Source organism: Pseudomonas sp. NPDC098747, assembly GCF_044760045.1.
Lineage (GTDB): Bacteria > Pseudomonadota > Gammaproteobacteria > Pseudomonadales > Pseudomonadaceae > Aquipseudomonas.
Genome location: NZ_JBIWAL010000011.1, coordinates 1 through 48,546, shown reverse-complemented (window position 1 = coordinate 48,546; position 48,546 = coordinate 1). Strand labels below are relative to the sequence as shown.

The window sequence follows — 48,546 nt, the reverse complement described above, 5'->3', positions numbered from 1 at the left end:
AAACATAATTCTACAACAGACATCAACACGCTGAATAAAAATCTATCACAAAACACATCAATTACGTCAAGCATGGCCAAGTGGTCGAACAGGGAGACGCGCAAGCAATCTTTGCCGCTCCCAAACATCCGTATACACAGCAGTTGCTGGAAGCCGCTTTTTTGGCACCAGCCACTGCGCAATAACCTGAAAAGAGGAGCAACACATGGGTTTTCTCGCCGGTAAGCGCGTACTGATCGTCGGTGTCGCCAGCAAGCTGTCCATCGCATCCGGCATCGCTGCCGCCATGCATCGCGAGGGCGCTGAGCTTGCCTTCACTTATCAGAACGACAAACTGAAAGGTCGTGTTGAAGAATTCGCCCAGGGCTGGGGTTCGAGCCCTGAGCTGTGCTTCCCGTGCGACGTGGCCAGCGATGAAGAAATCGCCAAGGTCTTCGAAGCCCTGAGCAAGAAGTGGGACGGCCTGGACTGCATCGTCCACTCCGTTGGCTTCGCCCCGGGCGACCAACTGGACGGCGACTTCACCGAAGCCACCACCCGTGAAGGCTTCCGCATCGCTCACGACATCAGCGCCTACAGCTTCGTGGCCCTGGCCAAAGCTGGCCGCGAAATGATGAAAGGCCGCAACGGCAGCTTGCTGACCCTGTCGTACCTGGGCGCCGAGCGCACCATGCCTAACTACAACGTAATGGGCATGGCCAAGGCTTCGCTGGAAGCTGGCGTACGTTACCTGGCCGGCTCCCTGGGCCCGGACGGCACCCGCGTCAACTGCGTATCGGCTGGCCCGATCCGCACCCTGGCAGCTTCCGGCATCAAGAACTTCCGCAAGATGCTGGCCGCCAACGAAGCGCAAACCCCACTGCGCCGTAACGTCACCATCGACGAAGTCGGCAACGCGGGCGCCTTCCTGTGCTCCGACCTGGCGTCGGGCATCAGCGGTGAAATCATGTACGTGGACGGCGGCTTCAACACCACCGCCATGGGCAACATCGAAGAGTGATTTCGATGTAAAAAAACCGCCTTTCGAGGCGGTTTTTTTTCGTCTGCGCAAAAGTCGCAGGCAGGCAATACATATGTACCACCCGTGCTTCTCCCCGCCGCTCGACAATCGGCGCTCAGCGGCTTTCAACCGCCTATGAGAGAACACAGATGAATGACACCGAATCAGTTTCAGCCACCGGCTTGCGCGAACCTGCGTTGATCCAATGCCTCATTGATGAATTGACAGCGATGCCCGTCGCCAGCGCCGCAGCACCCTTGCGCAGCCTTGAGATTCCACGAGATTGCCTGCTGCGTGAGTGGACAGAACTTTACTGGGCCGCTCTGGAGCGCCCGGACTTTCTCCATTGGGCCAGCCAGTTCGATGTCAATTTCGATACCTTCAGCCCCAAAGGCGAGACATTGCAGGCCCTGACCGCGTCGCACGCAACGCCTACCCTCAGAACATTCACCCTGGAAGACGATTCCGGTTGGTGGCGAATGGCGCCCACCCTGCTGTCGATCTCGCAGCGAATCGATCCGCAGGGGTTTGGTCTGCCCTGTATCGGCGGCAAATCCGCCAATCCGCAGTACCTGTTTCAGCGCCGGTGGGTGCTGGCGTTCTACGGCTATCCAGAACCGCAAAACACCCAGCAGGCGCAGGTGATTGTCAATGAGCTGAAAACCAGCGGTATTGCCGCGATCAACGCCGACGGCTACACAACGTCTGCGGTGATCAAGGAGCGCGCCGAGCAGCTTGAAGATTATCGGGCCATCGCGGCAGAACTGGAGCAGGCCCTGCTGACCAACGAGCAACGGAAACGGCCCTTCGTCCAGTCTCGCATTGCCGAACAGTCGGTATCGCTGACCTCCTGCTCCTTAATGGCCAGGTCAGAGGTTGCGCACAATCTCGGTCACGCCATCACGCGTTACGGCTTCGAACTGCCGACCCATTCCAATGACACCCACGAGCTGATCCTGCGTTTGCGACAGGCTGACTGGCCGCTGCCACCCTATGTCAGTGAATACGTGCAGACCAATCTGCTCACCCGCCGCTACCGCGAAGCGTTTGGTGACATCGAAGACTGTCGGCACATCATCGGGCGACTGGAAGCGCTGAGCTGGAACAAGGAAAGTACGCAGGCGATCAGTCTGGAGGAGTTCAGCCAACCGGAACGTGACTCGAGTTTGGGGCGAATGGTGGCGAGGCACACAAAAGCACTGCTGGAGTTCAGGTCTCATAAAGCCTTTCAAGCGATTCTCAAGAGCAAAAACCTCCCGGCGGACAGTCGGTTGCTTCTGACTGAATCTGGTCATGTAGGCACGGTAGGCACCATCAACAACTGGATCACCCTGACGCAGGACGTCGAGCAAAACCAGGGTCTGAAAGTGCTGCTTCAGCGCCTTAAACGTCTGGCGGGCGATGCTGGCGGAGCCATGCGTACCAACGGTGAAGTCAGCCTGTTACAGATGATCCGCTACTACGAAATGGACGTACCTGAAAACGTCGCCTCCGCCCGCCTCACCGCGCAGTGGGAAAAGGCCCTTCTGATACTGCATCCCGTACACATGGACCACTGGTATCTGTTGGGCCCTCCCGGCAATGGAGATGAACAATTTACCTTGCTGGAACGCCAACTCATCATCGACACCACTGCAGCGTTTCTTCCTTCTGACTCAGCCCCGCTGATCGACTATTTGAGCGAAGGCATCGAAACCTACCTGGCCCGATCCGCTTCCCACGTGAAAGCCGATTACCTGTTCAACCAGATCCTGAGCGCGCCTCGGGCTCACGCACTGGGCAATCAGTTGTTGAGCGCATTCAGATTGACTGGCATGGCAAAGGCACTGAATGCCACAAACCGGGACCGCCTGGTCCTCGCTGCCCTGATATTGAGTCTTGACCCAAGCATGGGAAAGCACACCCAAAAGATCATTTCCCACCCCTTGAACGACCGCTTCTTCTGGGGCGAAAGTCTCAGCGAAGTACGCCGCTTTATCGACGCTCAGTCAGGTTTGGCGCAAGTCAAAAACAAAGGACTGGCCACACACCTGATGCTGTCGGGCATAGCGCCAGAGTTTCTAATTCGTGATATTCCGGATTCGGTCAGTTACATGAGTTCGTGCCGCTGGGTCATGCTCAAACAGATGACGTTGTACATCGAGCAGTTGAAAGTTGGCCTGGCGCGCATGCTGATGTTCGAACAACTGATGACGCTGGCCAAACGCCCGACTCCCGAATTCCAGGCCTTTCGGACCGGGCTCGCGTGCACCTCGCTGCATGTCGACTGGGCCGTCGCCAGAGGCGTGATCCAGCTCGATCCCGACCTCGTCACCAGCACCTACGACTCGTCCACGCTGGAAAAGGCCGACACGTCCTTCCGCACGCACACCCAACAGCTGGATCAACTGCGCCGTGACGGATTTACCTCAGCTTTTCCCACCCCCTACACGGTGGCATTGGCTGACCTGCGCGACATTTTCACCAACCACCCGCACCTCGAGGACAAGGTTCTGGTCTCGACCGACGCAATACCTGCCGCAGGAGTTCTTGAGCCGCAATTCTCTCTGGTTGATCTGCACATGGCCGACCGACTGAAGTCCGACATGACGGGCTGGCGCTCGACGCTTGCCGAATTGAATCTGGAAACCATGGCGCCGCAGTTTTCCAGATTAAAGAAGGTTTGCGGGCAATTTTCTTTCGCCCTCACTAGCCGTTTGGCTCAGATGAGAAAAGCCTGTCTTGCCTTGATCAAGGAGGCATTCTGCGAGTTACCTTTGCAACAACGCGTCGATATCGAAGACACCACACTGGAACTGCTTGCGCTGCACCCGGTGCCTACGCCCGGGAAAGCTCCCGTTACCGATACAGGACCATTCGCCATCATCGCAGTGGCAAGCGGTTACACCTTGCGGGTTTTCGAAGTCTTTGCCCGCCACTCGCTCGTGCAATTACGCCGGGACATCAATCCCTCGCTGCTGGAGCCATCAGCCGACAACGCGACGACGCGGTCATTGCCCATCGACGGTGAAGCCTACCTGCGAGGAACGCGCCCTACGCATCCGGCAAATTGCCACGCGCGCATTGAACGTCTCGACGTTTTGGGAGCGCCGTTCCCGTCGCAACCCGTTACGACGCCCGACACGTTCCTGTCGGCCAAGGTCAACGCCATCGCCCAAGCAGCGGTCGACCAGTTGTTCAAGGGGCGTGAAGCATCAGCTCACCAACGCGCGATGGCCACCATCCACCTGAGAGATACCGACACTTGCCATGCAATCTGGCTGGCGTTTTATCAATCCTTGAGCCCAGACGAGCAATGAAACCTTAGACTTGGCTGAATAAAAACCGCCAGGTTGGCCGCCTTTCGAGGCGGTTTTTTTGTCTGCGCAAAGTTGCTGGCAGGCAATACATATGTACCACCCGCCCTTCACCTCATCGCTCGACAATCGGCACTCAGCGGCTTTCAACCGCCTATTGGAGAACCCAGATGAATGACAACGAATCAGTTTCAGCCACCGGCCTGCGCGAACCCGCATTGATCAAATGCATCATTGATGAATTGACAGCGGTGCCCGTCGTCAGCGCCACAGCGCCTTTGCGCAGCCTTGAGATCGCGCGAGATTGCCTGCTGCGTGAGTGGACAGAACTTTACTGGTCCGCTCTGGAGCGCCCGGATTTCCTCGACTGGGCCAGCACGTTCAACATCGATTTCGATACTTTCAGCATCAAGGGCGACAGGTTAGAGGTGCTGGTCGCGTCCGGCGCCACGCAGACCGTCAAGACATTCAGACTGGAAGACAATTCCGGGTGGTGGCGAATGGCGCCGATCCTGCTGGCGATCTCGCAGCGAATCGACCCGGCGGGGTTCGGTCTGCCCTATATCGGCGGCAAATCTGCCAACCCGATGTATCGTTTTCCGCGCCGGGTGGTGCTTGCATTTTATGGTTATCCCGAGCCGCAAAACACGCAGCAGGCGCAGGTGATTATCGATGAGCTGAAAACTTCCGGTATCGCAGCCATCAATGCCGACGGCAATACAACGTCTGCTGTGGTCAAAGAGCGCACCGCGCAACTGGAAGATTTCCGGGCCATCGCGCTAGTACTCGAGCAAGTCCTTCAGAACAACGAGCAAAGCAGCCTGCCCTTCTTCCGGTGGAGCATTGCCGGGCCGCCGGTATCGCTCACCTCTGGTTCTTTACTGGCCAGCACCGAGGCGGTGCTCAATCTTGGCGAAGCGATTACCCGCTACGGCCTCGAGTTGCCGGCAAACGCCAGCGAGACCCGCAAGTTGATCCTGCGCTTGCGTGAACCGGCCTGGCCGCCTCTGCCCTATGTGAGTGAATACATACAGACCGACCAGCCCATCCAGCATTTTCAGCTGGCGTTTGGTGAAATCGTGGACTGTCAATACATCGTCGGGCGACTGGAGGAGTTGAGCCTTAACAAGGAGCCAACGGCAATGGTCGATCTGAGCGAGCTCATCAAACCGGATCCAGCTTCGACATTGGGGCAACTGATCGCGGTGTATACAAAAACCCTGCTGGCGTTCAGGTCCAACCCCGCCTTTCAAGCCATTCTCGAACGCGAGAATCTTGCGGCGCGCAGCCGGTTGCTGGTGACCGAGTCAGGTCACATTGGCACCGCCGGTGGCAACTCCGACTGGATCACCCTGACGTCACAGGTCGCTCAGCACAAGGCGCTGAAAGTCTTGTTCGAAAGGCTCCTACCGCTGGCCGCCGAGGTCGGTGGAGCCTTGCGTAGCAACGGAGAAGTCAGCCTGTCGCAGATGATGCGTTACTACGAAATGAGCGTACCTGAAAATGTCGATTCCGCCCGCGTCATCGCGCAGTGGGAAAAGTCCCTTCTTATCCTCCACCCCGCCCACATGGATCACTGGTCTTTGTTGGGTCCTCCCGGCACTGAAGCTCAACGATTCACCACACAGGAACGCCAACTCATCATCGATACCACCGAAGCGTTTCTTCCTCCAGATTCAGCTCCGCTGATCGACTATTTGAGCGAAAGCGTCGACACCGACCTGCCCCGGGCTGCCCTGCAAGCCAAAGCGGATTACCTGATCAATCAAATCCTGATCACGCCCCGCGCGCACACACTGGGCAACCAACTGTTGAGCAAATTCAAGGGGCCCTACAGCGAAAAGGCACTGATTGCGATCAACCGCGAACGCCTGGTACTCATTGCCCTGATACTCAGCCTCGACCCGAACGCTGGCAAGCAGACCACACGGCTCATTGGCCACGCCTTGAACGACAGTTTTTTGTGGGGTGAAAGTAGCACCGAGGTGCGCCGCTTCATCGACTATCAACCTGACCTGGCGCGAGTCAAAAACAAAACACTGGCCACTCACCTGCTGCTATCGAGCATAGCGCCCGAGTTTCTGATTCGCGATATCCCGGAGTCCGCACGCTATATAACGTCGTGTAACTGGGTCAGACTCAAACAGGTGGTGTTGTACATCGAACATCTAAAAATGGGTCTGTCGCGCATGATCCCGTTCGAACAACTGATGAATCTGGTCAAAAGTCCACTCCCCCCTTTCGAGACGTTTCGGGCCCAGCACGCGAGCGCCTTGCTGCTCGTCGACTGGGCAATCGCCAGGGGCCTGATCCAAAGTGATAGCGACATTGACCTCAGCGCCTATGATGCGCGCACGCTGGTAAAGGCTGACATCGCCTTCCACGCGCACACCCAACGACTGGACCGGCTGAGCCGTGACGCTTTTCACTCACCCTTCCCCACCCCCTACACGGTGGCACTGGCAGAACTGCGCAACGTCTTTACCAATCACGCGCACCTGGAGGACAAGGTTCTGGTCTGGTCCGATGGGAGCCCTTTCGCGGCAAGCCATCCGCCGCAATACTCCCTCGTGGAACTGCACATGGCCGACAAACTGAAGCCCGACATGACGGGTTGGACCTCGAAGCTGGTGCAACTGAATCTGCAAACAATGGCTGCACAGTTTTCCGCGCTGGGGAAGGTCTCGGAGCAGTTTCAATCCGCCCTCGCTGACCGTTTGACTCACTTGAAAGATGCCCACGCGGCCTTGATCAAAGAAGCGTTTTGCGAGTTGCCGTTGCAACAAAGGGTCGATATCGAAGATTCCACACTGGAACTGTTTGCATTGAGCCCTGTACCAGAGACACCTGCGGCGGCTGAATCGCAGAACAACGCTAATCCCGATACGGGGCCGTTCGCCATAATCGCGCTGCTACGCGACTACATACCCCGGGTTTTCGAAATCTTCGTCCGGCACTCGCAGGTGCAGTTGCGCAGGGACATGGACTGGACACTGTTGAAGCCAACAGCCGACAACGCGGCACCGCCTTCATTGCCAATCGACGGTGAGGCATACCTGCGAGGCACGCGCCCCGAGAGCCCGGCAAGCTGCCACGCCAGGATTGAACGTCTGGACGTTGCGGGGGCACCGTTCGCGCAGCGGACCGTAGCGACGCCCGACACCTTTTCATCCGCCAAGGTCAATGCCATCGCCCAGGCAGCGGTCAATCAGTTGTTCAAAGGGCGAGAAGCGGCAGCGCTGGAGCGTGCAATGGCCACCGTCGACCTGAGAGACGCCGAAGCCTGCCACTCGGTATGGATGGCGTTCTATAAACCCTTGAGTCTGTCCGAGTAACGGAACCTCACTCCTGCAGGTTTCTCTGGAGTCCTGGAAATCCGAGTCCACCACAGCCGCCTGAGGGAGTGAGCCTGCTTGGGATAGCGTCCGGATTAACTACGCTTCAACGCCTGCTTATGCGCATACATTGCCCCATCCGCATCGGCCAGCAACCGATCCACGGTTTCATGGCGCTGCGGGTCGTATTCGATCTGGCCGACGCTGAAGCGGATGGCGTAGCCGCGATGCAGGGTGGCGTTGCGTTCTTCGAGAATCTCTTTGAGGCGTGTCATGACCGCGGCGGTTTCGATGTGGCTGGAACCGGTCAGCAACGCGACAAATTCATCGCCGCCCAGGCGCCCGACCACGTCGCTCTCGCGAAAGGCGATACGTAGCACATCGGCGAAGATCTTGAGCGCGCTGTCGCCCTCGGCATGCCCGTAAAGATCGTTGATCTGTTTGAAGTCATTGAGGTCAAAAAACAGCAACGTCGCCGGACGTTTCAACCGTGCGCAGGCGTCTAGAGCATGTTGGGCCAATTGCTTGAAGCCGCGACGGTTGGACAGCAGCGTCAGCTCGTCCATGCTCGCCATTTGAACTGCCGTCAGCTCTTGCTCGGCCATTTCAGCCAGATCACGCAGCAGCGCACGCTCTTCTTCGTCGAGATCACGGGGTTTGGTGTCGATCAGGCACAACGTGCCCAACTTGTTGCCAGTGGGCACGGTCAGCGGATAGCCAGCGTAGAAACGAATCTTAGGCTCGCCGGTCACCAACGGATTGTCATGGAAGCGTTCATCCTCGCGGGCGTCGCGCACCAGCAGGAGGTCATCCTTGAGAATCGCATGGCCGCAGAAGGAAACATCCCTCGAAGTCTCCGTAGCATCGAGCCCGACGCAGGACTTGAACCACTGACGGTCCTTGTCCACCAGCGTCACCAGGGCGATCGGCACATTGAACAAACGCTTGGCCAAGCGCGTGAGTCGGTCGAAACGCTCTTCGGGAGCCGAATCGAGAAGTTTGAGGCCATGCAGCGCTTGGATGCGCGCCTCTTCGTTGGCAGGTTTTCCGGGAACCAGCATCACATACTCCATTGGCATCAATGCTCCTTAGAGTAGCGCTAATTCCACCCGGACTCACCTCATCAACCATCCACCACTGGACATGGCCCGCCAGCACCGGCCCAGAGCTTGAATTGGTTCACGAATATGTCGTGGGGCACCGGCACTGGCGCGCGACCTGTTCCGGGGTTCCAGCCCCAAAGCACCAGTTTGTCCTCGCTGACGTGTTTGATCAGCGCGGCGAAGTCGCGGTCGCCGTTGCTCGAACGGTCCTTGATCATCGCGCACAGTTTGTCCGGCGGCAGGCCGATCCAGGCCATTTTGTGCGCCGCTGGCGGCAGACTCCAGTGCGGCGCGCCCGGAGGTGCATGGGGGCCGTAGCTGGCGGGCGGATTGTTTTCGGCATGACAGGTGGCACAAGGCAAACCGGCGGCGCCCTTGCCGTCCATGCCGCGCACCACGCTCATCGCATGAGGAACGCCGGCGTCGAATTGCAGCGGTGCATCACCGGGAATGTGGCAGTTCTGGCAGCGCGGGCTCTGGAAGACTTTCTGTACCGTGCCGAAGGCTTTCAAGGCCTCCTGATCATCGGCGAACAAATCCGAGGCATAACCGCCCAGACCGACCAACACCACCGTTCCCAAGACTAGATGTCGTTTCATTTCACACCCCCGCCAGTTGCAGCGGCAGTTCGCGCAGACGTTGCCCGGTCAGAGCGTACACCGCGTTGGCCACCGCCGGCGCGGTCGGCGGCACACCGGCCTCGCCGATGCCGCCGGGTTTGTCGCTGCTGGGCACGATGTGCACCTCGACCACCGGCATTTCGTTGAGCCGCAGCACCTGATAATCGTGATAGTTGGACTGCACGACCGCACCGTCCTTGAGCGTGAGCTTGCTGTGCAGCGCCATGCCCAGGCCGAAGGTGATGCACGATTCCATCTGCGCCGCGATGCTCTGCGGGTTGACTGCAATCCCACAGTCCACCGCACACACCACCCGATGCACGCGAATCGTCAGATTGTCTTGCGACACCTCAGCAACCTGCGCCACATAACTGCCAAACGATTCGTGCACCGCCACCCCTAGGGCATGGCCGTCCGGCAGCGGCGCTGTCCAGTTGGCCTTTTCCACCGCCAGATTGAGCACCCCGAGATGACGCGGATGCTCCTTGAGCAATATTCGCCGATATTCAACCGGGTCCTTGCCCGCCGCCGTGGCCATTTCGTCGATCAGCGATTCCATGACAAACGCCGTGTGGCTATGCCCCACCGAACGCAGCCAGAGCACGTTGATCCCGGTTTGCGGCGAATGCAAATCGACCTGATGATGGGCCAGCCCTTTGACATACGGACTGTCGCTGACACCTTCGACGGACGTCGGATCGATGCCGTTCTTGACCATGGTCGCTTCCATCAACGTACCAGTCATGATCGATTGCCCGACCAACACATGCTGCCAGCTCAGCGGCATTCCATCGGTGCCAAGGCCGATCCGCGCCTGGTGCAGGAACATCGAGCGGTAGTAACCGCCGCGGATATCGTCCTCCCGCGACCACACGGTTTTCACCGGCAGGCCCGCCGCTTTCGCCACATGCACGGCTTCAGCGACAAAGTCCGAAGTCGGATTGGCCCGGCGACCAAATCCGCCGCCGAGGAATTCGGTGTGGATTTCCACCTGCTCGGGTTTCAATCCGGTGATTTTGCCGGCGACCATTTGGTCGAGCGTCTGAAACTGCGTGCCCGTCCAGATTTCACATTTCTGCGCGCTGATTTTCACCGTGCAGTTCAACGGCTCCATCGGCGCATGCGCCAGATACGGCACGCTGTACTCGACGTCGATCTTCTTCGCTGCTTTGCTGAAGTTGCCCTTGGCATCCCCCGCCTGACTGGCTGACGTACCCGGCGTTGCGGCCAGTTTGCGAAAGCTCTCCAGCAGTTTTTCACTGCTCAGATCGGCGTGAGGCCCCAGGTCCCAATCGACTTTCAGCGCATCGCGGCCCAGTTTCGCCGCCCAGTAATGCTCGGCGATCACCGCCACACCACTCGGCACCTGCAGCACTTTATGTACGCCCGGGATCGCCAGTGCTTGAGCGCCTTCGAAGGATTTGACCGTCGCCCCAAACACCGGCGCGCGCGCGACCATGGAGGTCATCAAACCCTCGAACTGCACGTCCATGCCGAACTTGGCGCGGCCGGTGATTTTCTCGGGGGTGTCGAGGCGTTTGGTCGGTTTGCCGATGACTTTCCAGTCCTTGGCCTCCTTGAAGGTGATGGATTTCGGATCCGGTACCGGCAGTTGCCCGGCGGCGTCCGCCAGTTCGCCGTAGGTTGCGCGTTTATCGCCGGCAATCACCACACCCGATTCGGTGCGAATCGTCGAAGGCGCGACGCCAAAGCGCTTGGCCGCCGCTTCGACCAGCATCTGCCGGGCCGTTGCTCCGGCCAGTCGATAACGGTCGAACTCCATCCAGGTCGACGTCGAGCCCCCAGTAATCTGCATGCCGCCAAAACCGGGCATGCCGTAATCCGCCGCCGACGCGGGCGAATGCTCGACGCGAATGGTCGACCAGTCAGCGTCCAGTTCTTCGGCGATCAGCATGGTCAGGCCGGTCCAGATACCCTGCCCCATTTCCGAATGGCCAAGCAGCACGGTGACGCTGTTGTCGGCGCCGATCCGCAGAAACGCATTCGGCGCAAAGACCTTGCCTTCATTCTCTGCCGCCATGGCAAACCGATGGCCGCCGGGCACGGTAAACGCCACCACCAGACCACCGCCCAACACGGCGCTGCCTTTGAGAAACCCCCGACGCGATACGGGACTGTTCATCGTTTATCTCCCCGTCGGATTCACCCGATCTCGGCCGCACGTTTGACCGCTGCGCGAATTCTTGGGTAAGTGCCGCAGCGGCAGATGTTGCCGGAGAGCGCTTGATCGATATCGCTGTCGGTAGGTTTGGGGATTTTCGCCAGCAAGGCAGCGGCCGACATGATCTGCCCGGACTGACAGTAACCGCACTGCACCACATCGAGTTCGGCCCAGGCCTGCTGCACCGGGTGCGAGCCATCCGTGGACAAACCTTCGATGGTGAGGATTTTCTGCCCGTGGGCGACGGCCGTGGCCGGGGTGATACAGGCACGCAACGGCGCGCCATCGACATGCACGGTGCACGCGCCGCACTGCGCCATACCACAACCGAATTTGGTGCCAGTCAGGTGCGCGACATCGCGCAGGACCCAGAGCAATGGCATGTCCGCAGGGACATCAAGCTCTTGATCCTTGCCATTGATATTCAAAGTCAGCATCGGGGTTTTCCTCAGACTCACGGTGTTCTGAAGGGGCGTCACTGCGGCCGCAAAAGCCTGCGCGCGCCTCGGCTTATCCCTTTCAGCAAAGCCTAAATTGCGCCTCAAGCCAGACGTTGCGACCACCGGTCATGCACATGTCGGCTTTAATCCTACAGTTGATAACGGCTCGCACTGGGCCGCCACAGCAACACTCGTACCAGCGAACCGATTCGCGAACACCTCGCGGGTTGCCCTCCATATTGGTCAGGAGTAGCGAACATGGGATTTGTCACCACCAACTACGGCGTCGAAATTTTCTACAAGGACTGGGGACCGAAGAACGCTCCGGTGATCCACTTCCACCATGGCTGGCCGCTCAGCTCCGACGACTGGGATGCGCAGATGCTGTTCTTCCTCGCGCAAGGCTTTCGGGTGATTGCCCATGATCGCCGTGGCCACGGGCGTTCGAGCCAGGTCTGGGACGGTCACGACATGGATCACTACGCCGATGATGTGCTGGCGGTGGTCAACCATCTGGGCGTGAAAAAAGCCGTGCACGTCGGCCACTCCACCGGCGGCGGCGAGGTCATCCATTACATCGCCCGCCATGGCCAGGACAAAGTCCTCAAAGCCGCGATCATCAGCGCCGTGCCGCCACTGATGGTCAAGACCGAAAGCAATCCCGGTGGCCTGCCCAAATCGGTGTTCGATGACTTGCAGGCGCAACTCGCCGCCAGTCGCGCGCAGTTTTACCGCGACGTGCCGAGCGGGCCGTTCTACGGCTACAACCGCCCCGGCGCCAAGGCGCAGGAAGGTGTTATCGCCAACTGGTGGCGTCAGGGCATGATCGGCGGTGCCAAGGCACATTACGACGGCATCGTGGCGTTCTCGCAGACCGATTTCACTGAAGATCTGAAACGCGTGACGGTGCCGGTGCTGGTGATGCATGGCGAAGATGACCAGATTGTCCCCTACGAGAACTCGGCGCCTTTGTCGGCGAAACTGCTGCCAAATGGCACGCTGAAATCGTATCCAGGATTTCCGCACGGCATGCCGACGACCGAGGCGGCGACGATTAATGCTGATTTGCTGGCGTTTATTCGAGGGTGAGCATTGCTGGAGCCAGCCACCTGACCCTGTGGGGGTTGGCTTGCCAGCGATGGCGTCGGGTCAGGCTCGGTTGCAGCTTATGATCTTGATCCACAGGCTCCATCGACACATCTTTAAACAGTCAAAAGCAAACCCTCACCCTAGCCCTCTCCCAAAGGGAGAGGGAACTGATCGAGGTGTTTGGGAGAGGTACGCCGACGTGAAATACCGAGTCGAACGCAAGTTTTGAAAAGCCCAAAAATCGGCCCCCTCTCCCTCGGGAGAGGGCTGGGGTGAGGGGCAAACTCAACACAAGACCAAAAGCCGATTGCATACCACCTTGAGCGTTAGCTCGGCTGCAACTCTTGAACTCTAATCCTCAGAACGCCCACGACTCTCGCGGTCACGCAGGTAATGGTGAGCAACGGGCAGCGCCGGCAGCCAAGACTCACGCCGAATCGTCCAGAGCTCATAAGTGGGTTTGAATTGATCAGGCTGATCAAGCGACCCCACGTTCACCTCAACTTCATCAGCCGACCGCGTAAACACAGGAGAACCACAGCGTGGGCAAAAAAACCGCCCGTTGTAGTCACGCGTTTCGCCGGTAACCGTCACCGCGCTTTCAGGAAAAATCGCCGACGCGTGAAACAACGCACCATGGCGTTTCCGACAGTCGAGACAATGACAAAGCCCCACACGGTAAGGTTGCCCTGAGGCTTCGAAACGGATGTCGCCGCAAAGGCAGCCGCCGGTGAATCGTTCCATTGTGGGTCTCCTCGCACCGTACACACGGTTTGTGTTGATCACAGGCTATAGAAACCCGCCAGCTCTCACAGGTTCCTGGGAAGGGCGCGCTGAATCCAACTTGTCGATCTACGGCAACGCTAATCGACCCGAGACTGACTACGCTGTTAATCCAGCATGTCTTACCTGCCGAGGACGACTGCCATGCAACGCTTTCAAAAACTCACCCCGTGCCTGTGGTTCGACGATCAGGCTGAAGCCGCCGCGAAGTTCTACTGCTCGATCTTCGATCATTCGAAAGTCACCGGTCTGACCCACTACAGCAAGGTCGGCCAGGAATTTCACGGGCAGCCGGAAGGCGCCGTGATGACCGTCAGTTTTGAACTCGACGGCCATACCTTCACCGGGCTCAATGGCGGGCCGCTGTTCAAGTTCAGCGAGGCCATATCGTTCCAGGTCAACTGCCAGAATCAGGAAGAAATCGACCATTTCTGGGGCAACCTTTCTGCGGGCGGGCCGGCGCAAGCGCAGCAATGCGGGTGGCTCAAGGACAAGTTCGGTGTGTCGTGGCAGATCGTGCCGGTGGCATTCATGCACATGATGCTGGATGCGGACACCAGTAAGTCGCAGCGGGCAATGCAGGCGATGTTCGCGATGAAAAAACTCGACATCGCCGAACTGGAACGAGCCTTTGCCGGCCGCAGCTAATACACTCGAGCGCTGGCCTGCCGGGAATGACTTCGATGAAACACGCTGCCACTAAAAACCCTGAAAAAGCCCCGCGTTTCTGGCGTGATGAGGCCCTGCCGTTCATTGAGGCACGGGCCATCGCCGATGGTCGCGAGGTTTGCTACGCGCGGCATTCCCACGCGCATTTCTCCATTGGTGCGATCACTGCCGGGCGCAGCACTTATGTGCATGAACAAGCACAGTTCGAGGTCGCCGCCGGCACCGTGGTGCTGATGAATCCTGGCGATGTGCATGCATGCAATCCGATTGATGATCAGCCGTGGTCGTACCTGATGCTGTACGTGGAAACGCCCTGGCTGACCGATCTCCAGCATCAGTTGGGCTTCAGTTCGCAGCTTGAGTTTCGCCGCTTTGCGACCACTCATGTCAACGATACCAATCTGTTCTGCAACCTCAACGAGTTGTACGAAATACTGGTCGACGACCAGCAGGATGTCCTGCGCAAGCAGAGCGCAGCGGTGGAGTTTTTCACCGATCTGCAATTGCGTCTGAACCCGGCGCAACCGCCGTTGCGCGAACCGAATTTCAAGCTGGAACGCGCCGCCGACTTTATCCGCGAGCACTGTACTGATCTGCTCAGCCTTGATGACATCTGCGCAGCGGCACAGCTGTCACCGTCCTACCTGATCCGCGCCTTCAAGCAGCGTTTCGGCATGACCCCGCATGCGTTTCTGGTAAACCAGCGCATCCAGTTCGCTCGCGAGCGGTTACGCAACGGGCAGTTGATTGCCGATGTGGCGCTAGAGGCGGGGTTTGCCGATCAGGCGCATTTTCAACGGGCGTTCAAGCAACATCTGGCGGCAACACCCGGCCAATATCGCGGCTGACACTCCTACAGGGCGCTATGGCAGCAACAGATAAACCGCACTCACCACCAACAACCCCGCCATCATCCGATTGAACAGGCGCATCCCCGCTGGATTACCCAGATACCCGCGCAAGAACGTCCCGGCGTAGACCCAGCAGCCCACCGACACATAGCAGATCACCAGATACACCGCCGCAAACTGCCAGACCAGCCGAGCTTCGCCATCAGCAACAAACGCACCCATGCCGGCCACGCAGGCCAGCCAGGCTTTCGGGTTGAGCCATTGCATGACTGCGCCATAGAGCATGGAGGGCGCGCGCGCCGAGTCGCCGGCATTCAGTTGCCCATCATCGGTTGCGAGTTTCCAGGCCATGAACAGCAGAAACGCCACGCCGGCCAGTTGCACCACGCGGGTCATGAATGGCCAGAGCTTGAGGACTTCGTGCAGGCCCAACCCCATCAGCACCAGCAACAGCACAAACCCCAGCGTCGCCCCGGCGACATGCCGCTGACTGGCGCGAAAGCCGAACTGCGCGCCGGAACTCAGCGCCACGATGTTGACCGGGCCGGGAGTAATGGACGCCGCCAGGGCAAACGCCGCCATCGAAACAATCAGACTCATCGCACACCTGCTTCAAAACGAGGAACAAGGTGCTCAAGGTAAACAGCGCCTGGTCCCCGGTATTGAAGAAAATCACCCTGAAAGCGCAAATACCTTGTGGGAGCGAGCTTGCTCGCGAAGGCGTCAGATCAGCGGACATCTCTTCTGGATGACCCACCGCATTCGCGAGCAAGCTCGCTCCCACAGAGTCCGCGCAATCCAGATGGATCAGTCCAGGCGTGGCACGGTGAATCGGAATTCGCTGCCCTGCCCCAGTTCGCTCTCGGCGAAGATTTGTCCGCCATGGGCTTCGACGATGCCTTGGCTGATGTACAAACCCAGGCCGGTGCCGGTCGGATTGCCTTCTTTCACCGTCCAGTAACGGTCGAACACATGCGGCAGGTGTTCCTTGGGAATGCCTTCGCCGCTGTCACGCACGGTGAAGACGATGTCGCTGCCGACGGATTTGGCACATACGCCAATCGTGCCCCGACGCGGGGTGAACTTGATCGCGTTACCGACCAGATTCGACAGCACCTGAAACATTCGCTCGGGGTCGGCGTGGATGTGCAAGTCGTGATCAGCAGTGAAGGAAATGCTGATGTCCTTGTCCAGCGCCAGCGGCGCGAGCAGTGCTTGTGCCTCTTCGAACATCTGGCTGACATCGAGTTTCTGCGGCGTGATGCTGTAGCGCCCGGCGTCGATCTTCGAGGTGTCGAGCAAGTCTTCCAGCAGCGTATTCATACGCCCGGCCGCCTGTTGCATGGTGTCGATGGCCGTGGCGATTCGCCGCGAGGTGTGCGGGCCGTCGGAGCTGAAGGTCTTCTGCAACAGACCGCAGAGCATCGAAATGACCGTCATTGGATTACGCAGATCGTGCGACACCACCGCCACCAGTTCATCGCGGGCGCGAACGGCTTCCTGCTCACGGCGCACCTGGCGCGCCAAATCGTTTTCCAGCGCCGAGCGGCGCAAATCATTGGCCGCAAACAAGTCGCCATGGCTCCACTTGGTGGAGATCCCGGCCATTTCGACTTTCCAGATTTCGAACGACGTGCGCGGACGCAGGCGCATGCCCGCATCGGAGTTTTCCAGGTCGAGCGGCTTGCGTGGATCGCCGCTCCAGTTGATGTTTTCTTTGACTTCCGGACGGAACCACAACACGCCGTTGTCCACCGGCTTAGGCAGGCTCAAGGCGAGTACGCCGCTGGCCACCTGCTGATATTCAGCCGCAGGTGGAAAAACACTGGCCAAGTGGTGACTGGCGAACACCGGCTCGCCGGTTTCCAGCAGCCATTGGTGCAGCGCGCGGACCTCTTGCGGTTCGGGGCAGTTGCCGTAACGGTGCAACTGTTTGTCTTCAATGATTGCGATGCCGCCGGCATTGGCCAGCGCCATCAGAATTTGTGGCTGATTGGCCAGACCGTCAAAGACGTTTTGCGGCGAATCGATCATGGCCTGATTGAGCAGCGCCAACGCCTCGACCTTTTCTTCGCGCTGACGGCTGACCTCCAGCGCCTCCATCGCACTGATCTGTAGCGACAGCACCTGGCCGATGGTCTGGCACGCGATGCGCAATTCATGCGGTACATGTAGCGGCTGACGGTTGCCGCAACTGATCAGGCCCCAGAGTTTATCGCCCTTGAGTAGGGAAATACTCATCGACGAAAGCACGCCCATGTTCTTCATGTACTGGCAGTGAATTGGCGAGACGCTGCGCAAAGTGGCGAAACTCAAATCCAGCGGCGTCTGCGTATCCGGACGCAGCTTCGGCACCAAGGGCACCGGTTGATAGTCGGCGTTGGGAATAATCCGTAGCCAATTGGTGCGATACAACTCGCGTGCCTGCTCGGGAATATCGGAGGCCGGGAAGAACAGACCGTTGAAGACTTCCATCGACAGGTCGGACGCTTCGGCGATGACCTGGCCGTGCCCTTCTTCCTCGAAACGATAGATCAGCACCCGGTCGTAACCGGTCATCGCCTGGATTTCCTTGACGCTGATGTCATACAGCGCCTGTAACGACGTGGCCGCTTGCAGACGCTGGAGCATGCGCCCCAGATTTGTCTGATTACCGGCGACGTTGCGCGGCTGAAAGTTTTCGATGTGGATTTCCAACTCAAGAATCAACACACCCTGATGCCGATGCAGCAACCCCTCGAACGCGGTGCCATTCAGATGGAGGTACAACCGCGGCGCGTCGAAGAACGCCGCTTGCTGCAAGGCCTCACGCACCTGTTCTGTGCGCGCTTCACCCAGCAGCTCCCGCAATGGCCGGCCAACCAACGCCTCTGGCGCACGGCCCAGCAGGGTTTCGACGTTGGCGCTAACCTGAATGATCGTAAGGTCTGGCTCGCTCAACGTCAGCAGCAAACCGTGCGGCTGGATCGCGCCGGGGAAGCGGATCGGTTCGTCAGCACAGTTGGCTAGCAGCTCTTCAAACACTTCCTTGTCTTGCGGACTCATGCCAGTACCTCGCGGCTTTCGAGCCAGCGTTCGAAACAGCTGAATGTGGATTGCGCAGCGATCACCACGGCTTGGCACTCATCGGCGTCCATCGGGCGATTGCCCAGGTATTCGATGAAATCGCGCCAGTGACGGCCGGTGGCAGCGCCGTAGACATAGAGGAAGGCAGCGCCGTTGGCTGCTTCAAGGCCCAACCGTACGGAGATTTCTCGACGCAGGATCTGTCCGCCGAGGGTTGCGCCTTCGAGCACGTACAGCACACCGAGGCTGGCAGCGGCCGAATCGATCACCGGCAATTGATCACAGACCGGCAGGGTTTCCAGCACTTCGGAGGCCAGACCCAGCGCGAGCAGATCGCCGCGCAACGTGTGGGTTTTCAGCCGTGGCGTCAGGTCGAAATCGTCGGGGACTGAACCACTGCTCTGCAAAGCGCTTTCCAGCGGCAAATAGAAGCCGTAATAGGCCTGCATCAGACGTTCAAAAGCTTGGGCATCAAGGGTATCGGAGAAAAAAGGCAGGCGTTTTTCCAATGCGATGTGCAACTCGGCAGTGCCGGCCCGCAGATCTTGAAGCACCGGTGGCACACACACTTCACGAGCCTTTGCTTGCATTCGAGTCGCTCTTGGTTGGGCCGCCTGGGGCCATGTGGGGTTCGCAACACAAGGGCGGATATTACATGGCATACGCCCTTGCTAACCGGATAGATAGCTTTATCTGGCAAAACCAAAACCTGTGAGCGGGTCAGAGTCGGCTCGTAGCCGAAAAGTTCGCCTTACTTGCGACGCTGTACTGCGACAGCGACGCGTCACTGTATAGATAGGACGCGTAGGGGTTGTGGTGAAGGTTGTTATCGGCGGCGGCCTCGGTGCTGTTGATGGCGAAAAGGGCCTAAGCCCGCGACGGGCCTTTGAGCTCGACCTGATTGCCGTCCGGATCGAAACAGTGCAGCGACAGGCCGTTGCCCTCGGCACCAAAACGGGTCGCGGCTTTCTCGACGCTCAGGCCGTGCGCCTGCAAGTGCTCGGTGAGCATCGCTTCATCGAATGGCTCGATGCGCAGGCAGAAGTGATCGACGTTGCGCTGCTCGGCACCCGCCGCCCCGCCACCCTTGCGGCCGATTTCGCCCGCAAGGTCGACGAGATCGATCATCGACGTACCGGCGCGCAAATGCACCAGCCCCAGCGGTCCATTGCGTTTGACCACCTCGGCACCGAACACCTGGCCGTAGAAATCGATGCTGCGTTGCAAGTCGCCGACGCGCAGGACGATGTGATCAATGTGCTGAATTACAAACGGATGCATTGGGCATACCTCAATCAACTACGGCAGCACCTACAATAGTTCAGCATTAGCCGGAATTCATTGTCGATTTTTCGGTGGAGCCATCGCGAATCTGGTTTTACTCTCACGCCATGAACATACAAACCGCTGCCCTGCCGCCCCACGCCGAGATGGTTCGCGCCATGCTCGAACGCGACACCGCCTATGAAGGCGTGTTCTTCACGGCCGTGAAAACCACCGGCATCTTCTGTCGCCCGAGCTGCACGGCGCGCAAACCGAAACCTGAGAACGTAGAGTTCTTCGCACATGCCGACGAATGCATGTCGGCCGGTTACCGCGCCTGTCTGCGCTGCAAACCGCTGGACGCTGCGGCCATTGCACCGGACTGGGTGCAGCGTTTACTCACGACCGTCGACGCTGACCCCGAGCTGCGCTGGAGCGATGCGCAATTGCTCGCCGAAGGCATTGAGCCGCTGAAGCTGCGGCGCTGGTTCAAGCAGCATTTCGGCATGACGTTCCATGCCTGGCTGCGCACCCGGCGCCTGGGCATGGCGCTGGGCGGGATCAAGCAAGGCACCTCGATCGACCACGCGGCGTTCGATTCCGGGTATGAATCGCTCAGCGGTTTTCGCGATGCCTTCCAGAAGTCATTCCACATCACCCCGGGCCGCACCGCCCACAGTGAACCGCTGCTGTTTACCCGACTGACCACGCCGCTGGGGCCGATGATCGCCATGGCCGAACAACGTGGCCTGGTATTGCTGGAGTTTCTCGACAGGCCGGCATTGACCCGGGAAGTCGAGGAATTGCAGAACCGCTATGGCTACGTGGTCGCACCGGGGCATAACGCGCATTTGCAGCAGATCGAGCGTGAACTGGCGCAGTATTTCGCCGGCCGCTTGACCGAGTTTAGCGTCGCCTTGCACCTGCCCGGCAGCGAGTTCGCCCGGCAAGTCTGGTCGGCCCTGCAGCAAATTCCCTACGGTCACACCAGCACCTACGGCGCCGTTGCCGCAGGCTTGGGTAAACCCGGTGCCAGTCGCGCGGTGGGCCTGGCCAACGGTCAAAATCGTCTATCGATTGTGGTGCCGTGTCATCGCGTGATCGGCGCGGACGGCTCGCTCACCGGCTATGGTGGAGGTCAGCCGCGCAAGGCGTTCCTGCTGAGACTGGAAAACGCCGCCGTTCAGCTCACGCAACAACTGGCTTTCTGACTGCCCGGCTCAAACGACAAGAAGGATTTCGATGGGCTCACTCGACCCTTATCAAGCGCAAAGTGAATTCCTCGCCGCGCTCGATGCCGACTGGCAGCGACACATCGCCGCTGTCGGCCCTTGCCTGCATCAACCGCATCCGGCGCGCGATCCGTACGAATCGCTGGTGCGGGCGATTGCCTATCAGCAACTGCATGCCAAGGCGGGAGATGCGATTGTCGGGCGGTTGGTCGGGTTGTTTCCCGGGCAATCGTTTCCACGACCGGGGCAAATCCTCGCAACCGGGTTTGATCAACTGCGCAGCTGTGGGTTTTCGGCGGGAAAGATTGCGACGATTCAGGGAATCGCCCAAGCGACGCTGGATGGCGTGGTGCCGGATTACGCCACGGCGTTGGCGATGGATGATGAAGTGCTGATCGAGCGGCTGGTCAGCCTGCGCGGTGTCGGGCGCTGGACGGTGGAGATGTTGTTGATCTACAGCCTTGAACGGATGGACATCTTGCCGGCGGATGATTTTGGCGTGCGCGAGGGGTATCGGCGGTTGAAGGGATTGGAGGTGCAGCCGACGCGCAAGCAGATGGTTGAGATTGGTTTGGGCTGGAGTCCTTATAGAACGGTGGCGGCTTGGTATTTGTGGCGGGTGCCGAAACTGCTGCCCTCACCCTAACCCTCTCCCAGGGGTAGAGGGGACTGACCGGGGGATATTGGAGAGTTACGCCGACTTGAGCGATGTTGGGGGAATCCATAAACGATTCGCCCTCACCCTGGCCCTCTCCCAGAGATTGAGGGGACTGATTGGGGGATATTGGAGAGCTACACCGACGTGAGCGCTGTTTGGGGAATCCATAATCGATTCGATTTTTCAGGTCGATGGATGACGCAAGACACCTCGGTCGGCTCCCTCTCCCTCCGGGAGAGGGCTGGGGTGAGGGGCTGCTGTATCGCACTGTGTCTAACCCCGCCGCAGACACACCAAGCCCACTTTCCCCTGACCCGACGACACACCACCGACACACCCCAACCTTCAAATATCCCGGTCGATCCCCCTCACCCGATCCACCGGAGATTCACCATGACCCTCTCAAGCGCCGTCAAAGGCGTGCACCTGAACCTCGACCGTGCCGGTGCCTGGCTGGCGCCGCTGACCCTGCGCGTATTTATCGCCTGGGAATTTTTCGAATCGGGGCTGGAGAAGTTCAATGGGCAGAACTGGTTTGATGACATTCAGGAAAAATTCCCATTCCCCTTCGATCACCTGCCGGCGACGCTGAATTGGGAACTGTCGATGTGGGCCGAACTGATCTGCGCCTTGGCGATTCTGATCGGTTTCGGCACGCGGATCTCGACCATTGCGCTGATCGTAGTGACCGTCGTCGCCACCGCCGCCGTGCACTGGCCTGCCGAGTGGTCGACGCTCAGCGAACTGGCACAGGGATACGCCATCACCAACAAGGGCTTCGGCAACTTCAAGCTGCCAGCGATTTACCTGGCAGCTTTGGTACCGCTCGTATTCACCGGCGCCGGCAAGTTGAGCATCGATGCATGGCTGGCGCGGGTGTTGTGGAATCACCGCAATCGTTGAGGCTCAGTGCACGCGATCAAGGCCCGCCAACAAGGCGTGGTCGAAACTGTAGATATCCGGCGAGTAGCGTACGTGGCCGGCGGCATCGACCTGCGCCGTCCAGTAGGTCATCAGGATCGGCACCGGCGCCGACAAGCGAAATTCATGGGTGGCGCCGGTGGCGAGCAAGGTCTCGGTGCGCGCCCTTTCCGCCGGGCTGAGCAGCAGATCGCGCAATTGCATCGGGTGCTCGACCCGCACACAGCCGGAGCTGAACGCCCGTGGCCCTTTTTCGAACAACGCCTTGCTCGGCGTGTCATGCAGGTACACCGAGAACGGGTTGGGGAAGCGAATGACCATCTGCCCCAACGGGTTACGCGGCCCCGCGTCCTGGCGCAAAAGGATGTTGCCGGGGTGGTCCCAGTCGATGTCCTCTGCTGCCAACGGCTGACCGCTGGCATCCAACACCTGCAGATTATGCCGACTGAGGAAGGTCTGGTCCTTGCGGATTTCCGGCAGTTTGTCTTCCTTCCAGATGGTTGGCGGCACGGTCCAGGTCGGGTTGAGGGTCAGGCGCGTGACGCGGGATTTGAGCAGCGGCGTCTGGCGCTCGGCACGGCCGACCTGGGTGCGCGTCTGCCACACTGGTTGGCCGCCCTGATACAGGGTCAATTCGGCCGCAGCGACGTTGACCAGCAAACCATCGGGCTCCATGTCCTGGGCCATCCAGCGGAATCGTTCGAGGTTGACCCGCAGCTGTTCGCGGCGGGTCAGCGGGCTGATGTTGAGTTCGGCAATTGTCCCCGGCCCGACCACGCCGTCAGCCTGCAACGAATGGTTGGCCTGGAAGCTTTTCACCGCGTCCACCAACTCGCCCTCATAAGCATTGTCAGCCGGGGTGATGGCGTGGGTCAGATAGCCTTCGCTGTACAAGCGCTGGGCCAATTCCGGCACGCGCTTATCTGCCGTGGACGGGCGTAACAGCGGCCCGCTGCCCACCGACTGCCATTTTGGCAAGGCTGTGAGCCGTTGCGCGGCGTAGAGCTGGCGCAGTTTCTGGTATTGAGGCAGTTGCGGACGGGCCAGGTTGAACGCCGCTGGAATGTCATGCATACCCGGCACGGCAATCGCCAGCAGTTCGGCCTGACGGTCACGCTGGGTGTCATCGGCATGCCACAAGGGCTCGAAGTGCGATTGCAGCAGACGGCCGTAATGCAGGTCCTGCAGGGCTTGCAGGTAATAGCGGCTGATATCGATATCGGCGCACAACTCGCCTTCCTGCGGCGCAGTGAACGCGACCGGGTAGCGTTGCGGGCTGAGGCCATCGTCGGCCAACAACGGCAATTGCGCCTGTAAGGCCTGCAATCGTCCGGATTCACTAGCCCATACCGGCAACCAGTCCTGCTGCTGATAGAAGGCTTGCAACTGTTGCAACGACGGGCCGCTGAGCTGTTTTGCAAGCGCCGGGCAGGTCTGTGGCAGACCGATCAATACGGCATGCAACGGACTTTGCGGCTCAACCGGCATTTCGGCAGGAGGTGTCGGCAGCGTCTGCAACGGCGGCAGCGATTCACCCGCACAAGCGACAAACGGCGCTGCGAGCAAACAAATGCTCAAGTAGCATGCGTACTTTTTGAACAACTGCTTTACTCCAATCCATGGCCACCTAGATGATGGCCAACCTTACATCAGGTGCGCTGAACAGTCAGGCTCGAACTTCGGGCTTGCAGGTTACGACTGGGAGTCAGGAGCCAAAGTGCCAAATAAGTAGCAAGTTGAGGACACTTTATAAATGTTGACGTATTTGCGCCGACTTCTGCTGACCACCGCGACCCTTGTCGCCGTGAGCAGTCCAGCTTTTGCCGCCGGCAAACCATCGCCGGTTCTCTTCACCAGCCTCGCGCACGCCGCGCCAGAACTCAATCCCCAGGCGCTGAAAGGTGCCTTGAGCGCCATGCAGTGTGCGGTCAACAACGGTGCGAAGCCATCCCGCCACCTGGCGATCATCGACTATTCGCAGCCGTCCACCGAACGCCGACTATGGATCTTTGACCTCAACCGGAAAAAACTGGTGCTGCGCGACCTGGTCGCCCACGGTTCCAACTCCGGGGAAAACTTCGCCACGCAGTTTTCCAATGTCGAAGGCAGTTATCAATCCAGCCTCGGTTTGTTCCGCACTCAGGAAAGCTACAGCGGGGCCCACGGTTACTCGCTGCGCATGGACGGTCTGGAACCCGGTTTCAATGATCTGGCCCGTGATCGCGCTATCGTCATTCACGCCGCCGATTACGTGAATCCGCTATGGAGCAAGCGTCAGGGCCGAATCGGCCGCAGCCAGGGTTGCCCGGCCGTCCGCCCGCAAATTGCGAAACAGGTGATCGACAAACTGAAGAACGGCCAGTTCATGTTCTCCTGGTACCCGGATCAGCGCTGGCTGAGGAAATCGCCGTATCTCAACTGCCAGCCGCAGCAGGTGGCGAGCATCATCAGCACCCACGCCAGCTAAGAGAAACACCGCAAAGCCCTATAGGAGTGGTGTGCACCAATACTGCGAAGACCGCAAAACCTGTGGGAGCTGGCTTGCCAGCGATGGCGGTGGGTCAGTCAACATCAATGTTGACTGTGCCGACCTCATCGCTGGCAAGCCAGCTCCCACAGGGATTAGCGGTGCTCACAGTTTTTCGATCCAAACAGATTTCCCGTGGGAGCCAGCCTGCTGGCGATAGCGGCAGGTCAGTCACCGGAGGTTTTGGCTGTACCGACGCCATCGCAAGCAGGCTCACGCCTGCCGCTGATCTGCATTCGGCTGATGATCAGGGCCATGACCATCAACGCCGTGCCAACGCCGAAAGTGATGTGCATGCCACTGCCGATGACGGCGGCGGGCGCTTGGGTCGGGTTGCCGGTGGCCAGGGCAAACACCGCCCCCATCGCCGCCGCGCCGGTGATCAATCCCAGATTGCGTGCCAGCCCGAGCAGCGCCGACACCACGCCGCGTTGATCCTGACCGACCGTCGCCATCAATCCGGTATTGTTGGCCGCCTGGAACAGCGCATAACTGCCGGCGATCACCGTCATCGGCAACACGTAACCAGCCAGTCCGAAACTCATCGGCAACAACGCCAATAACCCGCAACCGCAGACCATCCCGAGCAAGGCGCCCGGCACCACCCGCTGTGCGCCAAAGCGATCGACCAGCCGTCCGGCCGGCACGCCACCGAGCGCGGCCAGCAACGGCCCGACCGACAACACCAGTCCGACCAAGGTGTGGCTGAGATCCAAACCGCGACTCAGGTAAAACGGCCCGACCACCAGCGTGGTCATCATCACGGTTGTCACCAGCAACGTCAGCGCCAGACTGCTGCTCAGGCGCAGATCGGCGAACAGTGACAGGCGAATCAGCGGTGCCTTGGCTTTTGTCTCGACCACGATGAACAACCCCGCGCCGCACAGGCAGATCAACAGCAACGCCAGCGTGAAACCATCAAGCGTCATCGCCAGCGCATAGGCCGCCAGCGTCAACACCAGCACCCCGCTGCCAAGGTAATCAAAGGTAACTCGCGACCCTGCTGGCCGATCTGCCGGCAGATAGCGGTACACCAGCCACGCATTGAGCAATCCCAATGGCACGTTGAGCAAAAATATCGATTGCCAGCCAACATGCGCCATCAACAATCCACCCAGCGACGGACCGAGTGTGGTGCCGGTGGCCGACATCGTCGCCAGCAATCCCATCGCACTGCCCGCCCGCGTTTTGGGTACCGCATCGGCCACCAGTGCGACCGTCAACGCAAACATGATCGCCGCGCCAACGCCTTGCACCGCCCGTGCGCCGATCAGCCAGCCAAGTCCCGGCGCCAGCGCGCAGCACAACGAAGCGCTGGTAAAAATGCCAATCCCGATCAACAGCAAGCGCCGCCGACCGAAGCCATCGCCCAGACGTCCGACGCTGACAATTAACGTGGTGATCGCCAGCAGGTACGCCAGAACAATCCACTGCACCTGCTGGAACGTCGCATCAAACGCCGCCGCCAGTGTTGGCAACCCGGCGTTGGCGATGCTGGTGTCCAGCGACGGCATCAGCATCGACAGCGCCAGACTGGTCAGCGCCCAGCGGGCTTGGGTGCTCAGGGGTTGTCGGGGCATGGGGGGCTCACTGTGCAAAAGATCATGCGTCGTAGCCTGAGCCTCGACAATACAAGGCGCAAGACGCATGCTTTGCACTCAATACCTGCATGGAACGCCATGTCATGACCACGCCGGATCTGAACCTGCTGATCACCCTCGACGTGCTGCTGCGTGAAGGCAGCGTCGCCCGCGCCGCCAAATGCCTGCGGCTGAGCCCTTCCGCGATGAGTCGCGCCTTGGCCCGTCTGCGCGAAACCACCGGCGATCCGTTGCTGGTGCGCGCCGGTCGAGGACTGGTGCCAACGCCGCGTGCGCTGGAATTGCGCGACCGCGTCAGTCACCTGGTGCAGGAAGCCGAGGCGGTTTTGCGTCCTGCGCAAGTGCTCGACCCCGCCCTGCTACAACGCACGTTCACCTTGCGCAATACCGACGGGTTTGTTGAAACATTCGCCGCCGCCCTGCTCGCCCGCATCGCTGCTGAGGCGCCCGGCGTGCGTTTGCGCTTTGTGCAGAAAGCCGACAAGGACAGCGCACTGCTGCGCGAAGGTCGGGTCGATCTGGAGACCGGTGTGGTCGACGACAGCACCGACCCAACGCTGCACAGCCGCATTCTGTTTCGCGATCACTGGATCGGCGTGGTGCGTGAGGGGCATCCTTTGAGCTCAGGCAAGGTCAGCGCCAAACGCTTCGCCTCAGGCCAGCACATTCTGGTGTCACGGCGCGGGCGCAGCAGCGGCCCGGTAGACGAAGCGCTACGCGAATGCGGCCTGACGCGGGACATCGTCACCTCATTCGGCGGGTTTTCTGCGGCACTGACGCTGGTCGGTGAATCAGACCTGATCGCCACCGTCCCGGAACGTCACACCAGCAAACTGCGCACGGGCCTGTACAGCTTCGACCTGCCATTGAAGATGCCGCCGATCAGCGTGTCGATGCTCTGGCATCCGCGCATGGACGCTGATCCGGCGCATCGCTGGTTGCGCGATTGTGTGCGGGAAATCTGCGCCTAGCGCGCATCGCCACCAGCGGGTTTATAGAAGAGGAATTTTTTCGTCTCGGCGGTTTTCCGGTATTGCCTGGCCCAACTCGGGTGGACGTTGCGGTCGTGAAAATACAACGCGCCGTGGGTGCGATCCTTGAGCTGGCGGTTCAGCGCCTTGCCGGCGACTTTCTGCTGTTACGTCGGGGAGACGCCCGGATTCCGGGGTCTTGGCAGAGTGTAGACGGCAAAATTGCGCGTAGCGTTCCGTGGAAAAAACCGTCGAATCAAGAAAAAGACATTGCACCCACCGGGGGCCTTTCGCGCATCATGGGCGCATTCAGCTCAAGGGAGAATTCCATGCGCTTCACGCGATCCGTTTTGCCATTTGCCGCGTTGTCCGCCGGCGTAATGTTTGCTGCCTCGGCCATGGCCTCCGACGAATCGCAACTGATCGATTCGATCAACAGCTACCGCAGCCAGCCGCAACGTTGTGGTACGCAGGCGTCCAATGAGTTGCCGCCCTTGTCGGCTGATCCACGCTTGAGGTTGCCGGCCAGCGGCGCCGTCAACCTGCAGCAAGCCATGGCCAGCGCCAGTTACCCGATGGTCAACGTGCAGGCGATCACCCTCAACGGCCCGCGCGATGCGGCGTCGGCGATGAAGGCGATTCAGGAGAGTTTCTGTCAGGTGGTGCTGGATCCGCAGTTTGTCGATGTCGGCGTCAGCCGCGCCGATCGCGACTGGCGCATCGTGCTGGCGCGGCCGCTGCTGTCGGCCAAACTCGGCGATGCGCAGAGTGAAGGGCAAAAACTGCTCGAACAACTCAACACTGCACGCAGTCAGCCACGCCAATGCGGCGGCCAACCCTTTGCCGCTGTTGCGCCGCTGGCCTGGAATGCGACCTTGGGCACCGTCGCCCAGGATCACAGCCGCGACATGGCCAACAAAAACTACCTCGACCACAAAGACCGCGACGGCCGCACCCCCGGCGACCGCGCAGAACTGGCCGGCTACAGCGGCCAACTGGTCGGCGAAAACATCGCCGCCGGCCAGGACACCGTGGGCAAAGTCGTCGACGGTTGGCTCGCCAGCCCCGGCCACTGCGCCAACCTGATGAACCCGCAATACAAGGAACTGGGCGCCGCCTATGCGACCGACCCGAAAAGCGATGCAGGGATCTACTGGACCGCGATGTTTGGTGCGCAATAACCCTTAAGCACACCACAGAACCGGTGGGAGCTGGCTTGCCAGCGATGGCGGAGGATCAGTCAACATCAATGCCAACTGTGCTGGCCTCATCGCTGGCAAGCCAGCTCCCACAGGGTCTTGCGGTGTTCACGGATTTTCGACCAACACAGCTCCCACACTTGATCATCGACGCTATCAATCAGCCGGTCACTAACAGTGATTGGACGGTTCAGGCAGTTACCCATACCCTGCCCCGTCCAATTCCGTTCACCAGCGGTTTCAATCCTGCGAGGCTGTCATGACAGAGCGCGTCCTGATCGATGCTCACAACCGCCGCGTCGACTATCTGCGCATGTCGGTGACCGACCGTTGCGACTTCCGCTGCGTCTATTGCATGGCTGAAGAGATGGAGTTTCTGCCGCGCCAACAAGTGCTGACGCTGGAAGAGATCTATCAACTGGCGCAAAGCTTCGTCGCGCTGGGCACCCGCAAGATTCGCCTTACCGGCGGCGAGCCGCTGATCCGACGGGGCGTGGTGCAGCTGTGCGAGCAGATCGCTGCCCTGCCGGGCCTGCGTGAACTGTGCCTGACCACCAACGGCTCGCAGTTGGGCAAACTCGCCGCGCCGCTGTTCGACGCTGGGGTCAAGCGCCTGAACATCAGCCTCGACAGTCTCGACCCCGAGCGCTTCAAACAAATGACCCGCACAGGCGATCTGGCGCAAGTGATCAACGGTGTCGATGCCGCGCGCAAGGCCGGTTTCACCCGCACGAAACTCAACTGCGTGGTGATGCAGGGCCGCAACGATCACGAGATCAATGATCTGGTGAGTTTTGCCATCGACCGTCAGCTCGATATCTCTTTCATCGAGGAAATGCCACTGGGGATCATCAGCGACCACAGCCGTGCCGAGTCGTTTTTTTCCAGCGCGCAGGTGCGTGAAAAAATCGCCGAACGCTACACGCTGATCGACTCGACGGAATCCACTCAAGGCCCGTCGCGCTATTGGCGTCTGGCCGAGGCCCCGCAGATTCGCCTGGGGTTTATCTCGCCGCATAGCCACAATTTCTGCGGCACCTGCAATCGGGTGCGGATGACCGTCGAAGGTCGCCTGCTACTGTGCCTGGGTAACGAACATTCGGTGGATTTGAAAGCGGTGCTGCGCGCTCATCCGGGGCAAACGGAACGTCTGGAGAAAGCCATCATCGAGGCGATGAAAATCAAACCGTATCGGCATAATTTCGAGGTCAATGACGACGTCCAGGTCGTACGCTTCATGAATATGACCGGCGGCTGACCCACCACTTTTGTGGGGGCACACTGCGCAGTCCCCCGAAACAGTCGTTTACACGCCCGCGAATTCCCCCTTACTATCCGGGCACACCGGTCGACGGGGCATTCCGCCGCCGACGTTTTCCGCCAACGGAAACATGCGTTATGAGCACGTCACTACAACAATCAGAATCGTTGAACGTCTCTACTCTGCGCGCCCTCTCTCACAGGGGCGGCGTATGAATCGTATCGTCAATCTCCCCATGGCCCTGCGCCGTTCCAAGCTGCGTCACTCCGCACGCCCGCCGGATATCGCCCGGACTCTCTGATCGCGCCCGTTAATAACCCGCGACAGCTCCCTATTCCCTGATATTCCCTGCCAGGACGCCCGCGCCTTTTACTGCGCCGCGTCCGGCCCGAATCTGCGCGCCTGTGCGGCGCCAACGTGAGTGTTTGCCATGAAATTCGCAGCCATTGAAGACGCACGCCTGTTCCTTGAACAAAATCCCGATATCGACATGATCGAGCTGTTCATCCTCGACGCCAACGGCGTGCCGCGCGGCAAGCTGTTGCACCGCGAAGAACTGCTCGCCGTGTACGAAAGCGGTCGCCCGCTGCCCAGCACCATCCTCGGTCTGACCGTACAGGGTGAGGACGTCGAGAACTCCGGTCTGGTCTGGGACGTCGGCGATATCGACTGCCGTGCCTACCCGCTGGAGGGCAGTCTGGTGCGCCTGCCGTGGCGCAAGATTCCGACCGCAGCGGTGCAGGTCAGCATGCACCCGACCGAGGGCATGCCCGCCAGCATCGCCGACCCGCGCCACCTGCTGATCAAGGTTGTCGACGCTCTCAAGGCCGAGGGTTACAACCCGGTGATGGCCTGCGAGCTGGAGTTTTATCTGCTCGACGCAAAACGCGATCACAACGGTCGTCCGCAACCGGCGCTGGACGCTGATGGGGGTCGACCGCGACATACCCAGGTCTACGGTTTGCGCGAGCTGGAACAAATCGAACCGTTCCTCGCCGACCTCTACAGCGCCTGTAAACTGCACGGCATTCCGGCGCGCACGGCGATCTCGGAATACGCCCCGGGTCAGGTGGAAATCACCCTCGAACACGGCGATGCGCTGGAGGCGATGGATCAGGCGGTGCGCTACAAGCGACTGGTCAAAGCCGTGGCACACAAGCACGGCATGCAGGCGACGTTCATGGCCAAGCCGTTCGATGATCTGGCCGGCACCGGCATGCACATGCATGTCAGCCTCGCCGACGGCGAGGGGCGCAACCTGTTCGCCTCCGAAGACCCGGCCGGCACCCCGCTGCTGCGTACGGCGATTGGCGGCATGCTCGCCTCGTTGCTTGATTCACTGCTGCTGTTCTGCCCGAACGCTAACTCCTACCGGCGTTTTCAGGCCAACAGCTACGCGCCATTGGCGCCGACCTGGGGCATCGATAACCGCACCGTCAGCCTGCGCGTACCCGGCGGCCCGGCCCACACCCGGCACATCGAGCACCGCATCTGCGGCGCCGACGCCAACCCGTATCTGGCGGCGGCGGCGATCCTTGCCGGCATCCATCGCGGCATTCGCGAGAACCTTGATCCGGGCGCACCGGTTGAGGGCAACGGCTATGCGCAAGCCAAGGAACTGCTGCCGACCGATTGGCTGACTTCGTTGCAGGCACTGGAAAATTCGGTGTGGGCACGGGATGCCTTGGGCCAGGAATTTCTTGGGGTGTACCTGGCGGTGAAGCGGGCCGAGTATCGGCAGTTCATGGCTGAAGTGGGTGAGCAGGATTGGCGTTGGTACCTGACCGAGGCCTGATTACACCACTGTAACCTGTGGGAGCTGGCTTGCCAGCGATGGGGCCGGCACATTCAGCATCTCTGGTGACTGACACTCCGCTATCGCTGGCAAGCCAGCTCCCACAGGGGACTGCACTCTGTTTCCCGAATTTGTGTGGACAATAAAATGACCAATCGCTGCAATTCCTACTACACCGCCACCCTCAACCACGAGACTGACTACCCGACCCTGCAAGGCCGGCACAAAGTCGATGTGGTGATCATCGGCGGCGGCTTCACCGGCGTCGCCACCGCTGTCGAACTCGCTGAAAAAGGCTTGAAAGTCGCCATCGTCGAAAGTAACAAAATCGGTTGGGGCGCCACTGGGCGCAATGGCGGCCAAGTCACCGGCAGCCTCTCCGGTGACGGCGCGATGCGCAAACAGATGCGCCCGACACTCGGTGACGAGGTCGACGATTTCATCTGGCACCTGCGCTGGCGCGGGCACGAAATCATCAAGCAGCGCGTGGAAAAATACGCTATCCAGTGCGACCTCAAACACGGTCACTTGCACGCGGCGTACAAGCCAAGCCACATGACCGATCTGCGCAAGGACTACGAAGAAGCCGTGCGTCGCGGGTTGGGTGACGAGGTCAGCCTGCTCGACCGCAGCCAGGTGCGCGATCTGCTGCAAAGCGAGCTCTACCACGGCGCGATCAAGAACACCCGCAACATGCACCTGCACCCGCTCAACCTGTGCATCGGTGAAGCGCGGGCGGCGGAAAGTCTCGGCGCGCTGATCTTCGAAAACAGCGAAGTGCTGGAGATCATTCACGGCGATACGCCAGGGGTGCGCACTGCCCACGGCCAGATCGACGCCAACCAGGTGATGCTGGCCGGTGACGTCTATCACAAGCTCGAACCCGGCCAGCTCAAGGGCAAGATTTTCCCGGCCATGGGCGGCATCGTCACCACCGCGCCGCTGGGCGATCTGGCGCGTCAGATCAACCCTGAGGATTTGGCGGTCTACGACTGCCGTTTCGTCCTCGATTACTACCGCCTCACCGCCGACGGTCGTCTGCTGTTTGGCGGCGGCGCCAACTACAGCGGCAAGGATTCACGCGACATCGCTGCCGAACTGCGCCCGTGTATCGAGCAGACCTTCCCAGCGCTCAAAGGCGTGCAGATCGACTACCAGTGGAGCTGCGCAATGGGCATCGTCATCAACCGCATCCCGCAACTGGGCAAACTCTCGGACAACGTCTGGTACTGCCAGGGCTACTCCGGCCACGGCATCGCGACAACGCACATCATGGGCGAAATCATGAGCCGGGCGATTACCGGGCAGATGGAACAGTTCGATACGTTTGCGGCGTGTCAGCACATTCGCGTGCCGATGGGGGATTTGTTGGGCAATCCGTTGTTGGCGGCGGGGATGTGGTATTACCAGATGCTCGAAAAATTGCGTTGAATGTAATGACCCCATCGCTGGCAAGCCAGCTCCCACAGTGTCCGTGTCGTACACATATTCCATGTACGCCAGTAAATCCTGTGGGAGCTGGCTTGCCAGCGATGAGGCCATCAGACTCACCTCAACACTTTCAGTCAGGCAACTGCTCCACCTCAATCCCCAACCGCCGATAATCCTCGACACTGCCCGATGCCAGATGCCGCTCGGTAATCAGCGTATGCACGCGATTGCACGGCGTCACCACAAACGGCTCGACCGCCCCCAGCTTGTCCGCCGTGGTCACCGCAATCACCTGCGCGGCGCTCTCGAACAATGCCTGCTTCACCGGCACCTCATCGAAGTACAGAGAACTCAGCCCGACTTCCGGATGAATCGCGCACACCCCGGTAAACAGCACATCAGCCTTGATGCTTTGCAGCAGGCGCACGGTTTCGTGGCCGCTGACCGACATCGTTGCCAGATTGAGTTGGCCGCCCGCGAGAATCACCTTGATGCCTTGGTATTCAGCCAGGGTGATGGCGGTCATCGGCGACGTGGTGACGGCGGTAATTTTGATATCGGCCGGCAGCGAGCGGGCGATCTGCAACGTGGTGGTGCCGGAATCGAACAGCACGATCTGGCCGTCCTTCACCCGTCCGGCAGCGAGCTGCGCCAGGCGAGTTTTTACTTCGTCGGTTTCACTGATCCGGGTGAAGTAATCCTTGCCGGTGTCTTTGGGTCGCGGCAACGCCCCACCATGTACCCGCTGCACCAACCCGGCGTTATCGAGTTCGGCGAGGTCGCGGCGAATCGTATCCTCGGACACGGCAAAATGCTGGCTCAACTCGGAGGCCATGACCTTGCCGTCGCGTTCGAGGATCAGGAGGATTTTCTGCCGGCGCAGTGACGGCAGTTCGGTAACGGAGTGGTCGTGCATGACTCTGCCTGTTTATGCTTGTAGTTGCAGGTTTTGACGCAGACTAGCGAAAACCTCGGGCAAACACAAACCGGCAGGTATCAATTGTTACGATCTCAAACGGTGACTACCCGCGCCTTGCGCACAAAAAGCGCATGAGCCTTGTCCCAGAAATTCCCCCCCAGTACAAAGAAGCTGCCAACAAACATCAAATCCCCAAGCAATTGCAGTTGCCACAGATTGGGGCGCAACCCCGGCCAGAAATTATCGAAATACGGTTCCAGAAAAGAGGTCAGCAACGGCAGGCAAAACATCACCACACCGATGCGATGGCGCGTCGGCCCAACCTCGTCGACCGGGGTTGGAATGATCCCCGAGACATAACGCCCAATTGTGCGCTTGAGCTCAGCGAAACCGGCCTTGCCCATCACCGCGATCACCACCAGCAACAACACCTTGTTGCTGATAAACAACACGCCGGTCAGCGCTGCCACTTTCGAGCCGGGCACATCAAGCGCAGCCGCCAGCGGCACCATCAACCACGAACCGAGCATCAGGCAAATGATCCCCACACCCACTTTGAAGCGCCAGGTTGCGGGGGTCGGCGGGGTCACCGGATCTTGGGCAGTGTCCATTGTTTCGTCCTGTTTGGGTGGGGTACAGTTGCCTGCCAAGCGTAGCAGCAGATTCGCCCGAACAAACTGCAATCTGCCGTCTATGCTCCATTGAAATTCGCGGTCCGGGAAAACAAGCAATGCCTGCAACAACAGCACTGCTGACAAGGCCCGGTCATCTGCTATTGGTTGGTGCCCTGAGTTTGAGCGGCTGCATGCGCCTGGGACCGGATTTCCAGCCGCCGGGCGAAGCGTGGAGTAAACAATGGAACAGTACGGCTCTGGAACACGCCAGTGAACGCGTCGCACAACCGGATCTGCGCCAATGGTGGCAGGTATTCGCCGACCCGGTGCTTGATCGCCTGATCAACGAAGCCGATGCTCGCAACAGCAGCCTGAAAATCGCTGGCCTGCGAGTCCTCGAAGCCCGCGCACAACTGGGCATCGCCGAAAGCGGCCGCTACCCGCAATTGCAACAGCTCGGCGTCGACAGCCTGTATGTCGATCGCCAGCAGTCCGGCGGCAACAACCCGCAGGATCTACATTTCTGGCAACACAGCGCTGCGTTCGATGTCGGTTGGGAACTGGATTTCTGGGGCCGGTTCAGCCGTGCCATCGAGTCATCCGATGCACAATATTTCGCCGCGCAGGCCAACTACGAAGACGCCCTGGTGCTGCTGCGCGCGCAAGTCGCCGACACCTATTTTTCCCTGCGCACCACTGAAGCGCGGCTGCGCGTCGCCCGGGAAAACGCCGTCCAGCAAAAGCGCAATTTCGAGATCACCGAAAAACTCTTCACCAGCGGCCAGAGCGCCGAACTTGATCTGCAACAGGCGAAAACCCAATACCTTGGCACGCTGAGCAGCCTCCCGGCGTTCGAAGACCAACTGCTGCGTACGCGTAATGCCCTGGCGGTGCTGGTTGGCCAGCCGCCCGGTGGCGCGGCGCTGCTGGCCGAACAACCGGGGCTGATTCCGCTGGTGGATCGCGCCGTGCTGCAAGACGTCCCCGCCAACCTGCTGCTGCGCCGTCCGGATGTGCGCGCGGCGGAACTGAATGTCGCTGCGCAATCGGCGCTGGTCGGCGTCGCCGAAACCGATTTGTATCCATCGCTGACCCTGCTCGGCAGCATCGTCTGGTCCACCGACTCCCTCAGCGCCACGCCGCGCAGCCTCGACCTGATCGGCGGGCCGAGCCTGCGCTGGAACATCTTCGATTACGGGCGCATCCGCAACAACATACGGGTGCAGGACGCACGTTTGCAGCAACTGATCGAAGCCTACCGCGACAAGGTTCGCCAAGCCGCACGCGAGGCCGACGACGCCGCCAGTGGTTTGAGCAAAGCGCTGGAGCGCGAGCGCATTCTGCGCGAGGCCGAAGGTGCCGCGCGGCGTTCGCTGGTGCTGGCCAACACGCAATACCGCGAAGGTTATTCGGACTTCCAGCGCGTGCTCGACGCTCAACGGGCACTGCTGGAGTTGCAGGACAACTATCTGGTCAGTCGCAGCAATGCCGTGAGCAATCTGATCGCCCTCTACAAAGCCCTTGGTGGGGGTTGGCAAAGCACTTCGCCGCAGATCGACGAACCGACCCGCGAACAGATGCAACAACGCACCAATTGGGGCGACTTGCTCACCGCGCCGCCCGCTCAACCGCTGTACCCACTCCCGTCGCAGGACAGCCACCATGACTGACGCCGCACCTCCCGCTCCGGCCCCGGCCCCGTCCGATCCGGCAAAAAAAGGCATCCGCTGGGTGCTGCTGTTGATTGTGCTGAGCCTGGCCTGGTATCTGCTCGCCGACCGCTACACGCCCTACACCCAGCAGGCGCGGGTCGGTGCGTTCGTGATTCCGGTTGCGGCGGAGGTTGCCGGTCGGGTGATCCGGGTCAATGTGCGCAACAATCAGGACGTCAAGGCTGGCGACGTCCTCTTTGAACTCGATCCGCAACCGCTGCAAATCGCCGTGGATCGGGCGAAAGCCGATCTTGAATCGACCCGTCGTCAGGTCGGCGCCAGCACCGCCGGCATCGCTTCGGCGCAAGCTTCGCTACGTGCTGCGCAAGCCAACGAACTCAAGACGCGGCAAGACAATCAACGTCTCGAAGGTTTGTACAAACAGGATCCGGGCACCATCTCCGTGCGCCTGCTGGAAGTGTCGCGAGCCAACCGCGAGCAAGCGGTCGCCCAGGTCGCCGCCGCCCGCGCCGAAGTGCAGCGCGCGCAGGAACAGGAAGGTGGCAACACCGACACCAACGCGCAGTTGCGCAGCGCCGCTTCGGCACTGGCCAAAGCCGAGCTGGATCTGGCCAACACCCGCATCGGCGCGCGTTCGGCCGGGTTGATCACCGACCTGCGCACCGACGTCGGCCAGTTCACCGCTGCCGGCAGCCCGGTGATGACCTTGATCGCGATTCATGATGTGTGGATCAGCGCCGACCTTACCGAAAACAACCTCGGCCGCGTGCAACCCGGAACACCGGTATCTATCGTTTTGGATGCGCTGCCCGGCGAAGTCCTCGATGGCCGAGTGCGCAGCGTCGGCTATGGCGTCAGCGTCGGCCAGACGCCAGCGCCGGGGACCTTGCCGAGCATCCAGAACAGCCGCGACTGGCTGCGTCCGGCGCAGCGTTTTCCGGTGATTATAGAACTCACTGAGGAGGCGAAAAAACGCCTGGTCGACAACCGCGCCATCCGTGCCGGTGGTCAGGCTGAAGTCATGGCCTTCCCCACCGAAGGCAATCCGCTCAATCCGCTGGGGCGGTTGTTTGTCGGGCTGATGAGCTGGCTGTCGTATGCCTACTGAGCGCAGCGTCCCGGCGCAACGGGCGTTACGCCTAGCGTTCGGCACCGCGCTGTGCACCGCCGCCAGTTATGCGCTGGCGCTGCCGCTGGCGTTTATCTCGCCGGTGCTGGCGGTGTTGCTGTTGGCCAGCCTGCCCCGGCCATTGCCGCTCAAAGGTGCGCTGGTGCTGGCATTGGTCGCGGCGCTCACAACCAGCATCGGCCTGCTGCTGGTGCCGTTGCTGCGCTATTACCCGGTGAGCGCTGTGTTGTTGATCGGCCTCGGTTTGTTTCTGGTGTTTCGCTTCGGTTTGCGCGGCGGCAACCCGTTGATCGTGACCTTTCTGGTGATCGGCATGACCATGATTTCCGCCGCCGGGTTCGCCGAATTCGATCTGGCGATGGCGGTGATTGGTGCGTTGGTCAAAGGCCTGTTGCTGGCAGTCGCGGTCGTCGGCATCAGTCACGCATTATTTCCTGAACGGCCCGATAGCCCCGTCCCACCCAAGCCACCCGCCATGCCTGCCGACGAAGTCCCGCGCGTGGCCCTGCGCGCGACGCTGATCGTGCTGCCGACCTTTTTGCTGGCCCTCAGCGACCCGGCCAGCTACCTGCCGATCATCCTCAAAGCCGTCAGCCTCGGCCAACAAAGCTCCACCACCCACACTCATCACGCGGGGCGCGAACTGCTCGGCTCGACCCTGCTTGCCGGCGTGCTGGCGGTGCTGCTGTGGTGTGGATTGAGCCTGTTCGTGAATCTGTGGATGTTCTTTTTATGGATGCTGCTGTTCGGCCTGTGGCTGGCACGCAAACTCTATCGCCTCAGCCCGACGCAGTTCAGCCCCGGGTTCTGGCTCAACACCCTGGTGACAATGATTATCCTGCTCGGCCAATCTGTGCAGGACAGCGCGGCGGGCAAAGACGTCTACAGCGCCTTCGCCGTGCGCATGGGGTTGTTCATTCTGGTGACGCTCTACAGCGCGTTGATGATGCACCTGCTCGACGCGCACAAGCCCAGACGTCAAGGCGTGACCTGATAGCCGCGCCCTTGCAGACACCCGGTATAGGCGCTGGAACTGGCTGCCGCATCGGTCTTGCTCTGCGCGCGCCGCTCCTGTCGCTGTCGAGAGCCACCGACTACCGCACCGGCTGCTGCAGTCTGCTGGGCACGGTTTTGTCGGTAATCCTGCTTGCGATCATCGTCGACGCGGTCGTAGAGCTCGTCGTGCTGACGACCACGCACTTCAGCGCCTGCTGCTCCTGCGGCTGCACCAACAGCGGCGCCCTTCAGACGACCACCTGCCTGGGGTTTTGAAGTAGCCGAAGTCGAAGCGATGGAGTGGCAGTCGTTTATGTCGATTTGAGTTTGTTGCGAGGTCTGACCTTTGAGCGGGACGACGGATTGTGCACTGGCTGGAGTGGCGTACAGGGTAGCGATCATCAGCGCGATAGATGTTAGGCGATTCATGATTACCTCCGGCGGGGCCTGGGGTTGGCGGTGATGCGGGGTAATCAGAGAGTGTAGTTCATGGTGCTGGATCAGGAGCCCCTCACCCTAGCCCTCTCCCAGAGGTAGAGGGGACCGATTGGGGGATATTTCAGTGGTACGCCGACGTGCAATTCCTTGCTGTGAATCCATAATCGATAAGGTCGTTCAGGTCGATGCATCGCGCAAAACACCACGGCCAGCGCCCTCTCCCTCCGGGAGAGGGCTGGGGTGAGGGGGATCGATTGAACTGACACAGCACAAATCAAGAAGCTTCCCGCACCCGCCGCACCTGCACCAACAACACCGGAGCAAAGTGCAGCAGCACCATCCGCGCCAAATGATGCGTCAGAATAAACACCACATTCAGCCCGCCAGCGAACGCGACAATCGCAATCGTCTCGATCGCCCCCGGCATATACGCCAGCCACAGCGACAGCGGATCACTGTCCAAAAATCTCGCCGCCACTTCCGCAAATCCCGCCGCCACCACGATCATCAACCCGACCGACACCAGCGCCGTGCGGCCATGCCGCCCTAACTCCTTGACGCCCAGCCCCTGAAACCGCGAGCCGATTCGCACGCCAAGAATCAGTGCCGCCAGATTCAAACTCCAGTCCGGCATGTCAAAGCCGTGCAGCCATCCTGCTTTGACGAAAAACGCAGTGATGATAATCGCCGTCAACATGAACGGCGCTGGCACGCCGATCACCAGCAGCAATCGCCCAAGCATGATACTCAAGCCGATCACCGCGAACACAGTCAGCGCCATCCCGGTCGTCAACGGAGCGCTTTCCACCACCGCCACCGATGTCTGCCCCGGAATCAAAAAACTCACCAGCACGGTGATCAGCAACAACCGCATCAGGTGCACGATGATCACCTTGCCCGAGGCTTTTTCCGACTCCAGCAAATCGAACACCGCCGCCAACGCCCCCGGATACACCGCCAGCAACGCGTCGGTGCGATTCCATCCGGCGCCGCGCGTCAGCCACAAAGCGGACAGCGTAATCTGCACGATCAGACACAGCAGCAACACGCCAAGGCTCGGCAACATCGCCGACGCCGTCGCGCTGTCCCACGCTTCGAACATCAGCCCGGTAGCGATGCCGAGCGTGACCTGGATGTAGCCCAAGCCGTAAGGCGTCACAGGTGCGAAACCTGATTTAGTGACGACCAATGCGGTGACAAGAATCGAGCCCAACAGCAAACCGTGAGGCACGCCGAGCGACTGCAACGCAGCGCCAAAACCGGCGGCGATCAACAAACAGAGAATGGATTTCATAGATGCCTTCCTGGCAATTCAACTGACCTAACGTTACGAGCGTAACCGTCCGATTGCGCGGCGGTATTTCTCGATCCGCTCCAGATCCTCCCAACTCGGCGAGGCGATCCGCGACAGGTCGCTGTTCTCTTCCAGATCCGCCAGTTTCACCACACGCCCTATCGGGTTCTGCGCGGCGCGTTCGACAAAATCCTCGTAGGACTCGCCGGGCACTTTGGTCACCGATTCAATAGCGCTTAGCACCTCTTCGCTGAAACCTTCCTTACGCAGATCATCGAGACTGATTTCGCAATCCTCGACCACATCGTGCAGCACCGCGACGATGCGCTCTTTCAGCGTGGTCATACGCAGCATCACTTTCAGCGGATGCAAAATGTACGGCGCCCCGCCCTTGTCCACCTGCCCGGCGTGAGCCGTGGCGGCGATGGCAATGGCGCGCTCGAGTGTTTGAGTCATAAGGGTTTCCTTGGGTTAAACGCCGTATCGGTCGCCGATATGGATATTGCGCGGAGTCAAGTGCCAATCACGTTCTAACGCCCCACTGGATCGCAGTGATGTTCGAGAATCAACGAAACCAGCGCCGCTTGATCTGCTCCCGGATGCGCATCGATCATCTGCGCGACCCACGCGCAATCGGCTTTCTTCAGATGCTCGCGCCATTCACCGGGCCAGGCATCCAGTTCATCCAGCGCCAACCAGCGCGCACCGCCCTGCCCACCATGCCCTCCAGCAGTCGACTGTTCGAAACAAAAAGGCGTGGCCGGTTGTGACAGGTCGATGTTGAAGATGTAGACGTCGTGGGTTGGGTGCTGCGACGTGGGGGCGTTGTTGCGACTGCCGATCTCGATCATGAGCAAATTCCAATCCATGGGCACTAGATATGTCCGATTGTTTCTCAATCTAGATAAACAGCGCAAATCAAAAACCTGATTGAACCTCCGCCCCTCAAGCAATCTCGAAACTAAAAGCGCCTAATCATTGATCAGAATCGGCGCCATTGAAGAGGAAAGCCCGATGAACATTCGATTCCTGCTTCTGATCGCCACCTTCAGCGTCATCCCCACCTGCGTCATGGCCGAAGGCTGCGACGTCCAGACCCGTTCCTCCAGCTCCGCCGTGCCGGCAGTATCCGGACACAGTTGCTACGAGTACGAAGGCACACCCGTCAACGCCATCGATTGGTCATGCAGCAACGAAAGCAAAGACATGGTTAATGCCGTCAAGAAAAAGGTCCAGCAGTGCGACGACCACTACAAGGCTACTTGCATCGCCACCCTTACTCAGGAATCCCTCGCCAACCCGCACTCCACCAGCAAGGATAAAAACGCCAAGGCGTTGAACATCCCGGATGGCGCGCAGGTGACCACGTATTACTACGGCGCGGAGGAATTGGGGCAGGCGAAGATTGATTGTGAAAGTGGTGGGGGGAACTGGAAGGCGAAGTAACTGCTTCGAAAGAAACAACCGCAGTACTCAAAACCAAAAAAGCCCGGCGCAAATGCCGGGCTATTTTTTAAAAAGCACCCCTTCTTGATCGCTCCTGTAGCGAGCAGTGATGCAGGTGGCACTTCAGAAAAGTCACACACTTAAATCCACCTATCCTGTAAGACGTTTCTGAACCTAGTAAAACTTGAGCCTACGCCTAATCGCCCACGCTTTATTTGACGATTACTCTTCAAACAAGAGTAACCCCTTCAGTAAAGCAGAGTATCCATGGCCAACCACAGTTACATGAGTATTATCGGAAACCGACAAGGTCTGATCTCCGCCGGTTGCTCTGACACAAACTCAATCGGCAACAAATGCCAACTGGGTCACCTCGACGAAATCATGGTACTGGCCTACTCGCACAACATGACCACCGGCATTAACGGCGGCGTTACTGCTGACCGTGGTCAACACCTGCCGATCATGATCACCAAGAACATCGACAAATCCTCACCACTACTGTCCGCCGCACTTCATGAGCGTGAAGTGCTGGACTGCACAATCTTCTTCTACCGAACCTCCCCCGCTGGCACACAGGATAAGTACTTCAAAATCCACATTGCCGGCGCAAAAATCGCACACATCAATCTTCAGGTCCCCCACGCCATCCATTTGAACGACGCCCAGCCGCAAGAATTGGTGTCGTTTACTTATCGCGAAATTAGTTGGACACACCTACAGGCGGGCACGTGCGGTTTTAGTAGTTGGGGAAATGAAGATGAATGAGGATTCGTGTGACATCAACGACGTTACCCGGGCTGCTTCCGATCTGGTCGCATTCGGGTGCCAGATCGGCGCCACTCAGTTGTACGGTAGCTTCAGCCAGCTCAAATTTGGCGAGATTGTCTCGTCCTATGCGAATGAGATTATTCGGGCTGTTGATGAAGGTATTATTAGTGCCAAGCAAGGGTTGCAGGAGCTTAGGGAGGAGTACGCAGAACTTTCTACCACATCCATGTTTTATCTTCAGAATGGAGTGACTATTGCTGCGGGAAGCATGCAACTTCAGGCTGGTGCCTTAGCGATTGGAGCCACCCGAGGTAAAGCTGGCGTTACGGGCATCGCCTTAATCGGGCACGGCGTCAACAACATTTTTGAGGGTGTGGGGAACATCTTCAACGGGCCCGATAAACCAAGTGTTGTCGGGCCTATCAGGATGGGTTATCAGAACGTTTTTGGCATCAAACACGGTAATCTTACCTATTACAGCGTGGATCTCTATCTATCTATTCGAGGCATGATACATCTCGTCCGAAAGCCAGACTCGGTGCAACTCTTCAATAGAGACCCTATAAACTACGAACGGGCCCACAAGCAAATGGGAACACTAACCCTAGCATTCGAAGCTTTAACCGACAGCTTCACGCTGAACTCAATCAGAGAATCAGGCCTTGAACAGTAGTCACAAAACCAGCCCATCAACGGCGAGAGCGAAACGAACGCTGAAAAAAGCTTAAATAGCAAAACGACCCAAGAAAAGAAACAAACAGAAAAGACGCTACTACCCAGTACGAAACACCATTAAAAAAATCAAACCCCATCATAAAAGGAACAAAAGCAATGGCCAATACTCCAGATAAAAAGACTATTTCGATTAACACCCATCGTAAATTATAGTGCTTTTCTTCAATCACTTTTCCATCGAATATATTGCGAAGCGATGGAACAGAAAAAATAAAACCATGCAAAGCAAATAGAGCAAAAACAACAAAAAACACTACCCAGCTCAGGTCTCCCTCAAGCTTTATAAACTGACCAATACAGTTTAAGACCATTACACTCCAGAAAAGTTAAGAAGCAAGAATTAGACAATAAACACGAGATAAACACCGAAAATCATTTAATTGCACAGTCCGCTCCCTCACATAACTATAACACCCAAAAAATCAAGCTCTACGGAAAATCAAAAACGGCTTACGATCAACCACCACGCAATGTAAACATGCCAGAAGAGCCATAACATCCTTAACCTCGCCTCATCACGCACCCATTCAGAACCTTCCTACAAATCAAAACCCTGCCCCCTACAAACATTTCATCCACGCAAAAAAATCCGAAACCCAGTAAAAGGTGTCGGATTTATTCACAACGTGTGCCTAATTTAAACAGCGATCAGAAGTTAGCAGGCGTATTCGCACTAATAATCTCAGCCTCATCCGCCCCGATATTGCGAAACTTATGCGGCAACGTCGTCGGAAAGTAATACCCGTCCCCGGCATTCAACACGCTCACCGATCCATCCACGGTCAACTCAACCGTCCCCCGCGTCACCAGCCCGCACTCCTCACCTTCCGAGTGAACAATCGGCTCTTCCCCGGAACTCGCGCCCGGTGCGTATTGCTCGCGCAGCAGGCGCATCTGGCGGCTTGGGACCGAGGCGCCGATCAGTAGCAGGCGCAGGCCGTGGCGGCCGAGGTCGGGTTGTTCGTTGGCGCGGAAGACGTATTGATGCTCGCGTGGCGGCTGGTCGAAGGTGAAGAAGTCGGCCAGGGACATCGGGATGCCTTCGAGCAGCTTTTTCAATGAGCTGACGGAGGGGCTGACGCGATTCTGTTCGATCAGGGAGATGGTGGCGTTGGTCACACCGCTACGCCGGGCCAGCTCGCGCTGGGAGAGTTTGTAGCTTTCGCGTACTAGTTTGAGTCGAGAACCCGTATCCATGACTGCCTTATGTGAGAAGTACTTAGGCTCTGCGCGAGAACTGCCTGATCGCCGCTCGGCGGCTCTCGCGCAGACCCACGGGTAATGGGGGTGGGTGGCGGGTGACGCGCCGGGGCGTGGGTCACGTTGCTCCCGTGTCCCGGAACCGTGAAAGGCCGCTATTAAATCACGTTTGGTGGTGTTGCTCAGCAGGTTCGATGGGTGGTGGGGGAAAAGAGCCTGCTGGTGGTAATTGCAGGATCAACACAAGACCTGTGGTGTGTCAGTGGGGAATGATGGCGCCCTCACAGGCGACATCGCTGGCGAGCCAGCTCCCACATTCTGAAATTGGTGTATCAGGAAAAAACCGGCGGGGTCTTGGGGGCCGCCGCCGGGGAGGTAACTTAGATACCGAAGCGGTCGCGCAGCGAGTAGTAGACGGCGCCGAGGGCGGTCAGTGGGGCGGAGAAGGTTCGGCCGCCGAGCATTGGCATGTGTGGCAACGACGCAAAGGCATCGAAGCGTTCGGCATCGCCGCGGATCATTTCCGAGATCAGCTTGCCGGCCAGGTGCGAGCACGTAACGCCGTGGCCACTGTAGCCTTGCATGTAGTAGGCGTTTTTCTCGATGCGGCCGAATTGCGGCATGCGTGACATGGTCAGCAGGAAGTTGCCGGTCCAGCGGTAGTCGATTTTCACGTCTTTGAGCTGCGGGAAGGTCTTGAGGATCTTCGGCCGAATCAATTGTTCGATGTCGTCCGGTTCACGCGCGCCGTAGACCACGCCGCCGCCGTAAAGCAAACGGTTGTCGGCGGTGAGGCGGTAGTAGTCCAACAGATAGTTGCAGTCTTCGACGCAGTAGTTGTTGGTGATCAGGCTGCGTGCCTGTTTCTCGGTCAACGGCTCAGTGACGACGATCTGCGAGCCGCACGGCATGCTTTTCGCGGTCACACGGTTGTCGAGACCTTGCGGCAGGTAGGCGTTGCCAGCGATCAGCAGGTACTTGGCACGAACCAGACCTTTGGCGGTGCGTACGACATTGGGCTCGCCGTAGGTGATTTCCACTGCGGCCGATTGCTCGTAGATTTTGCCGCCCAGACTCACGATGGCGGCGGCTTCACCGAGGGCCAGGTTCAGTGGGTGAACGTGGCCGCCCTGCAAGTCGAGCAAGCCACCAACGTACGCATCCGAGCCGACTTCGCGACGAATGTCAGCGGCGTCGAGCATCTTCAGATTGCGGTTGCCGTAGCGTTCCCAGTTTTTCTTCTGCTCGGCCAAGCCATTGAGCTGTTTCTTGTTCATCGCGGCGAAGATGCCGCCCGGGCGGTAGTCGCATTTGATGTCGTATTGCTTGATGCGCGAACGAATGATGTCGGCGCCTTCGAAGATCATGCTGCCGAGGATTTGCGCAGTCTTGTCGCCGTAGCGCTCTTCGATTACGTCGACGTCGCGGCTGTAGGAATTAACCAGTTGACCGCCGTTGCGGCCGCTCGCGCCGTAGCCGACTTTAGCCGCTTCCAGCACTGTGACTTTGTAGCCGGCCTCGGCGAGGAACAGTGCTGAGGACAGGCCGGTGTAGCCGGCGCCGATGATGCAGACGTCGCAATCCACCGCTTCTTCCAGGGTCGGAAAGTCGATGACTTCATTGCGAGTGGCGGCGTAGTAGCTGTTTACGTGTTGTTGTTTCATTTTTGTTCTCCGAGGGACGCCGGCAAAACCGGCGCCCACCGTTGTAAATAGAATTAGAGCTTGATCCAGGTCGCTTTCAGCTCGGTGTACTTGTCGAACGCGTGCAGCGATTTGTCGCGGCCGTTGCCCGACTGTTTGAAGCCACCGAACGGCGCGGTCATGTCGCCGCCGTCGTACTGGTTGACCCAGACGCTGCCGGCGCGCAAGCCACGAGCGAAGTTGTGTGCCTTGCTCAAGTTGCTGGTCCAGACGCCAGCGGCGAGGCCGAAGATGCTGTCGTTGGCGATCTGCAACGCTTCCTCAACGGTGTCGAAGGTGATCAGCGACAGCACCGGGCCGAAGATTTCTTCCTGGGCGATGGTCATGGCGTTGGTCACGCCATCGAAAAGCGCCGGTTGCACGTAGAGGCCACCGGTTTCTTCGAGGGTGCGCTGGCCGCCGGCAATAAGCTCGGCGCCCTGCTCACGACCGATGCTGATATAGCGCAGCACGTTGTCGAGTTGACGCTGATCGACCACGGCGCCGACGGTGGTCGCCGGGTCGAGGGCGTGGCCGGGTTGCCACGCTTGCAGCGCTTCCACCAGCAGCGGAATGAACTGCTCGCGGATCGAGCGTTCGACCAGCAAACGCGAACCGGCGGTGCAGACCTCGCCCTGGTTGAAGGCAATGGCGCCGGCCGCTGCTTGTGCTGCTGCGCGCAAGTCCGGTGCGTCGGCAAACACTACGTTCGGGCTCTTGCCGCCGGCTTCGAGCCAGACGCGTTTCATGTTGCTCTGGCCGGCATAAATCATCAGTTGCTTGGCAATCGCCGTGGAGCCGGTGAAGGCCAGCACGTCGACGTCCATGTGCAACGCCAGCGCCTTGCCAACGGTGTGACCGAAGCCCGGCAGGACGTTGAATACGCCTTTCGGAATGCCGGCATCCAGCGCGAGCTGCGCAATGCGGATCGCCGTCAGCGGGGATTTTTCCGAAGGCTTGAGGATGAACGAGTTACCCGCCGCCAGCGCCGGGGCGAATTTCCAACTGGCCATGATCAGCGGGAAGTTCCACGGCACGATGGCCGCCACCACACCGCAAGGCTCGCGAGTGATCAGGCCGAGTTGGTCGTGCGGGGTGGCGGCGACTTCGTCGTAGATCTTGTCGACGGCTTCGGCGCTCCAACGGATCGCGTTGGCGGTCGCCGGGATGTCGATGCTCATCGAGTCGCTGATCGGCTTGCCCATGTCGAGGGTTTCCAGCAGCGCCAGTTCTTCCTGGTTTTGCAGGATCAGATCGGCGAAGCGGATCAGGATGCGCTTGCGCTCGGCCGGGGCTTTGTTGGCCCACACGCCGGATTCGAACGATTGGCGCGCGGCTTCGACGGCGAGGTTGGCGTCGGCTTCATCGGTGCTGGCGACGGAGGCCAAGAAACGGCCGTCAACGGGGCTCAGGCATTCGAAGGTGTCGCCGCTGATCGCCGGGCGGTATTCACCGTTGATGAACGCGCGGGATTCGATGGTCAGGGACTGGAAGCGTTGTTCCCAGTCGTTGCGGGTCGTTGTCATTGTTATGGCTCGACGAGGGGTTTTCGGGGAATCTGGGTGGGGTGTTCGGCTTGAGATGGCTGCCCTCACCCTAGCCCGTTCCCGGAGGTAGAGGGGACCGACCGAGTTGTCTCAGGAGGTGCACCGACCTGAATCACCGAGTCGATTGTGGATTCGGCAAAACAGGTTCAGGTCGCAGCAATTCCCGAGCATCCCCGGATCAGTCCCCTCTCCCTTTGGGAGAGGGTTAGGGTGAGGGTTTTTTTCAGACCGTATGCAAATACCAGTTGTACTCAAGATCAGAGATCGAGTTCTCGAACTCGGCCAACTCGCTTTCCTTGCACGCGACAAACACGTCGATGTACAGCGGGTCGATGTAGCGGGCCATGACTTCGCTGTCGTCCAGCTCACGCAATGCGTCGCGCAGGTTGTTCGGCAGGCTCTGTTCGTTCTGCTCGTAGCTGTTGCCTTCAACCGGAGCACCCGGTTCGATCTGGTTGGTCAGGCCGTGGTGAATACCGGCCAGCACCGACGCCATCAACAGGTACGGGTTGGCATCGGCACCGGCTACACGATGCTCGATGCGCACGGCATCCGCAGAACCGGTCGGCACACGGATCGCCACGGTGCGGTTGTCGATACCCCAGCACGGCGAGTTCGGCACGTAGAACTGTGCGCCGAAACGACGGTACGAGTTGACGTTCGGACAGAGGAAAGCCATTTGCGCAGGCAGGGTCTCCAGCACACCGCCGATCGCGTGTCGCAGCGCGGCGTTCTGCTCGGGATCCTCGCTGGCGAAGATGTTGTTGCCTTCTTTGTCCAGAATCGAAATGTGCACGTGCAGACCGTTG

The 48,546-nt window shown here is 59.5% G+C and carries 42 protein-coding genes and 3 pseudogenes; 22 read left to right on the top strand and 23 right to left on the bottom strand.

The window, feature by feature from the left end; genetic code table 11:
• Positions 1-62 precede the first annotated feature (62 nt).
• From ACIQVE_RS09665 to ACIQVE_RS09650, 4 genes and pseudogenes are all read left to right on the top strand, one after another.
• Positions 63-185: pseudogene (locus ACIQVE_RS09665) on the top strand (hypothetical protein); the annotation flags it as partial.
• A 20-nt stretch (positions 186-205) separates the two neighbouring features.
• Entirely contained in the window at positions 206-1,000 is a 795-nt protein-coding gene (gene fabI, locus ACIQVE_RS09660) for an enoyl-ACP reductase FabI (protein ID WP_007906751.1), read from the top strand.
• A gap of 149 nt (positions 1,001-1,149) precedes the next feature.
• Positions 1,150-4,299 (top strand): hypothetical protein, encoded by a 3,150-nt coding sequence (locus tag ACIQVE_RS09655; protein WP_402807249.1) that lies wholly within the window; start codon positions 1,150-1,152, stop codon positions 4,297-4,299.
• A gap of 167 nt (positions 4,300-4,466) precedes the next feature.
• Positions 4,467-7,631: a hypothetical protein gene (locus tag ACIQVE_RS09650; protein ID WP_402807246.1), complete on the top strand. Its 3,165-nt coding sequence runs from the start codon at positions 4,467-4,469 to the stop codon at positions 7,629-7,631.
• Between the two features lie 95 nt (positions 7,632-7,726).
• On the opposite strand, the gene ACIQVE_RS09645 is transcribed toward ACIQVE_RS09650, so the two are convergent.
• From ACIQVE_RS09645 to ACIQVE_RS09630, 4 genes are all read right to left on the bottom strand, one after another.
• Positions 7,727-8,692 (bottom strand): sensor domain-containing diguanylate cyclase, encoded by a 966-nt coding sequence (locus ACIQVE_RS09645; RefSeq protein WP_402807245.1) that lies wholly within the window; start codon positions 8,690-8,692, stop codon positions 7,727-7,729.
• 62 nt (positions 8,693-8,754) lie between these two features.
• Positions 8,755-9,333, bottom strand: a complete 579-nt coding sequence (locus ACIQVE_RS09640; protein WP_402807243.1) for a hypothetical protein — start codon at positions 9,331-9,333, stop codon at positions 8,755-8,757.
• A gap of 1 nt (position 9,334) precedes the next feature.
• Positions 9,335-11,497: a molybdopterin cofactor-binding domain-containing protein gene (locus ACIQVE_RS09635; RefSeq protein WP_402807242.1), complete on the bottom strand. Its 2,163-nt coding sequence runs from the start codon at positions 11,495-11,497 to the stop codon at positions 9,335-9,337.
• 20 nt (positions 11,498-11,517) lie between these two features.
• Positions 11,518-11,973, bottom strand: coding sequence for a (2Fe-2S)-binding protein (locus ACIQVE_RS09630; protein WP_007965305.1), 456 nt, complete (start codon positions 11,971-11,973; stop codon positions 11,518-11,520).
• Between the two features lie 261 nt (positions 11,974-12,234).
• Here ACIQVE_RS09630 and ACIQVE_RS09625 point away from each other — a divergent pair, with 261 nt between their 5' ends.
• Entirely contained in the window at positions 12,235-13,065 is an 831-nt protein-coding gene (locus ACIQVE_RS09625; RefSeq protein WP_402807240.1) for an alpha/beta fold hydrolase, read from the top strand.
• 351 nt (positions 13,066-13,416) lie between these two features.
• Here ACIQVE_RS09625 and ACIQVE_RS09620 read toward each other — a convergent pair whose 3' ends face one another.
• A complete protein-coding gene (locus ACIQVE_RS09620) occupies positions 13,417-13,809 on the bottom strand; it encodes a GFA family protein (RefSeq protein ID WP_402807238.1) in 393 nt (130 codons plus the stop codon).
• A 183-nt stretch (positions 13,810-13,992) separates the two neighbouring features.
• Between ACIQVE_RS09620 and ACIQVE_RS09615 the strand changes: the two genes are divergently transcribed.
• Positions 13,993-14,496 carry a VOC family protein gene (locus tag ACIQVE_RS09615; protein WP_402807236.1) on the top strand — a complete coding sequence of 168 codons (504 nt, stop codon included), beginning with the start codon at positions 13,993-13,995 and terminating at the stop codon, positions 14,494-14,496.
• A 35-nt stretch (positions 14,497-14,531) separates the two neighbouring features.
• Positions 14,532-15,365: a helix-turn-helix domain-containing protein gene (locus tag ACIQVE_RS09610; protein WP_402807234.1), complete on the top strand. Its 834-nt coding sequence runs from the start codon at positions 14,532-14,534 to the stop codon at positions 15,363-15,365.
• Positions 15,366-15,380: 15 nt separating this feature from the next.
• Here the strand turns inward: ACIQVE_RS09610 and ACIQVE_RS09605 are convergent, their stop codons facing one another.
• The 4 genes from ACIQVE_RS09605 to ACIQVE_RS09590 form a co-directional block, all read right to left on the bottom strand.
• Positions 15,381-15,968, bottom strand: a complete 588-nt coding sequence (locus ACIQVE_RS09605; protein WP_402807231.1) for a LysE family translocator — start codon at positions 15,966-15,968, stop codon at positions 15,381-15,383.
• A 207-nt stretch (positions 15,969-16,175) separates the two neighbouring features.
• Complete coding sequence (locus ACIQVE_RS09600; protein WP_402807228.1) at positions 16,176-18,413, bottom strand: ATP-binding protein; 2,238 nt, start codon at positions 18,411-18,413, stop codon at positions 16,176-16,178.
• Complete coding sequence (locus ACIQVE_RS09595; protein WP_402807226.1) at positions 18,410-19,024, bottom strand: biliverdin-producing heme oxygenase; 615 nt, start codon at positions 19,022-19,024, stop codon at positions 18,410-18,412. Before ACIQVE_RS09595 ends, ACIQVE_RS09600 begins: the two co-directional genes overlap by 4 nt.
• Before the next feature lie 277 nt (positions 19,025-19,301).
• Positions 19,302-19,715 carry a VOC family protein gene (locus ACIQVE_RS09590; RefSeq protein ID WP_402807224.1) on the bottom strand — a complete coding sequence of 138 codons (414 nt, stop codon included), beginning with the start codon at positions 19,713-19,715 and terminating at the stop codon, positions 19,302-19,304.
• 110 nt (positions 19,716-19,825) lie between these two features.
• On the opposite strand from ACIQVE_RS09590, the gene ACIQVE_RS09585 reads away from it, so the two are divergent.
• From ACIQVE_RS09585 to ACIQVE_RS09575, 3 genes are all read left to right on the top strand, one after another.
• Complete coding sequence (locus ACIQVE_RS09585) at positions 19,826-20,908, top strand: bifunctional transcriptional activator/DNA repair enzyme AdaA (protein WP_402807222.1); 1,083 nt, start codon at positions 19,826-19,828, stop codon at positions 20,906-20,908.
• 31 nt (positions 20,909-20,939) lie between these two features.
• A complete protein-coding gene (locus tag ACIQVE_RS09580; protein ID WP_402807219.1) occupies positions 20,940-21,575 on the top strand; it encodes a DNA-3-methyladenine glycosylase family protein in 636 nt (211 codons plus the stop codon).
• 405 nt (positions 21,576-21,980) lie between these two features.
• Entirely contained in the window at positions 21,981-22,490 is a 510-nt protein-coding gene (locus tag ACIQVE_RS09575) for a DoxX family protein (RefSeq protein ID WP_402807217.1), read from the top strand.
• Between the two features lie 3 nt (positions 22,491-22,493).
• Here ACIQVE_RS09575 and ACIQVE_RS09570 read toward each other — a convergent pair whose 3' ends face one another.
• Positions 22,494-24,110 carry a murein L,D-transpeptidase gene (locus ACIQVE_RS09570; protein WP_402807215.1) on the bottom strand — a complete coding sequence of 539 codons (1,617 nt, stop codon included), beginning with the start codon at positions 24,108-24,110 and terminating at the stop codon, positions 22,494-22,496.
• A gap of 151 nt (positions 24,111-24,261) precedes the next feature.
• Between ACIQVE_RS09570 and ACIQVE_RS09565 the strand changes: the two genes are divergently transcribed.
• A complete protein-coding gene (locus tag ACIQVE_RS09565) occupies positions 24,262-24,975 on the top strand; it encodes a murein L,D-transpeptidase catalytic domain family protein (protein WP_402807212.1) in 714 nt (237 codons plus the stop codon).
• A gap of 227 nt (positions 24,976-25,202) precedes the next feature.
• Here ACIQVE_RS09565 and ACIQVE_RS09560 read toward each other — a convergent pair whose 3' ends face one another.
• The gene (locus ACIQVE_RS09560) at positions 25,203-26,615 is read right to left on the bottom strand and encodes an MFS transporter (protein ID WP_402807209.1); all 1,413 of its coding nucleotides are present in this window, start codon (positions 26,613-26,615) and stop codon (positions 25,203-25,205) included.
• Between the two features lie 104 nt (positions 26,616-26,719).
• Here ACIQVE_RS09560 and ACIQVE_RS09555 point away from each other — a divergent pair, with 104 nt between their 5' ends.
• Positions 26,720-27,607, top strand: a complete 888-nt coding sequence (locus ACIQVE_RS09555; protein WP_402807206.1) for a LysR family transcriptional regulator — start codon at positions 26,720-26,722, stop codon at positions 27,605-27,607.
• On the opposite strand, the pseudogene ACIQVE_RS09550 reads toward ACIQVE_RS09555, so the two are convergent.
• Positions 27,604-27,771: pseudogene (locus ACIQVE_RS09550) on the bottom strand (cell wall hydrolase); the annotation flags it as partial. The gene ACIQVE_RS09555 and the pseudogene ACIQVE_RS09550 sit on opposite strands and share 4 nt — an antisense overlap.
• Before the next feature lie 165 nt (positions 27,772-27,936).
• Between ACIQVE_RS09550 and ACIQVE_RS09545 the strand changes: the two are divergent.
• The 4 genes from ACIQVE_RS09545 (at position 27,937) to ACIQVE_RS09530 (ending at position 33,293) form a co-directional block, all read left to right on the top strand.
• Positions 27,937-28,788, top strand: a complete 852-nt coding sequence (locus tag ACIQVE_RS09545) for a CAP domain-containing protein (protein WP_402807204.1) — start codon at positions 27,937-27,939, stop codon at positions 28,786-28,788.
• A gap of 277 nt (positions 28,789-29,065) precedes the next feature.
• Positions 29,066-30,064 carry a GTP 3',8-cyclase MoaA gene (gene moaA / locus ACIQVE_RS09540; RefSeq protein ID WP_402807201.1) on the top strand — a complete coding sequence of 333 codons (999 nt, stop codon included), beginning with the start codon at positions 29,066-29,068 and terminating at the stop codon, positions 30,062-30,064.
• 433 nt (positions 30,065-30,497) lie between these two features.
• The gene (locus ACIQVE_RS09535) at positions 30,498-31,862 is read left to right on the top strand and encodes a glutamine synthetase family protein (protein ID WP_402807198.1); all 1,365 of its coding nucleotides are present in this window, start codon (positions 30,498-30,500) and stop codon (positions 31,860-31,862) included.
• Between the two features lie 147 nt (positions 31,863-32,009).
• Entirely contained in the window at positions 32,010-33,293 is a 1,284-nt protein-coding gene (locus tag ACIQVE_RS09530) for an NAD(P)/FAD-dependent oxidoreductase (protein WP_402807196.1), read from the top strand.
• 130 nt (positions 33,294-33,423) lie between these two features.
• Here ACIQVE_RS09530 and ACIQVE_RS09525 read toward each other — a convergent pair whose 3' ends face one another.
• Positions 33,424-34,209 carry a DeoR/GlpR family DNA-binding transcription regulator gene (locus ACIQVE_RS09525; protein ID WP_402807193.1) on the bottom strand — a complete coding sequence of 262 codons (786 nt, stop codon included), beginning with the start codon at positions 34,207-34,209 and terminating at the stop codon, positions 33,424-33,426.
• Between the two features lie 95 nt (positions 34,210-34,304).
• Positions 34,305-34,823 carry a transporter suffix domain-containing protein gene (locus ACIQVE_RS09520; protein ID WP_402807190.1) on the bottom strand — a complete coding sequence of 173 codons (519 nt, stop codon included), beginning with the start codon at positions 34,821-34,823 and terminating at the stop codon, positions 34,305-34,307.
• 119 nt (positions 34,824-34,942) lie between these two features.
• Here ACIQVE_RS09520 and ACIQVE_RS09515 point away from each other — a divergent pair, with 119 nt between their 5' ends.
• Genes ACIQVE_RS09515 through ACIQVE_RS09505 form a run of 3 tightly spaced genes read left to right on the top strand, consistent with a single transcriptional unit; the run spans position 34,943 to position 38,622 of the window.
• Positions 34,943-36,496, top strand: coding sequence for an efflux transporter outer membrane subunit (locus ACIQVE_RS09515; protein ID WP_402807188.1), 1,554 nt, complete (start codon positions 34,943-34,945; stop codon positions 36,494-36,496).
• Complete coding sequence (locus ACIQVE_RS09510; RefSeq protein WP_402807186.1) at positions 36,489-37,607, top strand: HlyD family secretion protein; 1,119 nt, start codon at positions 36,489-36,491, stop codon at positions 37,605-37,607. Before ACIQVE_RS09515 ends, ACIQVE_RS09510 begins: the two co-directional genes overlap by 8 nt.
• Positions 37,597-38,622 (top strand): DUF2955 domain-containing protein, encoded by a 1,026-nt coding sequence (locus ACIQVE_RS09505; RefSeq protein WP_402807185.1) that lies wholly within the window; start codon positions 37,597-37,599, stop codon positions 38,620-38,622. The genes ACIQVE_RS09510 and ACIQVE_RS09505 overlap by 11 nt, the downstream gene beginning before the upstream one ends.
• Here the strand turns inward: ACIQVE_RS09505 and ACIQVE_RS09500 are convergent.
• From ACIQVE_RS09500 to ACIQVE_RS09485, 4 genes are all read right to left on the bottom strand, one after another.
• Positions 38,607-39,053: a hypothetical protein gene (locus tag ACIQVE_RS09500; protein ID WP_402807182.1), complete on the bottom strand. Its 447-nt coding sequence runs from the start codon at positions 39,051-39,053 to the stop codon at positions 38,607-38,609. The two genes, ACIQVE_RS09505 and ACIQVE_RS09500, sit on opposite strands and share 16 nt — an antisense overlap.
• A 283-nt stretch (positions 39,054-39,336) precedes the next feature.
• Positions 39,337-40,356 carry an AbrB family transcriptional regulator gene (locus tag ACIQVE_RS09495; RefSeq protein ID WP_402807180.1) on the bottom strand — a complete coding sequence of 340 codons (1,020 nt, stop codon included), beginning with the start codon at positions 40,354-40,356 and terminating at the stop codon, positions 39,337-39,339.
• A 33-nt stretch (positions 40,357-40,389) separates the two neighbouring features.
• Positions 40,390-40,812: an HD domain-containing protein gene (locus ACIQVE_RS09490; protein ID WP_402807178.1), complete on the bottom strand. Its 423-nt coding sequence runs from the start codon at positions 40,810-40,812 to the stop codon at positions 40,390-40,392.
• Between the two features lie 74 nt (positions 40,813-40,886).
• Positions 40,887-41,207: a hypothetical protein gene (locus ACIQVE_RS09485; protein ID WP_402807175.1), complete on the bottom strand. Its 321-nt coding sequence runs from the start codon at positions 41,205-41,207 to the stop codon at positions 40,887-40,889.
• A 163-nt stretch (positions 41,208-41,370) separates the two neighbouring features.
• Here ACIQVE_RS09485 and ACIQVE_RS09480 point away from each other — a divergent pair, with 163 nt between their 5' ends.
• The 3 genes from ACIQVE_RS09480 (at position 41,371) to ACIQVE_RS09470 (ending at position 43,246) form a co-directional block, all read left to right on the top strand.
• Positions 41,371-41,802, top strand: a complete 432-nt coding sequence (locus tag ACIQVE_RS09480) for a hypothetical protein (protein WP_402807173.1) — start codon at positions 41,371-41,373, stop codon at positions 41,800-41,802.
• Positions 41,803-42,069: 267 nt separating this feature from the next.
• Complete coding sequence (locus tag ACIQVE_RS09475) at positions 42,070-42,570, top strand: Hcp family type VI secretion system effector (RefSeq protein ID WP_402807171.1); 501 nt, start codon at positions 42,070-42,072, stop codon at positions 42,568-42,570.
• Complete coding sequence (locus tag ACIQVE_RS09470) at positions 42,563-43,246, top strand: DUF4225 domain-containing protein (protein WP_402807170.1); 684 nt, start codon at positions 42,563-42,565, stop codon at positions 43,244-43,246. The genes ACIQVE_RS09475 and ACIQVE_RS09470 overlap by 8 nt, the downstream gene beginning before the upstream one ends.
• Positions 43,247-43,262: 16 nt before the next feature.
• Here the strand turns inward: ACIQVE_RS09470 and ACIQVE_RS09465 are convergent, their stop codons facing one another.
• The 5 genes and pseudogenes from ACIQVE_RS09465 to ACIQVE_RS09445 form a co-directional block, all read right to left on the bottom strand.
• On the bottom strand, positions 43,263-43,619 hold the full coding sequence (locus ACIQVE_RS09465) for a hypothetical protein (RefSeq protein ID WP_402807167.1): 357 nt from the start codon (positions 43,617-43,619) through the stop codon (positions 43,263-43,265).
• A 337-nt stretch (positions 43,620-43,956) separates the two neighbouring features.
• Positions 43,957-44,505, bottom strand: coding sequence for a cupin domain-containing protein (locus ACIQVE_RS09460; RefSeq protein ID WP_042558757.1), 549 nt, complete (start codon positions 44,503-44,505; stop codon positions 43,957-43,959).
• A gap of 383 nt (positions 44,506-44,888) precedes the next feature.
• Complete coding sequence (locus ACIQVE_RS09455) at positions 44,889-46,172, bottom strand: NAD(P)/FAD-dependent oxidoreductase (RefSeq protein WP_402807164.1); 1,284 nt, start codon at positions 46,170-46,172, stop codon at positions 44,889-44,891.
• A 53-nt stretch (positions 46,173-46,225) separates the two neighbouring features.
• Complete coding sequence (locus ACIQVE_RS09450; RefSeq protein ID WP_402807162.1) at positions 46,226-47,716, bottom strand: aldehyde dehydrogenase; 1,491 nt, start codon at positions 47,714-47,716, stop codon at positions 46,226-46,228.
• 244 nt (positions 47,717-47,960) lie between these two features.
• Positions 47,961-48,546 (bottom strand): annotated as a pseudogene (locus ACIQVE_RS09445) (glutamine synthetase); the annotation flags it as partial.

Coding starts and splice junctions, on each gene's coding strand:
- ACIQVE_RS09520 (WP_402807190.1), bottom strand. CDS start 34,823: ATGGACACTGCCCAAGATCCGGTGACCCCGCCGACCCCCGCAACCTGG.
- ACIQVE_RS09650 (WP_402807246.1), top strand. CDS start 4,467: ATGAATGACAACGAATCAGTTTCAGCCACCGGCCTGCGCGAACCCGCA.
- ACIQVE_RS09640 (WP_402807243.1), bottom strand. CDS start 9,333: ATGAAACGACATCTAGTCTTGGGAACGGTGGTGTTGGTCGGTCTGGGC.
- ACIQVE_RS09500 (WP_402807182.1), bottom strand. CDS start 39,053: ATGAATCGCCTAACATCTATCGCGCTGATGATCGCTACCCTGTACGCC.
- ACIQVE_RS09620 (WP_402807238.1), bottom strand. CDS start 13,809: ATGGAACGATTCACCGGCGGCTGCCTTTGCGGCGACATCCGTTTCGAA.
- ACIQVE_RS09455 (WP_402807164.1), bottom strand. CDS start 46,172: ATGAAACAACAACACGTAAACAGCTACTACGCCGCCACTCGCAATGAA.
- ACIQVE_RS09560 (WP_402807209.1), bottom strand. CDS start 26,615: ATGCCCCGACAACCCCTGAGCACCCAAGCCCGCTGGGCGCTGACCAGT.
- ACIQVE_RS09515 (WP_402807188.1), top strand. CDS start 34,943: ATGCCTGCAACAACAGCACTGCTGACAAGGCCCGGTCATCTGCTATTG.
- ACIQVE_RS09630 (WP_007965305.1), bottom strand. CDS start 11,973: ATGCTGACTTTGAATATCAATGGCAAGGATCAAGAGCTTGATGTCCCT.
- ACIQVE_RS09465 (WP_402807167.1), bottom strand. CDS start 43,619: ATGGTCTTAAACTGTATTGGTCAGTTTATAAAGCTTGAGGGAGACCTG.
- ACIQVE_RS09525 (WP_402807193.1), bottom strand. CDS start 34,209: ATGCACGACCACTCCGTTACCGAACTGCCGTCACTGCGCCGGCAGAAA.
- moaA (WP_402807201.1), top strand. CDS start 29,066: ATGACAGAGCGCGTCCTGATCGATGCTCACAACCGCCGCGTCGACTAT.
- ACIQVE_RS09610 (WP_402807234.1), top strand. CDS start 14,532: ATGAAACACGCTGCCACTAAAAACCCTGAAAAAGCCCCGCGTTTCTGG.
- ACIQVE_RS09555 (WP_402807206.1), top strand. CDS start 26,720: ATGACCACGCCGGATCTGAACCTGCTGATCACCCTCGACGTGCTGCTG.
- ACIQVE_RS09475 (WP_402807171.1), top strand. CDS start 42,070: ATGGCCAACCACAGTTACATGAGTATTATCGGAAACCGACAAGGTCTG.
- ACIQVE_RS09575 (WP_402807217.1), top strand. CDS start 21,981: ATGACCCTCTCAAGCGCCGTCAAAGGCGTGCACCTGAACCTCGACCGT.
- ACIQVE_RS09480 (WP_402807173.1), top strand. CDS start 41,371: ATGAACATTCGATTCCTGCTTCTGATCGCCACCTTCAGCGTCATCCCC.
- ACIQVE_RS09530 (WP_402807196.1), top strand. CDS start 32,010: ATGACCAATCGCTGCAATTCCTACTACACCGCCACCCTCAACCACGAG.
- ACIQVE_RS09565 (WP_402807212.1), top strand. CDS start 24,262: ATGTTGACGTATTTGCGCCGACTTCTGCTGACCACCGCGACCCTTGTC.
- ACIQVE_RS09460 (WP_042558757.1), bottom strand. CDS start 44,505: ATGGATACGGGTTCTCGACTCAAACTAGTACGCGAAAGCTACAAACTC.
- ACIQVE_RS09580 (WP_402807219.1), top strand. CDS start 20,940: ATGGGCTCACTCGACCCTTATCAAGCGCAAAGTGAATTCCTCGCCGCG.
- ACIQVE_RS09590 (WP_402807224.1), bottom strand. CDS start 19,715: ATGCATCCGTTTGTAATTCAGCACATTGATCACATCGTCCTGCGCGTC.
- ACIQVE_RS09615 (WP_402807236.1), top strand. CDS start 13,993: ATGCAACGCTTTCAAAAACTCACCCCGTGCCTGTGGTTCGACGATCAG.
- ACIQVE_RS09645 (WP_402807245.1), bottom strand. CDS start 8,692: ATGCTGGTTCCCGGAAAACCTGCCAACGAAGAGGCGCGCATCCAAGCG.
- ACIQVE_RS09470 (WP_402807170.1), top strand. CDS start 42,563: ATGAATGAGGATTCGTGTGACATCAACGACGTTACCCGGGCTGCTTCC.
- ACIQVE_RS09655 (WP_402807249.1), top strand. CDS start 1,150: ATGAATGACACCGAATCAGTTTCAGCCACCGGCTTGCGCGAACCTGCG.
- ACIQVE_RS09545 (WP_402807204.1), top strand. CDS start 27,937: ATGCGCTTCACGCGATCCGTTTTGCCATTTGCCGCGTTGTCCGCCGGC.
- ACIQVE_RS09585 (WP_402807222.1), top strand. CDS start 19,826: ATGAACATACAAACCGCTGCCCTGCCGCCCCACGCCGAGATGGTTCGC.
- ACIQVE_RS09600 (WP_402807228.1), bottom strand. CDS start 18,413: ATGAGTCCGCAAGACAAGGAAGTGTTTGAAGAGCTGCTAGCCAACTGT.
- ACIQVE_RS09490 (WP_402807178.1), bottom strand. CDS start 40,812: ATGACTCAAACACTCGAGCGCGCCATTGCCATCGCCGCCACGGCTCAC.
- ACIQVE_RS09505 (WP_402807185.1), top strand. CDS start 37,597: ATGCCTACTGAGCGCAGCGTCCCGGCGCAACGGGCGTTACGCCTAGCG.
- ACIQVE_RS09535 (WP_402807198.1), top strand. CDS start 30,498: ATGAAATTCGCAGCCATTGAAGACGCACGCCTGTTCCTTGAACAAAAT.
- ACIQVE_RS09510 (WP_402807186.1), top strand. CDS start 36,489: ATGACTGACGCCGCACCTCCCGCTCCGGCCCCGGCCCCGTCCGATCCG.
- ACIQVE_RS09495 (WP_402807180.1), bottom strand. CDS start 40,356: ATGAAATCCATTCTCTGTTTGTTGATCGCCGCCGGTTTTGGCGCTGCG.
- ACIQVE_RS09450 (WP_402807162.1), bottom strand. CDS start 47,716: ATGACAACGACCCGCAACGACTGGGAACAACGCTTCCAGTCCCTGACC.
- fabI (WP_007906751.1), top strand. CDS start 206: ATGGGTTTTCTCGCCGGTAAGCGCGTACTGATCGTCGGTGTCGCCAGC.
- ACIQVE_RS09625 (WP_402807240.1), top strand. CDS start 12,235: ATGGGATTTGTCACCACCAACTACGGCGTCGAAATTTTCTACAAGGAC.
- ACIQVE_RS09485 (WP_402807175.1), bottom strand. CDS start 41,207: ATGATCGAGATCGGCAGTCGCAACAACGCCCCCACGTCGCAGCACCCA.
- ACIQVE_RS09605 (WP_402807231.1), bottom strand. CDS start 15,968: ATGAGTCTGATTGTTTCGATGGCGGCGTTTGCCCTGGCGGCGTCCATT.
- ACIQVE_RS09635 (WP_402807242.1), bottom strand. CDS start 11,497: ATGAACAGTCCCGTATCGCGTCGGGGGTTTCTCAAAGGCAGCGCCGTG.
- ACIQVE_RS09595 (WP_402807226.1), bottom strand. CDS start 19,024: ATGCAAGCAAAGGCTCGTGAAGTGTGTGTGCCACCGGTGCTTCAAGAT.